46 protein-coding genes and 1 pseudogene (2 of these 47 running past the window's edge) are annotated in these 57,671 nt (G+C 59.9%); 20 read left to right on the top strand and 27 right to left on the bottom strand.

From position 1 onward, the window contains the following. The 4 genes from ACIQVE_RS03845 to ACIQVE_RS03830 form a co-directional block, all read left to right on the top strand. Nucleotides 1–2,299, top strand: partial view of an autotransporter domain-containing protein gene (locus ACIQVE_RS03845; protein WP_402804724.1) — the 3' portion only. The gene continues 788 nt to the left of window position 1, outside the view; the window shows 2,299 of its 3,087 coding nt (coding positions 789–3,087); its start codon lies beyond the left edge, outside the window; the stop codon is at nt 2,297–2,299. A gap of 62 nt (nt 2,300–2,361) precedes the next feature. Then, nucleotides 2,362–4,050, top strand: a complete 1,689-nt coding sequence (locus ACIQVE_RS03840; protein WP_402804722.1) for a polyurethanase — start codon at nt 2,362–2,364, stop codon at nt 4,048–4,050. 201 nt (nt 4,051–4,251) lie between these two features. Then, entirely contained in the window at nt 4,252–6,105 is a 1,854-nt protein-coding gene (locus ACIQVE_RS03835; RefSeq protein ID WP_402804906.1) for a polyurethanase, read from the top strand. 258 nt (nt 6,106–6,363) lie between these two features. After that, a complete protein-coding gene (locus tag ACIQVE_RS03830; RefSeq protein ID WP_402804720.1) occupies nt 6,364–6,738 on the top strand; it encodes a hypothetical protein in 375 nt (124 codons plus the stop codon). 104 nt (nt 6,739–6,842) lie between these two features. On the opposite strand, the gene ACIQVE_RS03825 is transcribed toward ACIQVE_RS03830, so the two are convergent. Beyond that, the gene (locus ACIQVE_RS03825; RefSeq protein ID WP_402804904.1) at nt 6,843–7,067 is read right to left on the bottom strand and encodes a YgdI/YgdR family lipoprotein; all 225 of its coding nucleotides are present in this window, start codon (nt 7,065–7,067) and stop codon (nt 6,843–6,845) included. Nucleotides 7,068–7,261: 194 nt separating this feature from the next. Here ACIQVE_RS03825 and ACIQVE_RS03820 point away from each other — a divergent pair, with 194 nt between their 5' ends. The 4 genes from ACIQVE_RS03820 (at nt 7,262) to ACIQVE_RS03805 (ending at nt 13,769) form a co-directional block, all read left to right on the top strand. After that, nucleotides 7,262–8,914, top strand: coding sequence for a VRR-NUC domain-containing protein (locus ACIQVE_RS03820; RefSeq protein WP_402804718.1), 1,653 nt, complete (start codon nt 7,262–7,264; stop codon nt 8,912–8,914). Beyond that, a complete protein-coding gene (locus ACIQVE_RS03815; protein ID WP_402804716.1) occupies nt 8,911–11,226 on the top strand; it encodes an ATP-dependent DNA helicase in 2,316 nt (771 codons plus the stop codon). The genes ACIQVE_RS03820 and ACIQVE_RS03815 overlap by 4 nt, the downstream gene beginning before the upstream one ends. Nucleotides 11,227–11,231: 5 nt before the next feature. Next, entirely contained in the window at nt 11,232–13,154 is a 1,923-nt protein-coding gene (locus ACIQVE_RS03810) for a PAS domain S-box protein (RefSeq protein WP_402804714.1), read from the top strand. A 78-nt stretch (nt 13,155–13,232) separates the two neighbouring features. Next, nucleotides 13,233–13,769 carry a hypothetical protein gene (locus tag ACIQVE_RS03805; protein WP_402804712.1) on the top strand — a complete coding sequence of 179 codons (537 nt, stop codon included), beginning with the start codon at nt 13,233–13,235 and terminating at the stop codon, nt 13,767–13,769. Between the two features lie 432 nt (nt 13,770–14,201). On the opposite strand, the gene ACIQVE_RS03800 is transcribed toward ACIQVE_RS03805, so the two are convergent. The 4 genes from ACIQVE_RS03800 to ACIQVE_RS03785 form a co-directional block, all read right to left on the bottom strand. After that, nucleotides 14,202–14,498: a hypothetical protein gene (locus ACIQVE_RS03800; protein ID WP_402804710.1), complete on the bottom strand. Its 297-nt coding sequence runs from the start codon at nt 14,496–14,498 to the stop codon at nt 14,202–14,204. 166 nt (nt 14,499–14,664) lie between these two features. Then, nucleotides 14,665–16,011, bottom strand: a complete 1,347-nt coding sequence (locus ACIQVE_RS03795) for a cation:proton antiporter (RefSeq protein ID WP_402804709.1) — start codon at nt 16,009–16,011, stop codon at nt 14,665–14,667. A 203-nt stretch (nt 16,012–16,214) separates the two neighbouring features. Next, the gene (locus ACIQVE_RS03790; RefSeq protein ID WP_402804707.1) at nt 16,215–16,694 is read right to left on the bottom strand and encodes a DUF1348 family protein; all 480 of its coding nucleotides are present in this window, start codon (nt 16,692–16,694) and stop codon (nt 16,215–16,217) included. Between the two features lie 55 nt (nt 16,695–16,749). Then, a complete protein-coding gene (locus ACIQVE_RS03785) occupies nt 16,750–17,313 on the bottom strand; it encodes a TetR/AcrR family transcriptional regulator (RefSeq protein WP_402804705.1) in 564 nt (187 codons plus the stop codon). Between the two features lie 232 nt (nt 17,314–17,545). Between ACIQVE_RS03785 and pssA the strand changes: the two genes are divergently transcribed. After that, a complete protein-coding gene (gene pssA, locus ACIQVE_RS03780) occupies nt 17,546–18,889 on the top strand; it encodes a CDP-diacylglycerol--serine O-phosphatidyltransferase (protein ID WP_402804703.1) in 1,344 nt (447 codons plus the stop codon). A gap of 150 nt (nt 18,890–19,039) precedes the next feature. Here the strand turns inward: pssA and efeO (ACIQVE_RS03775) are convergent, their stop codons facing one another. Genes efeO (ACIQVE_RS03775) through efeU form a run of 4 tightly spaced genes read right to left on the bottom strand, consistent with a single transcriptional unit; the run spans nt 19,040 to nt 23,252 of the window. Next, nucleotides 19,040–19,861: an iron uptake system protein EfeO gene (efeO, locus tag ACIQVE_RS03775; RefSeq protein WP_402804701.1), complete on the bottom strand. Its 822-nt coding sequence runs from the start codon at nt 19,859–19,861 to the stop codon at nt 19,040–19,042. Nucleotides 19,862–19,888: 27 nt separating this feature from the next. Further along, nucleotides 19,889–21,187: an iron uptake transporter deferrochelatase/peroxidase subunit gene (efeB, locus tag ACIQVE_RS03770; protein WP_402804700.1), complete on the bottom strand. Its 1,299-nt coding sequence runs from the start codon at nt 21,185–21,187 to the stop codon at nt 19,889–19,891. 17 nt (nt 21,188–21,204) lie between these two features. Further along, nucleotides 21,205–22,404, bottom strand: coding sequence for an iron uptake system protein EfeO (efeO, locus tag ACIQVE_RS03765; RefSeq protein ID WP_402804698.1), 1,200 nt, complete (start codon nt 22,402–22,404; stop codon nt 21,205–21,207). Between the two features lie 8 nt (nt 22,405–22,412). Further along, nucleotides 22,413–23,252 (bottom strand): iron uptake transporter permease EfeU, encoded by an 840-nt coding sequence (gene efeU, locus ACIQVE_RS03760; protein ID WP_402804696.1) that lies wholly within the window; start codon nt 23,250–23,252, stop codon nt 22,413–22,415. Nucleotides 23,253–23,542: 290 nt separating this feature from the next. Here efeU and ACIQVE_RS03755 point away from each other — a divergent pair, with 290 nt between their 5' ends. The 6 genes from ACIQVE_RS03755 (at nt 23,543) to ACIQVE_RS03730 (ending at nt 30,516) form a co-directional block, all read left to right on the top strand. Beyond that, entirely contained in the window at nt 23,543–24,559 is a 1,017-nt protein-coding gene (locus ACIQVE_RS03755) for an AraC family transcriptional regulator (protein ID WP_402804902.1), read from the top strand. Between the two features lie 249 nt (nt 24,560–24,808). Then, entirely contained in the window at nt 24,809–26,473 is a 1,665-nt protein-coding gene (locus ACIQVE_RS03750) for an AMP-binding protein (protein WP_402804694.1), read from the top strand. A 16-nt stretch (nt 26,474–26,489) separates the two neighbouring features. After that, nucleotides 26,490–27,251: an SDR family NAD(P)-dependent oxidoreductase gene (locus tag ACIQVE_RS03745; protein ID WP_402804692.1), complete on the top strand. Its 762-nt coding sequence runs from the start codon at nt 26,490–26,492 to the stop codon at nt 27,249–27,251. Nucleotides 27,252–27,263: 12 nt separating this feature from the next. Further along, the gene (locus ACIQVE_RS03740; protein WP_402804690.1) at nt 27,264–28,457 is read left to right on the top strand and encodes an acetyl-CoA C-acyltransferase; all 1,194 of its coding nucleotides are present in this window, start codon (nt 27,264–27,266) and stop codon (nt 28,455–28,457) included. A gap of 142 nt (nt 28,458–28,599) precedes the next feature. After that, complete coding sequence (locus ACIQVE_RS03735; RefSeq protein WP_402804688.1) at nt 28,600–29,727, top strand: acyl-CoA dehydrogenase; 1,128 nt, start codon at nt 28,600–28,602, stop codon at nt 29,725–29,727. Nucleotides 29,728–29,742: 15 nt separating this feature from the next. After that, on the top strand, nt 29,743–30,516 hold the full coding sequence (locus tag ACIQVE_RS03730) for an enoyl-CoA hydratase (protein WP_402804686.1): 774 nt from the start codon (nt 29,743–29,745) through the stop codon (nt 30,514–30,516). A 287-nt stretch (nt 30,517–30,803) separates the two neighbouring features. Here the strand turns inward: ACIQVE_RS03730 and ACIQVE_RS03725 are convergent, their stop codons facing one another. The 12 genes from ACIQVE_RS03725 to arnB form a co-directional block, all read right to left on the bottom strand. Continuing rightward, entirely contained in the window at nt 30,804–31,955 is a 1,152-nt protein-coding gene (locus ACIQVE_RS03725; RefSeq protein ID WP_402804684.1) for an acyl-CoA dehydrogenase family protein, read from the bottom strand. Nucleotides 31,956–31,958: 3 nt separating this feature from the next. Beyond that, complete coding sequence (locus ACIQVE_RS03720) at nt 31,959–33,065, bottom strand: enoyl-CoA hydratase/isomerase family protein (RefSeq protein ID WP_402804682.1); 1,107 nt, start codon at nt 33,063–33,065, stop codon at nt 31,959–31,961. Nucleotides 33,066–33,222: 157 nt separating this feature from the next. Then, on the bottom strand, nt 33,223–33,918 hold the full coding sequence (locus ACIQVE_RS03715) for an HPP family protein (RefSeq protein WP_402804680.1): 696 nt from the start codon (nt 33,916–33,918) through the stop codon (nt 33,223–33,225). 155 nt (nt 33,919–34,073) lie between these two features. Next, nucleotides 34,074–35,252, bottom strand: a complete 1,179-nt coding sequence (locus ACIQVE_RS03710; protein ID WP_402804679.1) for an MFS transporter — start codon at nt 35,250–35,252, stop codon at nt 34,074–34,076. A 208-nt stretch (nt 35,253–35,460) separates the two neighbouring features. Then, nucleotides 35,461–36,840 carry a UDP-glucose dehydrogenase family protein gene (locus tag ACIQVE_RS03705; RefSeq protein ID WP_402804677.1) on the bottom strand — a complete coding sequence of 460 codons (1,380 nt, stop codon included), beginning with the start codon at nt 36,838–36,840 and terminating at the stop codon, nt 35,461–35,463. Further along, nucleotides 36,837–37,241: a 4-amino-4-deoxy-L-arabinose-phosphoundecaprenol flippase subunit ArnF gene (gene arnF, locus ACIQVE_RS03700; RefSeq protein ID WP_402804675.1), complete on the bottom strand. Its 405-nt coding sequence runs from the start codon at nt 37,239–37,241 to the stop codon at nt 36,837–36,839. The genes ACIQVE_RS03705 and arnF overlap by 4 nt, the downstream gene beginning before the upstream one ends. Then, complete coding sequence (gene arnE, locus ACIQVE_RS03695) at nt 37,238–37,582, bottom strand: 4-amino-4-deoxy-L-arabinose-phosphoundecaprenol flippase subunit ArnE (protein WP_402804673.1); 345 nt, start codon at nt 37,580–37,582, stop codon at nt 37,238–37,240. Before arnE ends, arnF begins: the two co-directional genes overlap by 4 nt. Then, on the bottom strand, nt 37,579–39,231 hold the full coding sequence (gene arnT, locus ACIQVE_RS03690) for a lipid IV(A) 4-amino-4-deoxy-L-arabinosyltransferase (protein ID WP_402804671.1): 1,653 nt from the start codon (nt 39,229–39,231) through the stop codon (nt 37,579–37,581). Before arnT ends, arnE begins: the two co-directional genes overlap by 4 nt. Continuing rightward, nucleotides 39,228–40,112: a 4-deoxy-4-formamido-L-arabinose-phosphoundecaprenol deformylase gene (gene arnD / locus ACIQVE_RS03685; protein WP_402804670.1), complete on the bottom strand. Its 885-nt coding sequence runs from the start codon at nt 40,110–40,112 to the stop codon at nt 39,228–39,230. The genes arnT and arnD overlap by 4 nt, the downstream gene beginning before the upstream one ends. Beyond that, nucleotides 40,112–42,118, bottom strand: a complete 2,007-nt coding sequence (gene arnA / locus ACIQVE_RS03680; RefSeq protein WP_402804668.1) for a bifunctional UDP-4-amino-4-deoxy-L-arabinose formyltransferase/UDP-glucuronic acid oxidase ArnA — start codon at nt 42,116–42,118, stop codon at nt 40,112–40,114. The genes arnD and arnA overlap by 1 nt, the downstream gene beginning before the upstream one ends. Continuing rightward, nucleotides 42,115–43,152 (bottom strand): undecaprenyl-phosphate 4-deoxy-4-formamido-L-arabinose transferase, encoded by a 1,038-nt coding sequence (arnC, locus tag ACIQVE_RS03675; RefSeq protein ID WP_402804666.1) that lies wholly within the window; start codon nt 43,150–43,152, stop codon nt 42,115–42,117. The genes arnA and arnC overlap by 4 nt, the downstream gene beginning before the upstream one ends. Continuing rightward, on the bottom strand, nt 43,149–44,297 hold the full coding sequence (arnB, locus tag ACIQVE_RS03670) for a UDP-4-amino-4-deoxy-L-arabinose aminotransferase (protein WP_402804664.1): 1,149 nt from the start codon (nt 44,295–44,297) through the stop codon (nt 43,149–43,151). The genes arnC and arnB overlap by 4 nt, the downstream gene beginning before the upstream one ends. A 445-nt stretch (nt 44,298–44,742) precedes the next feature. On the opposite strand from arnB, the gene xerC reads away from it, so the two are divergent. Next, complete coding sequence (xerC, locus tag ACIQVE_RS03665) at nt 44,743–45,588, top strand: tyrosine recombinase XerC (RefSeq protein ID WP_402804901.1); 846 nt, start codon at nt 44,743–44,745, stop codon at nt 45,586–45,588. Here xerC and ACIQVE_RS03660 read toward each other — a convergent pair whose 3' ends face one another. The 5 genes and pseudogenes from ACIQVE_RS03660 to ACIQVE_RS03640 form a co-directional block, all read right to left on the bottom strand. Next, nucleotides 45,589–46,137, bottom strand: a complete 549-nt coding sequence (locus ACIQVE_RS03660; RefSeq protein ID WP_402804662.1) for a membrane integrity-associated transporter subunit PqiC — start codon at nt 46,135–46,137, stop codon at nt 45,589–45,591. A 16-nt stretch (nt 46,138–46,153) separates the two neighbouring features. After that, nucleotides 46,154–47,809, bottom strand: coding sequence for an intermembrane transport protein PqiB (locus ACIQVE_RS03655; protein WP_402804660.1), 1,656 nt, complete (start codon nt 47,807–47,809; stop codon nt 46,154–46,156). Between the two features lie 216 nt (nt 47,810–48,025). Beyond that, a pseudogene (locus ACIQVE_RS03650) lies at nt 48,026–49,363 on the bottom strand (NAD(P)/FAD-dependent oxidoreductase); the annotation flags it as partial. Further along, nucleotides 49,324–50,412 carry a polyamine ABC transporter substrate-binding protein gene (locus ACIQVE_RS03645; RefSeq protein ID WP_402804658.1) on the bottom strand — a complete coding sequence of 363 codons (1,089 nt, stop codon included), beginning with the start codon at nt 50,410–50,412 and terminating at the stop codon, nt 49,324–49,326. The gene ACIQVE_RS03645 and the pseudogene ACIQVE_RS03650, both read right to left, overlap by 40 nt. A gap of 158 nt (nt 50,413–50,570) precedes the next feature. Next, the gene (locus tag ACIQVE_RS03640) at nt 50,571–51,929 is read right to left on the bottom strand and encodes a glutamine synthetase family protein (protein WP_402804656.1); all 1,359 of its coding nucleotides are present in this window, start codon (nt 51,927–51,929) and stop codon (nt 50,571–50,573) included. 160 nt (nt 51,930–52,089) lie between these two features. On the opposite strand from ACIQVE_RS03640, the gene ACIQVE_RS03635 reads away from it, so the two are divergent. From ACIQVE_RS03635 to ACIQVE_RS03620, 4 genes are all read left to right on the top strand, one after another. Next, nucleotides 52,090–52,998, top strand: coding sequence for a helix-turn-helix domain-containing protein (locus ACIQVE_RS03635; protein WP_402804654.1), 909 nt, complete (start codon nt 52,090–52,092; stop codon nt 52,996–52,998). 83 nt (nt 52,999–53,081) lie between these two features. After that, entirely contained in the window at nt 53,082–53,591 is a 510-nt protein-coding gene (locus ACIQVE_RS03630) for a sigma-70 family RNA polymerase sigma factor (RefSeq protein ID WP_402804652.1), read from the top strand. Then, entirely contained in the window at nt 53,591–54,538 is a 948-nt protein-coding gene (locus tag ACIQVE_RS03625) for a FecR domain-containing protein (protein ID WP_402804650.1), read from the top strand. The genes ACIQVE_RS03630 and ACIQVE_RS03625 overlap by 1 nt, the downstream gene beginning before the upstream one ends. A gap of 67 nt (nt 54,539–54,605) precedes the next feature. After that, nucleotides 54,606–57,008 carry a TonB-dependent siderophore receptor gene (locus tag ACIQVE_RS03620; RefSeq protein ID WP_402804648.1) on the top strand — a complete coding sequence of 801 codons (2,403 nt, stop codon included), beginning with the start codon at nt 54,606–54,608 and terminating at the stop codon, nt 57,006–57,008. On the opposite strand, the gene ACIQVE_RS03615 is transcribed toward ACIQVE_RS03620, so the two are convergent. Beyond that, a protein-coding gene (locus ACIQVE_RS03615) for an MFS transporter (RefSeq protein WP_402804646.1) crosses the window boundary here: on the bottom strand, nt 56,978–57,671 show its 3' portion. It continues 503 nt past the right edge of the window; 694 of the gene's 1,197 nt are visible here — the last part of the coding sequence; its start codon lies beyond the right edge, outside the window; it ends in the stop codon at nt 56,978–56,980. The genes ACIQVE_RS03620 and ACIQVE_RS03615 overlap by 31 nt on opposite strands.

The raw sequence follows: 57,671 nt of genomic DNA, 5'->3' as shown, positions 1-57,671 counted from the left end.
CGGCATCGTGACGATTTTCGCTGCCGGCAACGACTACAACCTGAATAACCCGGACGCCATCGCCGGCCTCGGTTACTTCGTCCCGGACATCGCGCCGAACTGGATCACCGTCGCCGCGCTACAGCAGAATCCGGACCTGACCAGCGCCAATCCGTACATCATGAGTACGTTCTCTTCGCGTTGCGGCTACACCGCGAGTTTCTGCGTCTCGGCACCCGGCACGAAGATCTTCAGTGCGATCATCGAGGGCACCAACGCCGACAATCTGACCACCGCATACAAAAACTACAACGGTACCTCGATGGCCGCACCGCATGTGGCCGGCTCGATGGCCGTGCTGATGGAACGCTTTCCGTACATGTCTGGCGATCAAGTCGCCAGCGTCTTGCGCACAACCGCTACCGACCTCGGCGCGCCGGGCATCGACGCGCTGTATGGCTGGGGCATGATCAACCTGCGCAAAGGCATCGATGGCCCGGCGATGTTCGTCACCGAGCAGGACATCCCGAGCGAGTTCCGCATCAACGGCGCTTACGGTTCCGGCCAGTTTGTCGCGGACTTGCCGGGCATCGGCGCGATCATCGACCAAGGCAAACCCACTGAGCGCGTGTGCAACGACATCACCTGTGGCCTCGATACCTGGCGTAACGACATTTCCGGCCACGGCGGCCTGACCAAGCAGGGTATCGGCACCTTGGTGCTGACCGGCAACAACAGCTACAGCGGCCCGACCCTGGTCAATCAGGGCCGACTCGCTATCAACGGCTCGCTGGCCTCTGCGGTCACTGTGAATGACGGCGGCATCCTCGGTGGCAATGGCCGCATCGGCGCGTTGTCGGTGAACAGTGGCGGTACCGTGGCGCCGGGCAACTCGATCGGCACGATGAATGTCGCCGGTGACGTGACCTTCGCGCCGGGCTCGACCTACGCGGTGGAACTGTCGCCAACCAGCAGCGACCAGATCATCGCCACCGGCAAAGCGGTGGTTGAAGGCGCGACAGTGACCATGGCGCTGGAAAACAGCCCGACACTGCTGACCACCGGTGAAGTGCAAAGCCTGCTCGGCACGCAGTACAACATCCTGCAAGCAGCGGGCGGTATCGAAGGGCGCTTCGGCCAGGTGTTGCCGGATTACGCGTTTCTTGGCGGCACGCTCGCTTACTCGGCGAACGGCATTCAACTGGCGGTGGGGCGTAACGACGCGTCGTTCGCCAGCGTGGGTCTGACGCCCAACCAGCGCGCCGTCGGTGCCGCTGCCGAGCGACTGGGCGCGGGCAATGCGCTGTTCGAAACCCTGCTGGTGTCACCGACTGCGGCCGCCGCGCAGCAAGCGTTTCAGCAGTTGTCCGGCGAGATTCATCCGGCCATCGGCACGATGCTGATCAACGATAGCCGTTACCTGCGCGAGGCCGTGGGCGAACGTCTGCGCGAACGTGATCTGTTCGACGCCGCTGCGCCGACTGACGATCGCAGCAACGCCTGGGTCAAGGTGTTGGGGGCGTGGGGCAAGAGCGATGGCGGGCATGAAAATGCCGATTCCAACAGCTCCATCGGCGGCTTGCTGGCCGGTGTCGACGGCTTGATTGCTGAAGATACTCGCCTGGGTTTCGTTACCGGTTATAGCGACAGTTCACTGAGCATGGGCAGCGGCACGCATTCGTCGGCGTCCGTCGACAGCTACCACTTGGGTGCGTACCTGGGGCATGAAATCGATGCACTACGCCTGACCGTGGGCGGCGCCTATAGCTGGCACCGTATCGATGTGAAACGTGATCTGCAATTCGGCGATGTCAGTGGTAACCAGAAAGTAAAACGTGATGCGAGCACTGCGCAATTGTTCACAGAAGCCGCTTACGATCTGGGTCTGCAACCGATGAACCTGGAGCCGTTCGCCAATCTGGCTTACGTGCACCTCAACAGCGACAGCTTCACCGAGAAGGGTGACGCCGCCGCGCTGAAGGGCGGTGAAGACAATCGCGAAGCGGTGCTGTCGACCCTCGGCGTTCGCGCCAAGCGCACGTTTGCCCTGTCGGACAAACATCAGCTGGAACTGGGCGCGACCCTCGGCTGGCAGCACAACCTGAGCAGCGTCGATGCTGAAAACCATCTGGCGTTTGCCAATGGCAACAGCGCGTTCAACGTGCAGAGCGTGTCTCTGGATCGTAATGCTGCGGTGGTTGGCGTGCGCGCCGGTCTGGCGCTCAATCGCGATGTGCGGGTGAACCTCGATTACAACGGACTGATAGGTTCGAACGAGAAGGACCACGGCGTGGGCCTGACGCTCGACTGGCAGTTCTGAAGGAGTGCTGGCAGTTCCCCAGGGAACTGCCAGTCCTGACTTGAAGGAAGAGAGAGCACAACATGGGACTGTTTGATTACAAAAATGCCGATGGCAAAGCGTTGTACAGCGATGCCATCGCACTGACGTTGTATGCCTACACCCCGACCGGCAAGCCATTACCGGCCGGGGGGTGGGCACCGGTTACAGCGACGGCGCTGGGCTATCAGGGCAAGGTCGGGCCGCAAGGCACATTCTTCGGCGAGAAGGACGGCTTCACCAGCGCCGAGGCCGAAGTGCTCGGCAAGTACGACGCGGCCGGCAAACTGATCGGCATCGGCATTGCCTTTCGTGGCACCGGGGGGCTGGGTTACAGCGACACCTTCGGCGACATGAAAAACAATCTGCTGGCCGCCGTCGGGCCGTCGGATTACGCCACTCAGTACGCGAAAAATGCCTTCGACAATTTGCTCAAGGCTGTCGCGGCGTTCTCCATCGCCCATGGCATTGCCGCCAAGGACGTATTGATCAGCGGCCATAGCCTCGGCGGCCTCGGGGTCAACAGCGTGGCCGAACTGAGCGCCGGCAACTGGGGCGGGTTCTTCAAGGACGCCAACTACATCACTTTCGCCTCGCCAACCCAGAGCAGCACCGGCAACAACGTGCTGAACATCGGTTACGAGAACGACCCGGTGTTCCGCGTGCTCGACGGCACCACGTTCAGCAGCGCGTCGATGGGTAAGCACGACGAGCCGCACGATTCGACCACCGACAATATCGTCAACTTCAACGATAACTATGCGTCCACCGCGCAGAACCTGGTGCCGTTCAGCATCGTCAACCCGATGAACTGGTCGGCCCACAGTTCCCTGGGGTATGCCGATGGCTTGAATCGGGTGATCTATTCGACGTTCTACGGCCTGACCCACAAGGATTCGACGATCATCGTCTCCAACCTTGAGGAATCGTCCCGGGGCAAAACCTGGGTCGAAGATCTGGGCCGCAGCGGCGAGGTACATACCGGCAGCACCTTCATCATCGGCACCCAAAGCAACGACTGGCTCAAAGGCGGGGCGGGTAACGACTTTCTTGAGGGCCTGGGCGGTGATGATCGCTTCCGTGATGACGGCGGCTACAACATCCTGCTCGGCGGCCAGGGCCACAACACCTTCGAGTTGCAGAAGCCGTTGCAGAACTTCAGCTTCGCCAACGACGGTGACGGCACGCTGTTTGTGCGCGACGCCTACGGCGGTATCAGCATGACCCGCGATATTGGCGCACTGGTGAGCAAGGAGTCGGGGTCGTGGTGGGGCAGCAAGGAGATCACCTGGGGCGTTACGGCCAAGGGTTTGACCAATGGCAGCGAGCTGACCCAGTACAACCATTCGCTTAGCGGCGATAGCTACAGCAACGCGCTGCACGCCACGGCCGACGGTGACTGGCTGTTTGGCCTGGGTGGCGACGACACGCTTATCAGCGACAAGGGCCATGTGACCTTCGTCGGTGGCGGGGGTAACGACGTGATGAATGCGGTGGGTGGCAACAACACCTTTTTGTTCAGCGGCGCGTTCGGTTTTGATGCCATCAATGGTTATCAGGGCAGCGACAAACTGCTGTTCATGGGTGTCGAAGGCGCGGGGCAGGGCTACGACTACAAGCAACATGCGTCGCAGGACGGTGGCGACACCGTGCTGAAGATTGGCGAGTTTGCCGTGACGCTGATCGGTGTGGGAGTGGCTAATCTGTCGGATTCGAGTTTCGTCTTCGCCTAAGCAATAAATGTGGGAGCGAGCTTGCTCGCGAAAGCGATGTGTCAGCGGTAGAAATGTCGACTGTCACGCCCCATTCGCGAGCAAGCTCGCTCCCACAGGTAAAGATGTGCAGTAGTACTGAAATGCTCCGCGGCGTCCCGCGAGGGGCGCCCCGGCTGTGAGCTATCTCTGACAATTCCAACAAAAAGAGAGGCAATGGCAATGGGTGTGTATGACTACAAAAACTTCGGTACAGCCGATTCCAAGGCGTTGTTCAGTGACGCCATGGCTATCACGCTGTATTCCTATCACAACCTCGATAACGGCTTTGCCAGCGGTTATCAGCACAACGGTTTCGGCCTCGGCCTGCCGGCCACGCTGGTCACCGCGCTGATTGGCGGCACCGATTCGCAAGGCGTCATCCCCGGCATTCCGTGGAATCCCGATTCAGAAAAACTTGCCCTCGAAGCGGTGCAAAAGGCCGGTTGGACACCAATCACTGCTTCCCAGTTGGGCTACGACGGCAAGACTGACGCGCGCGGAACCTTCTTCGGCGAGAAGGCCGGATACACCAGCGCCCAGGTGGAAATCCTCGGCAAATACGACGCCCAAGGCCATCTCACTGAACTGGGTATTGCCTTTCGTGGCACCAGCGGCCCGCGAGAAAACTTGATCCTCGACTCCATTGGCGACGTCATCAACGACCTGCTCGCGGCCTTCGGCCCCAAGGACTACGCGAAGAATTACGTCGGTGAAGCCTTCGGTAATCTGCTCAACGACGTGGTCGCCTTCGCCACGGCAAACGGCCTCACCGGCAAGGACGTGCTGGTCAGCGGCCACAGCCTCGGTGGCTTGGCCGTCAACAGCATGGCGGACTTGAGCGGCGGCAAGTGGGGTGGCTTCTTCAGTGACTCCAACTACATCGCCTACGCTTCGCCAACCCAGAGCAGCACCGACAAAGTGCTCAATGTCGGCTACGAAAACGACCCGGTGTTCCGCGCGCTCGACGGCTCGACCTTCACCGGCGCTTCGATTGGCGTACACGATGCGGCGAAGGAGTCGGCCACCGACAACATCGTCAGCTTCAACGATCACTACGCCTCCAATGCGTGGAATGTATTGCCGTACTCGATCCTGAACATTCCAACCTGGATCTCGCACTTGCCGACCGCTTATGGCGACGGCATGAACCGGGTCATCGAGTCGAAGTTCTACGACCTGACCAGCAAGGACTCGACGATCATCGTCGCCAACCTGTCAGACCCGGCACGGGCCAACACCTGGGTGCAGGACCTCAACCGCAACGCCGAAACCCACAAGGGCAGCACGTTCATCATCGGCAGCGACGGCAACGACCTGATCCAGGGCGGCAGCGGCCATGACTATCTGGAAGGCCGCGCCGGCAACGACACCTTTCGTGATGGCGGCGGCTACAACGTCATCCTCGGCGGGCAGGGCAGCAACATCCTCGACCTGCAAAAATCGGTGAACAGCTTCGACTTCGCCAATGACGGTGCGGGCAATCTGTACATCCGCGAGGGCAACGGCGGGATCAGCATCACCCGCGACATCGGTAGCATTGTCACCAAGGAACCGGGCTTTCTCTGGGGGCTGTTCAAGGACGATGTGACCCACAGCGTCACGGCCAGCGGCTTGAAGGCTGGCAGCAATGTGACGGCGTACGAATCCAGCGTGAAGGGCACCCATGGCGCCGATACGCTCAAGGCGAATGCCAACGGTGACTGGTTGTTCGGGCTCGATGGCAATGATCATCTGATTGGCGGCGCGGGCAACGACGTGTTTGTCGGTGGCGTCGGCAATGACCTGATGACGTCGGGCGGCGGGGCGGACACGTTCCTGTTCAACGGCGCTTTCGGACAGGATCGGGTGGTCGGTTTTACCGCCAACGACAAGCTGGTGTTTCTTGGCGTGCAGGGTGTTTTGCCGAGCGATGACTTCCGTGCTCATGCTTCAGCGGTTGGGCAGGATACGCTGCTGACGTTTGGCGATGACTCGGTGACATTGGTGGGGGTGGCGCTGAATAGCTTGAGTGGCGATGGTGTTGTGATCGCCTGATGTTGAAGTGGCGCCTGTAAGGGCCTCTTCGCGAGCAAGCTCGCTCCCACAGTGGATTTGCGCCGAACACGAAGCATGTGGGCGACCAAGAACCCTGTGGGAGCGAGCTTGCTCGCGAAGAACGATAACGCGGTATCAAAAGTGACTCAATGGCTATTACCTGACTCTCAACCTGTGCAAAACAGGAAAAGCGGCCTAAAGCCAGCACGGACACACACGTCCTATAGCTAGCCGCCATTGAGCACAGGAGATTCAAACGTGAAAGGTTTCAAGGGGTACATAGGGTTTGTGGGACTGGCGCTGTGTTCGGCCAGCGCCTGGGCCGATCTGCCTCAAAGCTCGATTCTGAGCCGTTACGGCATCACCACGGATCAATTACCGAGCCCGGCGAAAACCGAAGTGGTCGAGCCGGTCGAGGAGAAAAGCCGTTTTCAGATCCAGCCCGAACAACCATTCGTGACCATTCGCCTGGGTGACGGCAAGCAGCCGCAGACCACCGGCAACCTGAGCATCGACCGCATGGCGCAACAGGATCAGGAACGTTGCCAGCGTTTGCAGGGCGAATTGGCCCGGCGCGGCGGGCAATATTTGAGGTGCGACAACAGCATCCCCGGCATGACTGTCGATCAGTGACTGCATCGATCACGCACTTGAACTGATCGTTTCCACGCTCCGCGTGGGAATGCAGCCCCGGACGCTCTGCGTCCCCAACACAGTCTTCAGTTCACGGATTGCAGTCAGTCTTCTTCGCGCACCGTCGCCACTTCATCCGAGCGTACTTTCACCTTGGCACCGGAAATATCCTCGAACTCATAGAAGCCGTCCTTGGTTTTGGTCTTCGGCATGTCCTTGGTCAGATACTGGGTGCCGTTCTGCAGGGTGACCACGGTCGGGCTCGCGCAACCGGCCAGTGCCAGCAGGGCCGCTACCGCAAGAGGGATGCCCAGCGCCTTGATTTTCATACCCATCTCTAATTCCTTATTCCATGTGATACCGAGCAATGTCGGTGTTCTAACGCGGTTGGTGCTATCCAGCCAGAAAAAGTTCGATAGACCGGTGAAAAAATGCCATTGATCCTTTTCCGTTTGCGCCGGGCAGGGCAGAGCTGGTATCTGTACGCATAACCAGTACTCGCTCGCCATGGCCCAGAATTCCCGTGACTGCCAATCCCCTTGATGATCCGTTCTATTACCTTAACAACTTCCAGCAGGTGCTTGATTGGCTTGAGCTTCGCTATGCCGATGTGATGAGTGATGCAGAGCACGCGTTCATCCGTGACTTCAAGGTGTTGCCGCAAGCTTCGCAGGGTTTGCTGGTGCGGATGGTGATGCGCAAGGGTGTGCATTTTCGTGTCGGCAAACTCAACTACCCGGAAATCGGTGACATCGGCCAAGCGGCGCAACCGCTGCTGGAGCAGGGCTGGATCGAGGAGCACGCACCGCTGGCGATTGATGAACTGTTCGACGTATTGCTCAAGGCCGAAATCCTGCAAGCCTTCGCAGCTTTCATCGAGCAACCCAAGGCGCGCAAGGATGACTGGCTGCCAGCATTGGCCGAGCAGTTCACTGATGCACGCACACTGCGTGATTGGGCACCGGCACTGCAAGATCGGCTGTTCAGCCTGACCATCATGGACCTGTGCGACCGATTGCGGTTGATGTTCTTCGGCAACCTGTATCAGGACTGGTCGGAGTTCGTGCTGGCCGACCTTGGCATCTTCACCTATGAAAAAGTCGAGTTCTGCGCCGATTCCCGTGGTTTGCGTAGCCGAGAAGACGTCGATGCCTGCCTGTTTCTGCACCAATGCCAATTGCGCTTTGAGGCGGGCGAGCCGCTGGAAACCATTGTTGAGCAGGTCAGCGCCTTGCATTTCGACAACCCGTGGCTTGCGCGTCGACGCGCCAAGGTGTTGTTCCAGATCGGCCAGTATTGCGAGCGCATCAGCGAGTTTGCCCTGGCCTTGGACATTTACCGGACGTGCGCCTACCCCGGCGCTCGATTGCGGATGATCCGTGTGCTTGAACGCTGCGGCGAATACGACCTGGCGCTGGAACTCGGCACGCTCGCCGAGCAGGCTCCGCAAAGCGCCACCGAGCAGCAAGGCCTGCAACGCATCCTGCCCCGGTTGCGGCGCAAACTCGGTGGCCCGCCGCTCAAACGGCTGGCGCCGCGACCGGTGGAGCGTCTGGATCTGCATTTGCCGCGTACTGATCCAGCGCTGTCAGTGGAGTTTCATGTGCAGGCGCATCTGCACGACGACGATGGCCCGGTGCACTACGTGGAAAACAGCCTGATCAACTCGTTGTTCGGTCTGTTGTGCTGGCCGGCGATTTTCGCGCCGCTGCCGGGGGCGTTTTTTCACCCGTTCCAGCGCGGGCCGGTGGATCTGCTCAATGAAGACTTTCAGCACCGCCGAGCCGAGTTGTTCCAGGCCTGCCTCAACGAACTGGACGACGGCCGTTATGCCGATACCATCCGCCAGCGATTCGTCGCCAAGTGGGGCGTGCAGTCGCCGTTCGTGTTCTGGGGGGCGCTGAATGAAACGCTGCTGGAGCAAGCGCTGGCCTGTTTGCCCGCTGCCCACCTCAAACACTGGTTCAGCCGATTGCTGCTCGACATCAAGGCCAATCGCGCCGGGATGCCCGACCTGATCCAGTTCTGGCCGCAGCACAAAACCTACCGGATGATCGAAGTCAAAGGCCCGGGTGATCGCTTGCAGGACAATCAACTGCGCTGGCTGGAGTTCTGCCATGAGCACCAGATGCCGGTGGCTGTGTGTTACGTGCAATGGGCGGAGCAGAGCGCTTGAGTTACAGCGTTGCGGTGCGGGCGTTGTGCGAATTCACCGCCAAGACCGGTGACCTCGATCTGCGCTTCACGCCCTCACCGACGGCACTGGAAGGCATTGCCGGCCATCGCACCGTGGCCTCGCGGCGCAGTGACAACTACCAGAGCGAAGTGGCGCTGGAAGGCACGTTCCGCCAGTTGAATGTCAAGGGCAGGGCGGACGGCTACGATCCAGCGCAAAACTGCCTCGAGGAAGTCAAAACCTACCGTGGCGACCTGAGCAAGCAACCGGCCAATCACCGGCAGTTGCACTGGGCGCAGGCGAAGGTCTACGGCTGGCTGATGTGCCGCAAACTCGATCTTGCGCAGATCAACGTGGCGCTGGTGTATTTCGACATCGTCAGCGAGAAGGAAACCTGTCTGGTCGAAGCGTTCAGCGTCGAGGCCTTGCAGGTTTTTTTCGAGCAGCAATGCAGCCTGTTTCTGTACTGGGCCGAACAGGAAATGGCTCACCGCGAGGCGCGCAATCTGGCGGCGCAGCAACTGGCCTTTCCGCATGCAGACTTTCGTCCCGGTCAGCGCCATTTGGCCGAATCGGTGTTCAAGGCGATCAGCACCGGCCGCTGCCTGATGGCACAGGCGCCGACCGGAATCGGCAAAACCCTTGGCACGCTGTTCCCGATGCTTAAGGCCCTAGCGCCGCAGCAACTGGACAAGGTGTTCTTTCTGACCGCCAAGACGCCCGGGCGCAAACTGGCGCTGGATGCCAGCCAGGTGTTGTTCGACCAATCGGCAACCTTGCCGTTGCGCGTGCTGGAGATGGTCGCGCGGGACAAGGCCTGCGAACACCCGGACAAGGCTTGCCACGGCGAATCATGCCCTTTGGCCCAGGGCTTTTATGATCGTTTGCCCGCCGCCCGTGAAGCAGCCAGTCGCATCAACCTGCTCGATCAAGCGGCGATGCGTGAAGTCGCCGCGCAACATACGGTGTGCCCGTATTACCTGAGTCAGGAAATGGCGCGCTGGGCTGATGTGGTGATCGCCGACTACAACTATTACTTCGATTTCAGCGCATTGCTGTTTGGTCTGGCGCAGCTCAATCAGTGGAAAGTTGCGGTGCTGGCGGACGAGGCGCACAACCTCGTCGAGCGTGGCCGGCAGATGTACAGCGCCAGTCTTGATCAGGCCACGCTGGGCAACGTGCGCAAAACCGCGCCCGCTGCCCTGAAAAACTCCCTGCAACGGGTCAACCGCGAATGGAACGCGCTGCATGCGCCGCAACTGGCGGCTTATCAGGCTTACGACAAAGCCCCGGAAAAGCTCTTGCAGGCGATTTCCCTGTGTTGCTCGGCGATTGGCGATTATCTCAATGACCATCCGCAAGGCCTTGACAGTGGTTTGCAGAGTTTCTATTTCGACCTGCTGCAATTTGGCCGGGTGGCGGAACTGTACGACGCTCATTATCTGTTCGACATCAGCAAACGCGACCTCGACCGCAAACGTCCGTTGTCGCAACTGTGCTTGCGTAACGTGGTACCGGCCGCGTTTATCGGCCCCCGCTTGAAGGCTGCGCGCAGCAGCGTGCTGTTTTCCGCGACCCTCAGCCCGCGCAACTACTACGCCGACTTGCTCGGTACGCCCGCCGACACCGTGTGGATCGACGTCGAATCGCCGTTCAGCGCCGAGCAGTTACAGGTGCAGATCGTCAGTCGCATCTCGACGCGCTTTAACCACCGCCAGGCATCACTTGAACCCATCGTCGAGCTGATCGCCCGCCAGTTCAGCGAACGGCCGGGCAACTACCTGGCGTTCTTCAGCAGTTTCGATTACCTGCAACAAGTGGCGACATTGCTGGCCGAACGGCACCCGCACATCACCCTGTGGCAGCAATCGCGGGGCATGGTTGAAGGGGCGCGACAGGCGTTTCTCGATCAGTTCACCGCCGACAGTCAGGGCGTGGGCTTCGCGGTGCTGGGCGGGGCGTTTGGTGAAGGCATTGATTTGCCCGGCGCGCGATTGATCGGCGCATTCATCGCAACCCTCGGGCTCGCGCAGCTCAACCCGGTCAATGAGCAACTGAAGCGGCGCATGGCGGCGATATTTGGCGCCGGTTACGACTACACCTATCTTTATCCGGGCGTGCAGAAAGTAGTGCAGGCCGCCGGCAGGGTGATTCGCACCCGCGAAGATCGCGGGGTGGTGATGCTGATCGACGACCGCTTTGCCGAGAGCCGGATCCAGCAACTGCTACCGCGCTGGTGGGCCATCAATAATGAGGCGGCTTCCCAATTCGCCGGATTACCGCATACTTCTGTTCATGACAACGTCTGGTGAGTGTGATGAGCGAAAACAACAAGACCGCAGCGATTGAGGAGATGCGATTCCGGCTTCTGATCGATGCGGTCGTCGACTATGCGATCTACATGATCGACCCGGACGGCATCATCACCAGCTGGAACTCCGGCGCCAAACGCTTCAAGGGGTATGAAGAAGCGGAAATTCTTGGCGAGCATTTTTCGCGGTTCTATACCGCAGATGATCGCGCGGCCGGATTGCCGCAACGGGCACTCGACACGGCGATCCGCGAAGGACGGTTCGAAGGCGAAGGCTGGCGCGTGCGCAAGGACGGCACCAATTTCTGGTCCCATGTGGTGATCGATCCGATCATCGACCCCAATGGCAAACTGCTGGGTTTCGCCAAGATCACTCGCGACCTCACCGACCGCAAGATGGCCGAGGAAACCCTCAAGCAAAGCGAACAGCAGTTCCGCCTGCTGGTGCAGGGCGTCACCGACTACGCCATCTACATGCTCAGCCCTGAAGGTCGCGTGAGCAACTGGAACCAGGGTGCACAGCGCATCAAGGGTTACTTGCCGGAAGAGATCATCGGCCAGCATTTTTCGATTTTCTATACCCCCGAAGACCGCGAACGCGGCGAGCCGCAGCGGGCGCTGGCGGTAGCCACCGAAACAGGCCGCTTCGAAAACCGTAGCTGGCGTGTACGCAAGGACGGCACGCGATTTCTGGCGCATGTGGTGGTCGATGCAATTCGTGGTGAAACCGGCACGTTGCTCGGTTTTGCCAAAATCACCCGTGACGTGACCGAAGCCCATCAGGCCAAACAATCACTGGAAAAGACCCGCGAGGCGCTGGCCCAGGCGCAGAAAATGCAGGCAATCGGTCAGCTCAGTGGTGGTATTGCGCATGACTTCAACAATCTGCTGACGGTGATCCTCGGCAATCTGGAGATTGTTCAGAAACGCGTTGGCGATGATCCGAAAATCATTCGCCTGCTGGAAAACGCCACACAAGGCGCCTTGCGCGGCGTGTCGCTGACCCAGCGCATGCTGGCGTTCGCCCGTCGTCAGGAGCTCAAGACCGAGTCGGTCGACATCCCGCAACTGGTGCAAGGCATTACCGGGTTGCTTCGCAGCTCACTGGGGCCGGGCATTCGCATCGACACACGCTTTCCCGAAGACCTCGAACCCGTGCTGGCGGACACCAACCAACTGGAACTGGCGCTGCTCAACCTCGCCACCAACGCCCGCGATGCCATGCCCGAGGGCGGCAGCGTGACCATCACCGCGCAACCGGAAGTCGTGCTTGAACTCAGTCATTCGGAGGCGTTGACGGCAGGTCGTTACGTTTGCCTGAGCATGAGCGACACCGGTGAAGGCATGGACGCGCAGACACTGGCTTCGGCCCGCGACCCGTTTTTCACCACCAAAGGCGTGGGCAAAGGCACCGGACTGGGGTTGTCGATGGTGCATGGTTTCATCGAGCAACTCGGTGGCCGCTTTATCCTCAAGAGCGAAAAGGCTAACGGTACCACTGCCGAACTGTGGATTCCGGTGGCCGTCGAGGGCGCGACTACGAAGCCTTTGTACCCGCCAGCCCCACCGTTTGTAGTACCGCGTCTAAGCGTGTTGGTGGTGGACGACGACTCGTTGGTGCTGACCAGCACCAGCCTGCTGCTCGAAGACCTCGGTCATCGGGTGGTCAGCGCAAGCTCCGGCACTGAGGCGCTGGCGTTGTTCGACGAAGGCGAGGTGATCGACCTGATGATCACCGACATGGCCATGCCGCGCATGAGCGGCGCGCAACTGGCCCACGCGGTGCGGCTGCTCAAACCGGATCTGCCGATCATCCTGGCCACCGGTTACGCCGAGCGCCTGGAAGGCTTTGCCGCGCAGTTGCCGCGCCTGCCCAAACCCTTCACGCAAATGAATCTTGTGGAGATCATCGCGCGGGCGATGAAGTAAGGCGCGGGGATATTCGGCTGAACTAGTGCGCGGCGGGGCGCTTCTAAACGTTTTCCCCCGCTCTGGAGCGTGCGTCTCGTGCCTCGCATATTGACCCAGCTGACTGCTGAAGAAACCCAGACCGAACATGATGCCAAAATGTTCGGCTCGCCCAAGGAACGCCTGGACTTCTATCGACGGGAGATCCAGTACGAAACCAGCATCCTCGCCAATCGCACCGACGCCTATCTGGCCGCGCAATCGTTTCTGGTGATTGCTTTTGCCTCGTGCATGTCCAACCTCAACCCGGAATGGGGCAAGTTGTTCACGCTGGTGGTGCCACCGTTTCTGGCGCTGCTGGGACTGCTCAGCTCGCTCAACGCCTGGCCTGGGATTCGCGCGGCGTACGACATCATCGATCACTGGCACTTCAAGCAGAGCCATTTGCTGCAGAGCGAGCCCCTGATGGGGCTGGCATACGACGAATCGCCGCTGTTCAGCGAGACGGAATCAAGCCACAAGGGTTACCGCAAGTCGCTGTTGTTCTCGGTGCGCACGCCGTGGATCTTTGCGACGTTCTGGGTGGTATTGGGCAGTTATGCGGTGTTTATCCAGGTGACGAATCCTGGGGGCTGAGATCTAGTCACACCCGAGTCATAGATCAAAAGCCCCTCACCCCAGCCCTGTCCCAGAGGGAGAGGGGGAAAGGGGGCAGATCTTCGTCGTGTTCGAAAATTGGGTTCGACTCGGTATTGAAATGATTCAGGTGCCATCCAATACCTGAGTTCGAATTGGTATGGAAATGATTCAGGTGCCATCCAATACCTGAGTTCGAATTGGTATGGAAATGATTCAGGTGCCATCCAATACTTGAGTTCGAATTGGTATTGAAATGATACAGGTTCCATCCAATACCTGAGTTCTACTCGGTATGGAATGACGCAGGTGCTCATCAATACCTGATATCACCTCGGTATTGCACGTCGGCGTAACTCTAAAGAACAACACGGTCAGTCCCCTCTCCCTCCGGGAGAGGGCTAGGGTGAGGGGCTCTTTGAGCTCGGCAACTTACTCCGCCGTCTCAAGCGCCCGACGCAACCCCTGCGAATGCTGCACCGACATTGGAATCGGCGGGAAATCCTCGTTCAGAACGCACAGATGCTCAATCGCATCGGCAAACTTCACATCGGCTTTTCGACGCAATGCCCGGTAGTGCTCAAACTGTTCGAGATCCAGTTGCGAGGTTTCGAGTAACTGATGAGCCGCTCGATTGAGCGCCTGCGCTTCTTCGAACAATTGACGATTGCGTTCCAGGGCCAAGGCCCTGCAAGCCTTGATTTGCGCAGGAGTCGAGCATTCTTTCATGACCGTAACCTTAAATTTCAGGATTCCTATTCAAGGGCTTAAAGCCGCAGGGGAACCGAACCTGCCGTGTCCCGTCGCAGGCGTGCGGCGGGGGATTAAGGTTGTGACCGCTGACAATTGCAGAGCGATCCATTTTTTTCACAAGAATTTTCAGCTCCCAAGACTGTTAACGCCGCGAACGCTTTTTACGCTGTTCGTACCGCGCAAGGATCGGTTGCGTGCTGATGCCATGCAGCAAAATGCTCAGTGCCACCACCGACAGCGTCAAGTCGGTACACAGCGTGGCTACCGAATCGCTCAGCCCATGATTCAAGGCATAAAACAGATAGAACAGGCTGCCGATCCCGCGAATGCCGAACCAGCCGATCAGCAGACGTTGCCGTCCCTCCAGCAAAGACCCCCACGGCATCAGCGCAACGCAAGCCGGGCGAATCAGGCAGAACAACACGCCACCCACCAGCAAGGCCCGCCAGTCCCAGTGCGTCACCAGCACCACGCCCAGCAGCGTGACCAGAAACACTTCCATCGCCCGTTCGACCAGACCGCCGAACGACAACATGTCACCCATCATGATGCCGGCGGCGACCTGGCTGTCCTCCAGTCGCTCGGTATCGCCATGCACCGCATGCTGCGGTTCCGCGTTCAAATGACCGACCACCGGTTGCACCAGATGCTCGGCAGGCGGCTGGCCGGCACCGGTGGATTGCACTTCCACCTGACGCAGGCCCAGTCCCGCAGCAAATACCGACAGGAAGCCGTAACCACCAATGGCTTCGGCCACAACATAGGCCAGGGCGATCAGTGCCAGCGCCAGGTAATCGTTGGGGCTCAGGGTGCTGTCTTCGTTGTGGATACGTAATGACAGCGTCACGCGGCCGATGCCACGGCCCATCCAGTAACCGGTCAGCAAGCCGGCGGGTACGGCCCATAACACGCTGCGCAAGACCCAGTCCTGCCATAGCCCGGTATTGCCATCGCCTTGCAGCAACAGCAAGCCGAGAATCACGAAAGGGAAGGCGATCCCGTCATTGAGCCCAGCCTCGCCGGACAGGCCGAAGCGCACGCTGTCGACATCCCGCGAATCGTTGACTTGGACCAGCGCCGCGAGCACCGGGTCGGTCGGCGCCAGAATCGCGCCGATCAGCAACGATGCCCCCCACGGCAGTTGCAAACCCCAGTGCAGCAACAGGCAAACGCCGGCGATGGTCAGCACCATCACCGGGCCCGCCAGCCCGAACGCGATTCGCCAGCGCTTATCGCGTAACGGCAGGCGCAGTTTCAATCCACAGACAAACAACGAAAAAAGCACCGCGACTTCCGTCAGGTGCTCCATCCACAGGGAGGCGTCTTCAAGCGGCAGTTTCAGCAGATCGAGGCCACTCGGGCCAATGGCGACGCCCAGTAGCAAACACACCGCGGAGGTGGTGACCGGCATCCAGCGCAGGTACGACGATGTCAGTGCCAAAGTCAGCAACACGGCGCCGAGCACTGCGACCCACACGGTAAAACTCATGATCCGTCTCCATCGCGGGTATGGCCGGTTGACCCGACGTGTTTGCCATGAGTTCGATTGGATTTGCGATCATGATTCAGCGTATAGAAAAAAACGCTGAAAGATGAGCCTGCTCGCGATTGCGGCGTGCCAGTCAACGGATATGTTGAATGTTCAACCGCCATCGCGAGCAGGCTCACTCCTGCATTTAGAACAGTGTCGAATTACAGACCAAGGTCCGACAGGCTCGGGTGATCATCCGGCCGGCGGCCCAGCGGCCAGTGGAACTTGCGTTCGCTTTCCTGAATCGGCATGTCGTTGATGCACGCATAACGTTGGAACATCAGACCGTTGTCGTCGAACTCCCAGTTTTCATTACCGTACGAGCGGAACCAGTTCCCCGAATCGTCGTGCCACTCATAGGCATAGCGCACGGCGATGCGCGTGTCCGAATAGGCCCAGAGTTCCTTGATCAGGCGGTAGTCCAACTCCTTGGCCCATTTGCGGGTGAGGAAGGATTTGGCTTCTTCGCGGTTGTTGGCGAATTCGGCGCGGTTACGCCATTTCGTGTCGAGTGTGTAAGCCAGCGAAACCCGCTCAGGATCGCGGGAATTCCAGCCGTCTTCGGCCAAGCGAACTTTCTCGATCGCCGACTCACGGTTGAAGGGTGGCAATGGCGGACGTACCTGGGCTGCAGTAGACATAATCAGTCTCCCGATAGATTCAACGTTTAATCAACTTGTCAGGCTTATTAAGGCGTTACAGGTCCAATAATTTTCGCGCCATGCATTGCGCATTATCGGCGGCACTGTGATCACCCATCACAAGCGCTACGGTAATGGCGCCGTCAATCAGAATCAGCAGCTGTTTGGCCAGCAACTGCGGATCCTCGGCGCCATGTTCGGTACATAGCTCGCGCACGTAGTCGAGCAGCTTCTGTTTATGCTCCTTGGCGACCAGACGCACCGGATCTTGTGGGTCGCCCGTCTCGCCGCTGGTGTTGATGAAGGCACAACCGCGGAAACCTTCCGAGGCGAACCAGCCCTTGAGTACGGTAAACAGGTTAAGCAGGCGATCGGCAGGAGTTTCGGCTTGATCGACGGCGTTCCGGTACCACTGGATCCAGCGCACGTCGCGGCGTTGCAGGGCCGCAGTGACCAGTTCGTCCTTGTTGACGAAGTAGCGGTAGATACTTTTTCTGGAGACGCCGGCGGTTTTCACCAGAAGATCCATGCCAGTGGCGGCGATGCCACTTTTGTAGATAAGCTTTTCGGTGACATCCAGAATGATGTCGCGGGTTGAAGTGTCAGTGATTTTGTTCATGCTGCAAACAGTAGAACGGTCGTTCTTCATGGTCAAGCTGATATTTTCTTTGCGGGTTGAAAAGCCTTCGCGAGCAAGCTCGCTCCCACAGGAGATGGGGATAGTGGCCATTGTGCAAGACACTGTGGGAGCGAGCTTGCTCGCGAAGGGGCCATTACAGACACTAACAAGACCCGCAGGGATCGATGGTGTAAGCTCTCGGGTTCTTCGGATTCGACCCATTGCGAGCCCTATGCCGTTGCTTTTCAAACGTTCTCTGCTGCCTAAACTGCGCAGCTTTCCGCTGACCGCCGAGGCCGTGACCATTTTGTCCGGCGCCGCCGAGTTCCGTCGTTGCCTGCTGGAGAAAATCGCTGCGGCGACCCAGCGCATCTATGTCGTCGCGCTGTATTTGCAGCAAGACGAAGCCGGTCAGGAAATCCTCGATGCCTTGCACGCCGCCAAACTCAAGCGTCCCGAGCTGGAAATCGCCGTGGTCGTCGACTGGCTGCGCGCCCAGCGCGGGCTGATCGGTGCCGGCAAACAGCCGGGCAATTCGGCGTGGTATCAGGAAATGACCCGCACCCACCAGAGCGAAGTGCCGGTCTACGGCGTGCCGGTGCAAACCCGCGAACTGTTCGGCGTGCTGCATTTGAAGGGCTTCGTGATCGACGATTGCGTGGTCTACAGCGGCGCCAGCCTCAACAACGTCTACCTGCACAAGTTCGACAAGTACCGTTTCGATCGCTATCACGTCTTGCAAAGCCGTGAACTGGCGGACTCGATGCATCACCTGGTCAAGCACGGTCTGATCGAATCCAAAGCGGTGCATCGCCTCGACCTGCCGAACCTGCCGACCACCCGCAGCCTGCGCAACGACATTGGCGATCTGCGCAGCCGCCTCAAGCACGCGACGTACGACACCAGTGCCGGCAGCATCGCCAAAGAGGGGCTGTCGGTCAGTCCATTACTGGGCGTGGGCAAGAACAACCCGTTGAACCGGGCGATTCTCGAATTGATCGCCAGTGCGCAAAAGCAGCTGACCATTTGCACGCCTTACTTCAACTTGCCGCTGGGGGTGATCCGCGAGATCAACCGCGCGCTGGCCCGTGGCGTGAAGATCGACATCGTGGTTGGCGACAAGACCGCCAACGACTTTTACATTCCGCCGAGCGAGCCGTTCAGGGTGATCGCTGCGCTGCCGTACCTGTACGAGATCAGCCTGCGCCGCTTCGCCAAACGCCATCAGCGCAGTATCGATAGCGGTCAGTTGAACCTGCACCTGTGGCGTGAAGGCGACAACACCTATCACCTCAAGGGCATGTGGGTCGATCAGCGTTATACGCTGCTGACCGGCAACAACCTTAATCCACGGGCGTTCCGCCTGGACCTGGAAAATGCGTTGTTGATCGATGATCCAAAAGGTGAGTGGCTGGCGCCGCGGGCGCAGGAGCTGGAGGAGATCTTCCGCCATACCACACGGATTTCAAGCTTCCAGAATCTTGAGACGTTGCCGGAATACCCGAGCGGGGTGGCGAAGTTTCTCAAGCGTGTGAGTCGGGTGCGGATTGAGCGGTTGCTTTACCGGATTTTGTAAATATTCAAATCATACAGTGCGGCTGAAAATGCCTTCGCGAGCAAGCTCGCTCCCACAGGGGATCTACGTCGCCACAAAATTTGTGGTCACTGAAGATCCCTGTGGGAGCGAGCTTGCTCGCGAATGGGCCGGACCTGACGCTAAAAAAACTTAATTCAGCCCCAACTTCCCACGCAACGTGGAAAGGTCTTCCGCCAGGGTATTCACCGGCCCAACCAGCGCCTTACGGTCGTTATCCTTCACCTTGTCATACGTTTCGAACCCGCCATCCTGGGTCTTGTACTTGGCCAGCACCTTGTTGACGGTGGCGAAGTTTTTGTCGACTTTCGCTATGAAGGCCTTGTCCTGCTGTTCGATCTGCGAACGGAACAAATCGACGATTTTCTTTGCGCCGTCGATGTTGCCCTGGAAGTCATACAGGTCGGTGTGGCTGTAGCGATCCTCTTCGCCGGAGATCTTCGTCGCGGCCACTTCTTCCAACAGTGCAGCAGCACCGCCCACCACTTTTTCCGGCGGGAAGGTTAGGCCGGCCACGCGGGTTTGCAGGTCTTTGACGTCTTTGTTCAAGCCATCCGCCAGTGCGTCGAGGCCCTGGGTGCTCTTCTCCGCGAACAGCGAATATTCGATGCGGTGGAAACCGGTGAAGTCTTCAGCCTTCACGCCTTTTTCGTGGTCATCGACGCGCGAGTCGATGGACGCATCGAGGTCACTGAACAGCTCGGCAATCGGCTCGATCGACTCGTAGAAAACGCGGGTCGGGGCGTAGAGCTTTTGCGCGGTCGCCAAGTCGCCTTTCTTCACGGCGTCGGTGAACTGTTGGGTGTGGCTGGCCAGTTCATCGAGTTGTTCGGTGACGTAGATCTTGTAGTCCGACACCGGCCCGACCAGATCCAGCGGCGCGGTCGCGGCGAACGCTGACAGCGGGGTGAGCAAACCGAGGGTCAGCAATAACGCGAGTGGTGTCTTTTTCATGGGGGCGGCTCCAGTTGATGATTGTTTTCAGGCAGCGGTTTTGGGTTGTGTGGCGTTGAGCAGCGAGCGACCGATAAAGTCCTTGTCGCCCGTGACACCCGGGAGGGTGAAGAAGTAGCCGCCGCCGACCGGTTTGAGGTATTCCTCCAGCGGTTCGCCATTGAGACGGGTCTGCACGGTGATGAAGCCTTTTTCCAGATCGGCCTGGTAACAGATGAACAACAGGCCCATGTCGAGTTGGCCGTTCTTGTTGACGCCGTTGGAGTAGTTGAACGGTCGGCGCAGGATCAGGTTGGCCTGGCTGGCGGTGGTGCGCGGGTTGGCCAGACGAATGTGCGCGTCGAGCTTGGTCAGCTTGCCCCCCGGGTCTTTGCTGTAGTCCGGAACCTCGCTTTCGTGGTGGCCACCCATTGGCGCACCGGTGGTTTTGACCCGGCCGAGAATGCTTTCCTGTTCCTGCAACGGCGTGCGATCCCAGCGTTCGACGAAGTTGCGGATGATCCGCACCGCTTGATAACTGCCGTGCGCTGCCCAGGCCGGTTCGTCGCTGGACGATTGCACCCAGACCAGACGATCCATGGCTTTATCGTCGTTGGAATCGGGGTTGGCCGAGCCATCACGGAAACCAAGGAAATTACGCGCCGATTGCGCCGGCACTCCTGGCTTGGCCGGGGCTTGCGGCGGCACGCTGCCTTCCTGTTTCCAGCGCACCAGCAACAGGTCTGGCAGGTTTTTCACGATGTCGCGCAGGGCATGAATGTTGGTGTCGGCGGTGTTGGAGCAGAACTGCAAACTCAAGTCGCCATGGCAGCAATCGGCCTCCAGCGCATCGTTGGGGAAACCGACCATGCGTTGCAGACGTTTGGGTTTGGCGTCGGCTAGGCCGAAGCGCTCATCGAACAGCGATTCACCCACCGACACGGTGATGGTCAGGTTGTCCGGGGTGACGACCGGGCCAAGGATGCCGGAATCCGGCGGCGGCAGTTTTGGATCGATCTGCGCTACCGGGCCGCCCGTCATCAAGAACGCGATGCGCTCGTTGAGGGTGCGGAACAGTCGCTCGAGATCTTCGCGATCACTGGCCAACACATCGAACGCGACCAGCATGCCCGACGCCGGGCGCGGGGTGACGACGCCGGTTTGATGCACGCCGTGGAAGTCGTGGCGGTCTTCGGTCTTGTCGCTGCTCGGTGCTTCGGTGACTTGTGCGGGTGCGGCGGCCATGGCCGGGCAGCTCAGGGCTCCCCCTGCCAGTGCGACACCGGCAGCGCCCATGCCCATCAGTACGCGGCGACGTTGCAGGTTGAGTTGTTCTGAGTCTTTCATCGGTACGGGTCTTCTGCTTACAGGCCGGAGAGGCCGAGGGCTGGATCGATGCCATCAAGTGCGTCGGCTAAAGCCTGGGCCTTGTCGGCAATCTGCTTGCGTTGCGCGCCGCTGATGGCGTCGTAACTGGCGTAGCCGTCCTTGACCTTGTAGCTGTTCAGTTCGCTGTCGAAGTCGGCCAGCATCTGGTCGATTTTCGGTAAGAGATCGGCCGCCGATTTGCTCAGCATCGGCCGCAGCAAATCGACGACTTTGCGTGCGGTTTGCAGGTTGGCGGCAAAACCGTTGAGGTCGCTGTGGCTGTAGCGTTCTTCTTCACCGCTGGCGGCGCGCACGTCGGCGAGGGTATTGAGGTTGCGCACGACGATGTTGACCAGTTGCTCCGGCGGCAACGATTGCGCGAGCAGTTGCTGTTTGAGCGTGGTGACGTCGCTCACCAGACGCTGGGCGACGGCGGCGAGATCATCGAGTTTGTGTTGCTGGAACAGCGCGTATTCGATGCGGTGGAAACCGACGAACGCCGGATCCTGCTCGCGCATCTCGAAGTAATCGGCGCGGGCGTTGATGCGGTTGTCCAGTTCGGCCAGTCGCTGAGCCGCCGGGGCCAAATGTTGATACGCCGCCCGCGCCGGCAGATACAGCGCTTGGGCCTGAACCAGGTCGCCGCTGGCAATCGCCTGATTGAGCGCGGTGGTGGTTTTGATCAACGCGCTGCCCTGGCTAGCCAGATACACACGGAATTCCGACAACGGACCGACAAAGGCAACCATCGACGGCTTGGCTTTCGCGGCGGCGTCAGACGCTGCGGTCGGCGTGACATGCAGAGTGCCACGCGGGTTGCTCAGCAGGCCGCAAGTGATCGCGTAGTCGCCGGGCTGCAGGTTGGCATTGATCACCTGGCTCAGGCCCGGCGCGATATTTTCACGCTCTTCGACCACCAGCACGCCGTCGAGGATTTCCCATTCCACCGCCCGTTCGGAGCGGTTGACGATGCGGAAACTGGCGCGACCGGCCGGGACCGTCAGAGCGTTCGGCTCGCAACGCCCCGGATGAATGTTGACCACCACTTCATCATGGTTGTGCTGACGCTTGGCAGCAGCCATTTTTGAGGCGTACCAGAACAGGCCACCGGCGGCGATCATCACGACCACCGAACCGGCCAGCGCCCAACGCAAGGCGCGGGGAGGCGAGGCCTGAGGAATATTAGGCTTTGACATGAGTGCCCTTATTGGCTGGAAACGGAAGACGATTGCGCGACAGACTTAGGGGCGGGCAGGAAGAACATCACCAATGCCAACAGCAGATAGATCAGGTACGCGCCGAGGGTGCTGACAGTCGGCGCATCCTGATAACCGAACATGCCGGCCAGCACTGAACCCAGCGGGCCATCCATCGGCAGCGCTGCGCTGAAATCGAAGAGCACGGTTTGCAGGTGATTCCACACGCCGGCTTCATGCAGGGCTTGCACCGAATTGGCGAGAATCCCCGCGGCCACGACAAGAATGAACAACCCGGTCCACTTGAAAAACGCCGAGAGGTTGAGGCGCATGCTGCCGGTGTAGATCAGGAAGCCGACAACAATCGCCAGCATCAGGCCGAGCAGGGCACCGATGGGCGCGCCCGGGCCTTCGCTTTGCTGGAACACCGCAAGCAGGAAAAACACCGTTTCCAGGCCTTCCCGCGCGACGGCAAAAAAGACCATGGCGATCAGCGCGATCACCTGATGTTTAGACGAGGTCAGCGCCTGATCCAGCGAGGCATGCAACGAATGCTTGATCGACCGCGCGACCTTGCGCATCCAGAACACCATCGAGCTGAGAATCGCCACGGCCACCAGCCCGACCACGCCTTCGAACAGCTCCTGCTGCTTTTGCGGGAACTCGGCGCTGACCAGTTCCAGGCCACCACCGACCAGCAGTGCAAGGGCCGCTGCGAGGAAAACACCGATCCAGACGGCGGGCATCCATTGGCCACGGCCGGTCTGTTGCAGGTAACTGGCGATGATGCCAACGATCAACGCGGCTTCAATGCCTTCGCGCAGCATGATCAGAAAAGGAACGAGCATTCGGTGTCCGCAGTGATTTAGATAGGGAGCTAAGTTGTAACATAATGACACTCATTCTCACATGACAATGATTGACAAGAACCTGAACACAAGCTGAACAACCTTGTTTTCGTCCTGCACAAATCAAAGTGTGGGAGCGAGCTTGCTCGCGAAGGCGTCGAGTCAGTCAACTTATGTCTGGCTGTTCCACCGCTTTCGCGAGCAAGCTCGCTCCCACAGGTTATGTGGTGTGCTTGAGCCGTTGCGGTAAGATGCCCATCACTCAAAAACAACAAGGTCTGCCGCGCTCCATGTTGGAAAAAGACACCATCGCCGTGCAACTGGTGCGTGAAGCGCTGCTGCAAAGTTGTGCCCCGGGCGTGGCCAGGGAAGAATTGTTGAACAAGGTCGGCATTGCCCCGGTCTTGCTGCAAACCGGCGAGGGCCGGGTGCCGGCATCGCAGTATGCAAAGCTATGGCGCCTGTTGGCCCGGCGTGGTGATGACGAGTTCTTCGGCATGGACCCGCGCAAGCTCAAGTCCGGCAGTCTGGAATTCCTCTGCCGCAGCGCAATGGCACAGCCGACCCTGGCGGCCGGGTTGAGCACGGGTTTGAGTTTTCTGTCATTGATGCTTGAGCGTCTGCCGGCGCAACTGGTGCATCAGCAGAGTCTCGCGGAAATCGTTCTGCTCGAAGACGATCCCGAACCGCGCCGCGCCTTCACCTATTTCACCTACTGGATGATCGTCCACGGCGTGGCCTGCTGGCTGGCGGGGCGGCGAATTCCGATCCTGGCCATCGAACTGCGTTGCCCGGCGCCGGACTTTACCGATGACTATCGGGTGATGTTCTCGGAAAACCTGCGCTTTGATCGGCCACGCACACGGATGATCTTTTCCGCCGATTGCCTCGATTTACCGATCAAGCGTTCCGCCGAAGAACTGAAGCGCTTTCTGGCTCACGCGCCGGCCAACATTCTGGTCAAGTACCGCGACCCGCAGAGCCTGGCCAGCCGGATCAAACAGGATTTGCGCCAGTTGCCTGCCGAGCAGTGGCCGGAAACCGAAGCCTTGGCGCAGCAGTTGTGCATGTCGGCCTCGACCTTGCGCCGCCGCTTGGCCGAGGAAGGGCAGACGTATCAGGGCCTCAAGGACAGCGTGCGCAAGGAACTGGCGATTGTCTGGCTGGCCGAGCCTTCAATCAGCTTTGTCGAGATCGCCAGCCGCTTGGGGTTTGCCGACGCGAGTTCGTTCTACAAGGCGTTTCGCAAGTGGTCGGGGTCCAATCCCGGGCATTACCGGGCATTGATCCTTAACGAAGCCGTCTGATCCGAATTGTATATCCGGTTGATCCGGCCTCTTCGCGAGCAAGCTCGCTCCCACAGGGGAATGCATTTCAGAATGTGGGAGCGAGCTTGCTCGCGAAGGCGTCTTTGCAGGCGCCACATTTTCTGAACCGTGGCCAAACCAGTCAGCCACTTTGATGGCTTTGACCATTGCCCCAAACCCCTTACAGCGCGACTATCCCTCTGTTGTTTACGGTTCCCAGCCTAATAAAAACACAGAGGGATTCTGGCAATGCGCGATTACTTGTCTGCCACCGAACAGTTCAACTATCAGCACACCGTGGACGCCGCGCTCAGCGGCTCGCTTGAGGCGCTCAACGCCTGTGTCGAATGCTGCGACCGCCATGCCTTGCCGGGGCGCATCGCGCTGTTCTGGGAGGGTCGCGACGGCGCCAGTGCGACGTACACTTTCAGCGACTTGCAGGACAAAGCCGCGCGTTTCGCCAATTTCCTCCTCGCCCAGGGCGTGCAGAAGGGTGACAAGGTCGCCGGTCTGCTGCCGCGCAACATCGAATTGCTCATCACCGTGTTCGCCACTTGGCGCATTGGCGCGGTGTATCAGCCGCTGTTTACCGCGTTCGGCCCCAAGGCCCTCGAACATCGTCTGAACAGTTCCGGCGCCAAAGTCGTGGTGACCGACGCCGTCAATCGGCCGAAACTCGCTGAAGTCGCCGACTGCCCGACACTGGTGACCGTCGGCGGCGCCAAGGGCCAGGGCATTGTCCGTGGTGATTTCAGTTTCTGGGCAGAACTGGCCAATTATTCCAACGTCTGTGAACCGGTATTGTTGAGCGGCGAAGACCCGTTCCTGCTGATGTTCACCTCGGGCACCACCGGCCCGGCGAAAGCCCTGTCGGTACCGCTCAAGGCTATTGTTGCGTTCCAGAGTTACACCCGCGATGCGGTGGATCTGCGTCCGGAAGATGCATTCTGGAACGTCGCCGATCCGGGTTGGGCCTATGGCATCTATTTTGGCGTCACCGGCCCGTTGGCAATGGGACATCCGATCACTTTCTACGATGGCCCGTTCACCCTCGAAAGCACCTGCCGGGTGATCAACAAGTACGGCATCACCAACCTCACCGGTTCGCCGACGGCCTACCGTCTGCTGATTGCCGGCGGTGATGAGTTCGCCAAATCGATCAAAGGCAAGCTGCGCATCGTCAGCAGCGCCGGCGAGCCGCTGAACCCGGAAGTGATCCGCTGGTTCGCCGACAACCTCGACGTGGTCATCCACGACCATTACGGCCAGACCGAACTGGGCATGGTGCTGTGCAACCACCATGGCCTCGACCATGCGGTTCACGTTGGCGCCGCCGGTTTCGCCTCACCGGGCCATCGCATCGTTGTGCTCGACGAGCAGCACAAGGAACTCGGCGTCGGTCAGCCGGGCATCCTCGCCATCGACCGCGCCAAGTCGCCGATGTGCTGGTTTGGTGGCTATGAAGGCGCGCCGACCAAAGCTTTCGTCGGCGATTACTACCTGAGCGGCGACACCGTGGAGTGGAACCCGGACGGCAGCATCAGTTTCGTCGGCCGCAGCGACGACGTGATCACCACCTCTGGCTACCGTGTCGGCCCGTTCGACGTCGAAAGCGCACTGATTGAACACCCGGCCGTGATCGAGGCGGCGGTGGTCGGCAAACCCGACCCGGAGCGCACCGAACTGGTCAAAGCCTTTGTGGTGCTCAGCGCGCAGTACCGCGCGGCGCCGGAATTGGCCGAAGAGCTGCGCCAGCACGTACGCAAGCGTCTGGCCGCGCATTCGTACCCGCGTGAAATCGAATTTGTCAGCGACTTGCCCAAAACCCCGAGCGGCAAATTGCAGCGCTTTATCTTGCGCAACCAGGAAATCGCCAAGGCTCAAGAGGCCGCGGCGCACAACGTTTCAGCTTGAATCGAAGGAAACAGTCATGCAGATCGAGAACAAGGTTTTTATCGTCACTGGCGGCGCGTCTGGCCTGGGTGCGGCCACCGCTGAATTGCTGGTGAATGCCGGCGCCAAAGTGATGCTGGTGGACATGAACGCCGAAGCGGTGGCCGCCCAGGCCAAGCGCCTGGGTGCGCAAAGCGTCGTCGCCGACATCAGTAATGAAGCCGCCGCCGAAGCCGCCGTTCAAGCGACCGTCAGCGCATTCGGCAGCCTCAACGGTCTGGTCAACTGCGCCGGCATCGTGCGTGGCGAGAAAATCCTCGGCAAGAACGGCCCGCATGCGTTGGCCAGTTTTGCCCAGGTGATCAACGTCAACCTGATCGGCAGCTTCAACATGCTGCGCCTCGCTGCTGCGGCGATTGCCGAGAGCGAAGCCAATGCCGACGGCGAACGCGGTGTGATCATCAACACCGCCTCGGTGGCGGCGTTCGACGGCCAGATTGGTCAGGCCGCGTACGCAGCGTCAAAAGGCGCCATCGCCAGCCTGACTTTGCCCGCCGCCCGTGAACTGGCGCGCTTCGGCATCCGCGTGATGACCATCGCCCCGGGCATTTTTGAAACCCCGATGATGGCCGGCATGACCCCGGAAGTCCGCGACTCGCTGGCCGCCGGCGTACCGTTCCCGCCGCGTCTGGGTAAGCCTGCCGAGTACGCCGCACTGGTTCGGCATATCATCGAAAACAGCATGCTCAACGGCGAGGTGATCCGTCTCGACGGCGCCTTGCGCATGGCCGCCAGGTAAAGAGGATTTGTCATGACTATTTCCAACGATCCGATTGTCATCGTCAGCGCCGTCCGCACCCCGATGGGCGGGTTTCAGGGCGAACTGAAAAGCCTCACCGCACCGCAACTCGGCGCCGCCGCGATCAAGGCTGCGGTTGAGCGCGCCGGTGTCGCCAGCGATGCAATAGACGAAGTGTTGTTCGGTTGCGTGCTGCCCGCCGGTCTCGGCCAGGCACCTGCACGGCAAGCAGCGCTGGGCGCCGGGCTGGATAAATCGACCCGCTGCACCACCGTTAACAAGATGTGCGGCTCGGGTATGGAAACCACCATTCTGGCCCACGACATGCTGGTCGCTGGCAGTGCCGATGTGGTGATCGCCGGCGGCATGGAAAGCATGTCCAACTCGCCGTATCTGCTGGACCGTGCCCGCGCCGGTTACCGGATGGGCCATGGCCGGGTGCTGGATTCGATGTTCCTCGACGGTCTCGAAGACGCCTACGACAAGGGCCGCCTGATGGGGACTTTTGCCGAGGAATGCGCCGACACCAACGACTTCAGCCGTGAAGCGCAGGACGCCTTTGCCATCGCCTCGACGACCCGCGCGCAACAGGCGATCAAGGACGGCCGCTTCAAGGACGAAATCGTCCCGCTGACCGTGGCCGTCGGGAAAGAGCAGGTGCTGATCAGCAATGACGAGCAGCCGCCGAAAGCCAAACTGGACAAGGTCGCTTCACTGAAACCGGCGTTCCGCGAGGGCGGTACGGTGACGGCGGCGAACTCCAGCTCAATCTCCGACGGCGCGGCGGCGCTGGTGCTGATGCGTCAGTCGCAGGCGCAAAAACTTGGTTTGAAGCCGCTGGCGGTCATTCACGGTCACTCGGCGTTTGCCGATACGCCGGGGCTGTTTCCGGTGGCCCCGATCGGGGCGATCAACAAGCTGGTGAAGAAGACCGGTTGGTCGCTGGCCGAGGTTGACTTGTTTGAAGTCAACGAAGCGTTTGCCGTGGTCGCCATGGCTGCCATGAAACACCTCGATATCCCGCACGAGAAGCTGAATATCCACGGCGGCGCGTGTGCGCTGGGTCATCCGATCGGTGCGTCCGGTGCGCGGATTCTGGTGACGCTGCTCTCGGCGTTGCGCCAGAACAATCTGAAACGCGGCATCGCGGCCATCTGCATCGGTGGTGGTGAAGCAACGGCCATGGCCGTGGAATGCGTGTATTAAAGCAAGCGCTAATCCCTGTGGGAGCGGGCTTGCCCGCGATGGCGGTGAGTCAGACAGCCAATATGTTGACTGACACGGCCTCATCGCTGGCAAGCCAGCTCCCACAGGGTCCTGTGTGGTAACCCGGATTCAAGGACTCACCATGATCCCCAACGAAGACCAACAACAGATCCGCGACATGGCCCGGCAGTTTGCCGAGGAACGGCTGAAACCGTTCGCCGCCGAGTGGGATCGCGAGCACCGTTTTCCCAAGGAAGCCATTCGCGAAATGGCCGAACTGGGCTTCTTCGGCATGCTCGTGCCGGAGCAGTGGGGCGGTTGCGACACCGGTTACCTGGCCTACGCCATGGCCCTGGAAGAAATCGCCGCCGGCGACGGTGCCTGCTCGACGATCATGAGCGTGCACAACTCGGTGGGTTGCGTGCCGATCCTCAAGTTCGGCAACGATGACCAGCGCGAACGCTTCCTCAAACCGCTGGCCAGCGGTGCGATGCTCGGCGCGTTCGCTCTGACCGAACCGCAGGCCGGTTCTGATGCCAGCAGCCTGAAAACCCGCGCACGCCTGGAAGGCGATCACTACGTGCTGAACGGCTGCAAACAGTTCATTACCTCCGGGCAAAACGCCGGGATCGTGATCGTGTTTGCGGTGACCGATCCAGGTGCCGGCAAACGCGGGATCACCGCGTTTATTGTGCCGACCGATTCGCCGGGCTACAAAGTCGCCCGCGTCGAAGACAAGCTCGGCCAGCACGCCTCGGACACTTGCCAGATTCTCTTCGAAGACGTCAAAGTGCCGGTCGCCAACCGTTTGGGCGAGGAGGGCGAAGGTTACAAAATTGCCCTGGCCAACCTTGAAGGTGGACGCGTCGGTATTGCCTCGCAATCGGTGGGCATGGCCCGCGCGGCATTCGAAGCGGCGCGCGATTACGCCCGTGATCGCGACACGTTCGGCAAGCCGATCATCGAGCATCAAGCCGTTGCCTTCCGCCTCGCCGACATGGCGACGCAGATCGCCGTTGCCCGGCAGATGGTGCATTACGCGGCCGCCCTGCGTGACAGCGGACAACCGGCGCTGGTCGAGGCTTCCATGGCCAAACTGTTCGCCTCGGAGATGGCCGAGAAAGTCTGCTCGATGGCCTTGCAAACGCTCGGCGGTTACGGTTACCTCAACGATTTCCCGCTGGAGCGCATCTACCGCGACGTGCGCGTCTGCCAGATCTACGAAGGCACCAGCGATATTCAGCGCATGGTTATCTCGCGCAACCTCTGACAAGGAATTTTATCCATGACTTACGAAACGATCCTGCTGGAAAACCACGGCCGCGTTGGCCTGATCACGCTCAACCGGCCGCAGGCGCTGAATGCACTGAACGCGCAACTGGTCAGCGAAGTTAACCAGGCACTCGACGTGCTGGAAGCCGACGCCAACATCGGTTGTATCGTCATCACCGGCTCGAAGAAGGCGTTCGCTGCCGGCGCCGACATCAAGGAAATGGCCGAGCTGACCTATCCGCAGATCTACATGGACGACCTGTTCAGTGACAGTGACCGCGTGGCCAACCGCCGCAAGCCGATCATCGCCGCCGTCAACGGCTTTGCCCTGGGCGGAGGCTGTGAGCTGGCGTTGATGTGCGACTTTATCCTGGCTGGCGACAACGCTAAATTCGGTCAGCCGGAAATCAATCTCGGCGTGCTGCCGGGCATGGGCGGCACCCAACGTTTGACTCGCGCTGTGGGCAAAGCCAAAGCCATGGAAATGTGCCTGAGTGGGCGTTTGATCGACGCGGTTGAGGCTGAGCGTTGCGGCATCGTCGCGCGGATCGTGCCGAGTGATGAGTTGCTGGATGAAGCGCTGAAAGTTGCTGCAGTGATCGCCAGCAAATCGCTGCCGATTGCGATGATGGTCAAGGAAAGCGTCAACCGTGCGTTTGAGGTCAATTTGACTGAAGGCGTGCGCTTTGAGCGCCGGGTGTTCCATGCAGCGTTTGCGACGCAGGATCAGAAGGAAGGGATGGCGGCGTTTGTGGCTAAGCGCACGCCTGAGTTCAAGGGTAAGTAACGCGATTAGAAGCAAAAGAGCCCCTCACCCTAACCCTCTCCCGGAGGGAGAGGGGACTGACCGGGTTGTTTGGGCGTCATGCATCGACCTGGACCACCGAGGTGAACTCAGATTTTAAAAGCCTGCAAATTACCTTGTGGTAACCCGTCGGTCTTCAGAATGAAGAAGGTGCACTGTCGAATCCATCATCAACCCGATCTCTCAGGTCGATGTACAACGCCAGACACCTCGGTCGGCCCCCTCTCCCTCGGGGAGAGGGCTGGGGTGAGGGAAAGAGGGCCATCACGCTACAACTGGTAGTTCTTCAGCTCCCGGGCAATCACCATCCGCTGAATCTCGCTCGACCCTTCATAAATCTGGGTAATCCGCGCATCGCGGTAGTACTTCTCGACCGGATAATCTTCCAGATACCCATACCCGCCATGAATCTGAATCGCCGACGAGCAGACCTTTTCGGCCATCTCCGAAGCAAACAACTTGGCCTGTGAGGCCTCTGACAAACACGGTTTGCCCGCCGTGCGCAACCGCGCCGCATGCAGAATCATCAGCCGCGCCGCGTTCAATTGCATGTGCATGTCGGCCAACAGATTGGCGATGCTCTGGTGCTCGTTGATCGGTTTGCCGAACTGCACCCGATCACGCGAATAAACCAACGCCGCTTCAAACGCCGCACGGGCGATGCCCAAGGCTTGCGCGGCAATGCCGATGCGTCCGCCTTCAAGGTTGGACAGGGCAATCGCCAGACCTTTGCCACGTTCGCCGAGCAGGTTGGCCTCGGGAATGCTGCAGTTGTTCAGCGTCACCGCACAGGTGTCGGACGCGCGAATGCCCATTTTGTGTTCGGTGCGATCGACGATGAAACCCGCTGTATCGGTGGGCACCAGAAACGCCGAAATGCCTTTCTTGCCCAGATCCGGATCAGTCACCGCAAACACGATCGCCAGTTTCGCTCGTTTGCCGTTACTGACAAATTGCTTGGCCCCGTTGATCACCCACTGGCCGTCGCGCAGTTCAGCGCGAGTGCGCAGGTTGTGCGCTTCGGAGCCAGCCTGCGGTTCGGTCAGGCAGAAGCAGCCGATGGTTTGACCGCTGGCCAGATCCGCCAGCCAGGTCTGCTTCTGCGCTTCGCTGCCGTAGTTGAGCACCGGGCCGCAGCCAACGGAGTTGTGGATGCTCATGAACGCACCGGTCGCGCCATCGCCGGCGGAAATCTCTTCCACTGCCAACGCATAAGCGACGTAATCGACGTAGGTGCCGCCCCATTCTTCAGGCACGACCATGCCCAGCAGCCCCAGCTCGCCCATCTTCGCCACCAGGGCGTCGTCGATCCAGCCAGCCTTTTCCCAGGCTTGCGCATGAGGCGCGATTTCGCCGCGGGCAAAGTCCCGGGCCATGTCGCGGATCATCACTTGTTCTTCAGTCAGTTCGAGATCGTGCATGGCTCAGCTCCCGCTCTCAGCAAAACCGTGGAAGAAACTCGCCACGTGCGCAGCGTCCAGCGCGGCAAGGGTTGGCGGGTTCCAGCGAGGTGTCTTGTCTTTGTCGATCAACAGGGCGCGGACGCCTTCGATCAGGTCGCCACGGGCGAACCACTGGCGATCCAGATGCAGTTCGAGGGCGAAGCACTGTTCCAGGCTCAAGTGCCGGCCACGACGGAGCATTTCCAGCGTAACAGCCATGGCCAGCGGCGAGCGGGACTCCAGCAGGTCAGCCGTGGTGGTCGCCCATTCATGGCTGTTGGCAACGGTGACGGCGCGCAGTTGCTCGACCATACTTGGCACGTCCGGCAGCGCAAAAAAATGGTCGATGGCCGGACGCAAGGTTTCGAGCGGCGCATCGGGAAGGGATTGCACGGCGTGCTTGGCCAACAGGTTTTGCAACGACTTGAGCGGCGTGTCCTGCCATTCCATCTGATCGAGTTTTTCATCGAAGATGGCCAACTGGCTGCTGTCCAGATACCAGTCGGCGAGACCGCAATACAGCGCATCGGCGGCGCGGATCTGCACGCCGCTGACGCCCAGATAGATCCCCAGTTCGCCGGGAATGCGCGGCAGGAAATAGCTGCCACCGACGTCCGGGAAATAACCGATGGCCACTTCCGGCATCGCCAGTCGGCTCTTTTCGGTGACCAAGCGCAGATCGGCGCCTTGCACCAAACCCATGCCGCCACCGAGGACAAATCCGTCCATCAGCGCCAGCACCGGTTTGCGGTAGTGATGAATCGTCAGGTCGAGGGCGTATTCCTCGACGAAGAAGTCTTCGTGCAGCGTGTCGCCGCTTTTGAAACTGTCGTAAAGCGAACGAATGTCGCCACCGGCGCAGAAGGCTTTCTCACCGGCACCGCGCAGGACGACGGCATGCACATCGGCGTCGTTCGCCCAGGCATCGAGCTGCTGTTGCAGCAGGCGAACCATGTCGAGGGTAATGGCGTTGAGGCCGGCGGGTCGGTTGAGGGTCAGGTGACCGATGTGGTTGCGAACCTCGGCCAGCACTTCGTTTTGCGTGGCATCCATGGACAGAGTCCGCGGGGATGAAGCCTGAGCAGTCATCACTAACTCCCTGCTTTTATTGTCTTTATTCGAGAAGCTCGCGCGCGAGCGTTAACGGATCGTAACAGTGCAAATTTGCCCTGTACAACGGGGATATGTGCAGGGGCTGTCTGCGTTTTTACATCAGGTGATGAAACGCAATAACAGTGTAGGAGCATCAGGACGGTCGGATGAAAACTTCACCGATGCTGCGCCGCTTGGCATGCAGTTCACTGGCGTGGATCAACTGTTCGAGGTCTTCAGGCGTGATGTCGATGAAGGCCTCCATGTCGGCCAATGCGAGCTTCAGGTCTTCAGCGGTGATCGCCTGGCTGTCGATCGGGGCAACCACGGGCGCCGGTTCGGCGGGACGTTTCGGGTAACGAATGCGCGTCAGATTGTTGTAGGCCAAGGCACTGGCCAACATGCACGCCGCACCGAGCATCACCGGTTCCATGGCTTTCCAGTCCATGGCGATGGTCGCGGGATCGGCCAGCACCAACGTCAGTGCCAACGCGCCGGCCGGAGGGTGCAGGCAGCGCAACCAGCACATCAGAATCAACGCCATGCCCGCCGCCAGACACGCGCTACCGAGTGTTCGGCCGAGCACATGGGCGACCAGCAACGCCACGACGCCGGCACACAGATAACCGCCCAGAATCGACCACGGCTGGGCGAGGGCGCCGGACGATACGGCGAACAGCAACACCGCCGACGCGCCCAACGGGCCGATCAGGTGATAAGCCACTTCATGACCGAACACCTGGGCGCACAGCCACACACTGAACAGCGTGCCCAATGCCATGCCGATGGCGGCGCGGCTCCATTCGGTGGGGCGGGTGTTGATGGCGGCGGGCAACCAGCGAGCGAGCATGTAAAACCGATCCTTGCAAAAATCCGGGCAAAAAAAAGGACTTGCCCGGTAAATCCGGTAAGCCCTCGAAGTGTTCCAACATTGGGGGAGGAACGCGCACAGTGTGCCGATCATTCTCGATGCTGACAAATTCATATTAATGCAGTTTGAGTGCATTACTTTTGCATTAAAGCAGCCCTGCGCCCACTGACGAAACACAGATACCCGCCCAACGCCGCGAGAATACTCAGGGCATAAAACATGCTCGGCGCTGGCGTGTGCATCAGCAGAAACCCGCACATTACCGGGCTTAAGGCACCGCCCAATGCGGCGAGGTTTTGCGCACCGTAGTAGCTGCCGCGCAGTTCTTCCGGGGCCAGGGTGTCGACGAAGAGGAAATCCGCCGGGTAAATGATCATCTCGCCCAAGGTGAAGATGAACATCGCCACGCACCAGCCGACGAGGCTGTCGGCGAAACTGAAGCCGATCAGCCCGACGATGAACAGCGCGGTGCCACCGGCAATCCAGTACCGCAGGTGCTCGCGCTTGAGGAAACGACCGATCTGATATTGCAGCAGGATCACCGTGATCGCGTTGCAGGCGAGCAGGGCGGCCATGGTGTCCAGAGTCTGTTGCTGGGTGTGCGTCACCAGCAGGTATTGCGACAGGTACAAGGTGAAACGCCCGTGCACCAACGTACTGAGCAGGCAGCCGAGGGTGAACAGGACCATCGTGCGGTCGTTTTTCAGGATGATCAGGGTATTCAGAAAGCTTTGCGGCTGGCCGAGCGGCGATAGCGGGCTGACTTGTTTAGCGGCGCCGAGCAGCAGGAACACGCTGCCACAGGCAATCGCACCGGCGACGATAAACGGCGCGGAAGGCTGGATGCCGGCGATCACCACGCCAATCATCGGGCCGACGGCGTAGCCAATGTTGGTCAACGTGTAGGTCAGGGAAAACGCTTTGACGCGCTGCCCGACCGACAGGTTTTCACTGATCATCGCCTTGGAACAGATCAGGAACAGCGCCGAGGCGGTTTCGCTGATGATCAGCACCAGCGTGACCAGATACAGGTTCTGCGCGAAGGTCAGCAGGATCAGGCCAATACCGCTCGACAGCATGGTCAGAATCAGCAACTGACGCTTGTCCAGCCGATCAATGATGTAGCCCCCATAGAGCGACAGTAGCGTGGCGCTGAACACCGCGATGCCCAGCAGCAGACCGACGTCCTGCGGGTTGAGGCCGAGTTTGTTGCTGAGGAACAAGGTCAGCAATGGGCTGATCAGGGCACGGCTGATGACGACCGTCAGCGAGCTGATCATCAGCCGGCGGATCAGGGGAGAGTAGGTGGCCACGAAGAGGTCAATGTCCTTATTTCAGATGCACAGGCGGGCGTCGCCATCCTCACCGGGTCTCACGCAACGGTCAACCTGACACAACAAAAACCCACTGTGGGAGCGAGCTTGCTCGCGAAAGCGGTGTACCAGTCAATACTGGGTTGACTGAACTGACGCCTTCGCGAGCAAGCTCGCTCCCACAGGGTTCCGGGCAATATATAACCGCTCAGGCGACGTCGGACGCATGCGGCCATTGCTGCAGCGGGATCGGCAGTTTGCGCGATTCGCCACGGCCCATCGGAAAGTACTGGAAACCGTTGCGCGCCAGCCGTTCGGCGTCGTACAGGTTGCGACCGTCGAAGATCACCGGAGTGTTCAGGCGTTGTTTGATCAGCTCGAAATCCGGTGCCTTGAACTGCTGCCATTCGGTGCAGATGATCAGTGCGTCGGCGCCGGGCAATACCGACTCGGGCGTGCCCATCAACATCAGTTTTGCTTCGTCCGGATAGAGGTTCTGGGTTTCTTGCATGGCTTCCGGGTCGAACGCGCGCACGCTAGCGCCGGCGGCCCAGAGTTCTTCCAGCAAGACCCGGCTCGGCGCATCGCGCATGTCGTCGGTGTTGGGTTTGAACGCCAGACCCCACAGCGCGAAGGTCTTGCCGCGCAAGTCGCCCTGGTAGAACGCGTTGATGCGTTCGAACAGTTTATGTTTCTGCCGCTGGTTGATCGCTTCGACTGCTTGCAGCAAGTCGCTGGAGCAATGCGCCTGTTCGGCACTGTGGATCAAGGCGCGCATGTCCTTGGGAAAGCACGAGCCGCCATAGCCGCAACCCGGATAGATAAAGTGGTAACCGATGCGCGTGTCGGCGCCGATGCCCTGACGGACCGATTCGATGTCGGCGCCCAGGTGTTCGGCCAGCTCGGCGATCTGGTTGATGAAGCTGATCTTGGTCGCCAGCATGCAATTGGCGGCGTATTTGGTCAGCTCGGCGCTGCGCAGGTCCATGAACATGATGCGGTCGTGGTTACGATTGAACGGCGCGTACAAATCTCGCATCACGTCGCGTACCTCATCGCCCTCGCAGCCGATAACGATGCGGTCAGGACGCCGGCAATCGGCGACGGCGGAACCTTCCTTGAGAAACTCCGGGTTGGAGACGATATCGAAATGCAGCAATCGACCAACCTTGATCAGCGCCTTCTCGATGTGCGTGCGCAAGGTGTCGCCCGTGCCCACCGGCACCGTGGACTTCTCCACCAGAATCAGCGGTTGTTCACGGTGTCGCGCAATCGCATCGCCGACCGAGAGCACATAGCGCAGATCGGCCGAGCCGTCTTCACGCGATGGCGTACCCACCGCAATGAACGCCACCCGGCCGTGCTGCACGGCGAGTTTTTCATCGGTGGTGAACAACAGGCGTTTCGAATCCAGACCTTCGCGCACCAGACTGGCCAGCCCCGGTTCGAAGATACTGACATGCCCTTGGCACAGCAGGTCGACCTTCTTCTGGTCGACGTCCATGCATACGACGTCATGCCCGACCTCGGCCAACACAGCGGCCTGCACCAGGCCAACGTAACCGCTGCCAAATACTGTGATTTTCATGGAGCACTCCTGAATGCTGGCGCATGGGCCGGACGAGTGTTGATGGTGATGACCCCAAGCATGACCAGCGCCACGCCCAGTGATTTGGTAAAACTGAAGGCTTCGTTGAACAGCGGCAGACTGGCCGCCAGCACGTACACCAGCGCATAGCTGATGCTCAGCAGCGAATAGGCGCGGCCCAGTGGCAGATCGCGCAGTGCCGCGAGCCAGCAGAGCATCGACAGGGCGTAGGCAAAAATGGCTGAAACGACCACGGTCAATGCGCGAAGGTCGAGGCTATCGATTGCCAGCCAATGCTCGGGCGCAGGCAGGCGCGTCATGCTCCAGCGCATGCCTAGTTGGGCAGCGCTGGCCAGCAACACGCTTCCCAATGCGAAGGCGATTCCACGGCGCACGCTCATGCCTGTTGCCCCAGCAGAACCACGCCGCCGATCACCAGCGCAACGCCGAGCCAATGCTGACGGTCGATGGGTTCACGGAAGACGAAGCGCGCGATCAGGGTGATCAACACAAAATTGAGGCTGAGCATCGGGTAGGCGACGCCAACTTCCAGACGCTGCAACACCAGCAGCCACACCAGCAGCCCCGCGCCGAGCGCGAGCAGCGCCAGCCACAACCACGGCGAGCGCAGTTTTTCGGCCCAGCGCGAATCAGCACCGCGCCAACTCTCCACGGCGTACTTTTGCGCAATCTGGCCCAGGCAGGTCAGCAGGCACGCGGCCAACAGCAGCAACAGGCTCATGACGCCTCCTTGGGAAGAATCATGATCACCAGATTGCCCTGTTCGTAACGGATGCCGTCCTTTGGCAATCGATCGATTTCGTCCAGTTCGTCCTGCCCCTTGACGCGCATCACCACGCCGACTGAACCACTGCGGCGAGCCTCGCGCATCCACTGTTGCACTTGATCGGGATCGACCCGTTGTTGAATGGCGTCAGGATAGGCAAGGCCATATTTCAATTCGCCTATCGTGTTGTACAAGTCGACTTGCGGCCGTTTCAGGCGCCAGGCCAGGGCAGCAGCGGCGCCCAGATCGTTGCTGAGCAAGTGCGTGGTCTGCGCCAGTTCGCTGAGGTGATGCCGAATAAACTGATCGGGCATCTTGTTGGCGACCACCGATTTGGGCAGCGCCGCCGGCAACAGCGCGACCAGCAGCAGACTGCCAAAGGCCGGCGCCGCCCAGCATTGCAGGGGTAGAAAGGCTTGCAGCAGGTTGGCGATGAGCCAGCCGATCAGGGCGATAAACACCAACATCAGGCTGTGCAATTCGTGGTCGTACAGCGGCCGGTTCAATTGCAGATAAACCAGCACCAGCAGGGCGACGCCGCCGAGCAACAGATTCAGCAGGCCATTGAGGCTCAGCGCTTGAGACTGCTCCATACGCAAACGGTCGGCCAATGCATTGCCCAACAGCAACGCCAGCGGCAGCAGGCACGGCAGAATGTAGGTCGGCAGCTTACCGTTGCTCAGGCTGAAAAACAGCAGCGGCATTAACAGCCACAGCAGCAGGAACACCACATGAGGCTGAGTGCGGGTTTGCCACGCCTGCTTGAACGTGGCCGGCAACAAACCGGCCCACGGCAGGCTGAAGGCGATCAGCAGCGGCAGGTAAAACCACCACGGCGCATCGTGTTGGGCGTTGTCGCCGGCAAAGCGACGGATGTGTTCATGCCAGAAGAAGAACCGCCAGTAATCCGGCTCCTGCGCATGCACGGCCAGCACCCACGGCAGGCTGATGATGATCGCGATGGCAATCGCCACCGGGCCGTACAGCAACAGCTCACGCCAGCGCTTTTGCCAGAGCAGCCAGGGCACCGCGATCAGCACCGGTAATAACCAGGCGAGAAAGCCTTTGGTCATGAACCCCATGCCGCACGCCAGCCCCAGCACGGCCCAGGCAGTCATGCGCTTGCCGCGAGATTGACTGTCGAGGGCAAACCACAGCGCTACCAGACTCAGGTTGACCCACAAGGTGAACTGCGGATCGAGGTTGGCGTACCCGGCCTGGCCGGCGACGATGGTGAAACTCATGTAGAGCAGGGCGCAGACGAAGCTTTTACGCGGCTCGCTCCACATCCGTCGGGCGATCAGGTAGCACAGCAACACGCTCAAACCGGTGCTCAACGCCGAGGCAAAGCGCACGCCGAACAGGTTCTGCCCGAACAAGCCCTGACCGAGGGCGATCATCCAGTAACCGGCAATCGGTTTCTCGAAGTAGCGCAGGCTCATGAAATGCGGCGACACCCAATTGCCGCTCAGCAGCATTTCCTGGCTGATTTGCGCGTAGCGGGTTTCGTCGGGAATCCACAAACCATGGCTGCCCAGTGGCAGCAGATACGCCAGCAGGCAGATTCCCAGTAACAGCAGCGGCAATGCCCAACGTTTGGTCATGCGCCTTGCACTCCCAGCCAGCCTTCACGACCTTCAAGGGCGCCGCGCTCCACGCGACCCACGGGCAAGGTATTGAGGAACTCGGGCAACAAGTCGCCCAGCGGTTTGAAGTCGATGTTTCGCTGGCGTGCATCGGCCAACAATTGGCGAAAGTCCCGAGCCATCAGAATCCCTTCTACTTCGGCATGGATGGTGTAGGTGTTGAGCTGGTGCGGGCGGAAGTGATCGAGGATGAACGCGTTGAAATCCCGCGCCGCGACGATGGGGCCGACGATCTCGTCGAAAGTCGGCAGGTCCACCGGAATCTGCGGTGTGCCCGGCGTGCCGTCCGCCAACAAAGGGCGGAACAGCCGCGAGCCCCGGCAATCGCTGTTGTAGCGAAAGCCGAAGGCTTGCTTGGCCTCAATCACACGCGCGTCGGCACGCCAACCGGCAGCGGCCGAACACTCGACTTTCTCGCCAAGAATGTCGCTCAACGTGTCGACGCCCTGGCGGATCTGCTCGATCAGTTTTGCCTCGCTCCAGCGCCCGGCATTGGCTTGCCAGCCGTGGTGATCCCAAGCGTGCAGGCCGACTTCATGTCCGGCGTCGCGGGCCTGACGCATCAGGTGCCCGAGGTCGCGACCAATCGGTTTGCCCGGCCACGCGGTGCCGGCCAGCAGAATGTCCCAGCCATACAGGCCGACCGCGTTGGAACGGAGCATCTTCCACAAAAACTGCGGACGGATCAGGCGCCACAGATGCCGGCCCATGTTGTCGGGGCCGACACTGAAGAAAAACGTTGCCTTGATCTGCGCCTCGTCGAGTATTTCCAAGAGGCGCGGCACACCTTCGCGGGTGCCGCGCCAGGTGTCGACGTCAATGCGTAGACCGGCCTGCATCAGCTCGCCTCTTTTTTCGATAGCGAAGCGATTTCACGCATGGCTTCGCGCAGGAAGAAGTCCAGCGTGTTGCCGATGGTCTCGCGCATTTCCACGGTCGGCGTCCAGTCGAGCAGCTGCCTGGCGTTGGCGATGCTCGGTTTGCGGTGTTCGACGTCCTGGTAACCGGCACCGTAGAACGCCTTGCTCTCGACGTCGCGGAACCCGGCGAACGGCGGAAAGTTGTGGCGCAGCGGGTGCGCTTCGAACTGGCGCAGCAACTCTTCGCCCAACTGCCGGATGCTGGCCTCGTTGTCCGGGTTGCCGATGTTGATGATCTGGCCGTTGCAGACGTCGTTGTCGTTATCGATGATCCGCGCCAGTGCTTCGACGCCGTCGGCGATGTCGGTGAAGCAGCGTTTCTGCTCGCCACCGTCGAACAGGCGAATCGGCGTGCCTTCGACCAGATTGAGGATCAGTTGCGTGATCGCGCGGGAGCTGCCGATACGCGCCGAGTCCAGACGATCAAGGCGTGGGCCCATCCAGTTGAAGGGGCGGAACAGAGTGAAATTCAGGCCTTTGGCGCCGTAGGCCCAGATCACCCGATCCAGCAGTTGCTTGGACACCGAGTAGATCCAGCGCTGTTTGTTGATCGGGCCGACGATCAGGTTGGAGGTGTCTTCGTCGAAGTTCTGGTCCTGGCACATGCCATAGACTTCCGAGGTCGACGGGAAGATCACGCGTTTGTTGTATTTGACGCAGTAGCGCACCAGTTTGAGGTTTTCTTCGAAATCGAGTTCGAATACCCGCAGCGGATTGCGCGTGTATTCAATTGGCGTGGCAATCGCTACCAGCGGCAGGACCACGTCGCATTTCTTGATGTGGTACTCGATCCACTCAGAGTGAATGCTGATGTCGCCTTCGACGTAGTGGAAGTGCGGATGGCTGCGCAGACGCTCGATGGCGTCGGAACCGATGTCGAGGCCATACACCTCGTAGCGGTCATCACGCAGCAAACGCTCGGACAAGTGATTGCCGATGAAACCGTTGACGCCAAGGATCAGCACGCGGGTGCGGCGTGGCGCACGGGCGGACTCGGTACCGCGCAGCAGCGAGCCGTCGACCAGGCCCAATTCATTGGCCAGTTGCGGGCCGCTGAGGTACAGGCCGTTGTCGTTGCGCTGACCGGAATGGATCACCAGCGAGTCTTCACCGCAGGCAATGCGCAGCGGATTAACGCTGATGACGCGGCCCGGTGCCTGGCCTGCGTTGCCTTTGACGACCTCGGCGCTCCAGACGATCAGCTTGTGCTCGCCCACCGCGCAGAAGGCGCCTGGATACGGCTGAGTCACGGCGCGAACCAGATTGAACAGTTGCTCGGCAGGTTGCTGCCAAAGCAGTTTGCCGTCTGCCGGTGTGCGACGGCCGAATACGCTGGCTTGCGATTCGTCCTGCGCGGATTCGCTGACTTTGCCTTGGAGCATGGCCGGCAAGGTGTCGCGCAACAGATCAATCGCCGCAATGCGCAGCTTGCCGTGCAGGCTCAGCGCGGTGTCGCTGCGCTCGATGGCCACGCGTTGCTGGGCGACGATGGCGCCGGCATCGGCCCGTTTGACCATGCGGTGCAGGGTCACGCCAGTTTCGCTTTCGCCGTTGACCAGCACCCAGTTCGCTGGTGCGCGGCCACGGTAACGCGGGAGTAACGAACCGTGCAGGTTGAACGCGCCTTTTTTGGCGGTGGCCAGCAATGGCTCGCTGAGCAGATTGCGGTAGTAGAAGGAGAACAGGTACTCAGGGTCGAGTTTGGCAATGCGTTCGATCCACAGCGGGTGATTGACGTCTTCCGGGGCATGCACCTGGATGCCTTTGCTCGCACACAATTGCGCCACTGACGCGTAGAAAGCGTTCTCTTTCGGGTCATCGGCGTGGGTGAACACGGCGGCAATGTCATAGCCGCTGTCGAGCAGCGCTTGAATGCCGGCGCAGCCAATATCGTGGTAAGCGAAGACAACTGTTTTTGCGCTCATGAGAGAACCTGACCGGAAGTAGAAGAAGTAGAGGAAGAGGAAGAGGAGAGACCGTCAACGGTGATGGCAGGCGCCGGGTTGGAGGCGTGGCTGCGCAAGACCTTTTCAATGAAGAACCGCGGGCGGGCGCGCACGTCGCTGTACATGCGCCCCAGGTATTCGCCGAGCAGGCCCATGCCGATGAACTGGCCACCGGTGAACACGAACAGCACGGCGAACAGCACGAACAAGCCATCGCCCGCCCAGCCCGCGCCGAGCACCAGTCGCAACACGATCAGCACGGCGGCAAACAGCACGCCAAGCCCGGCCATGGCGAAGCCGACGATGCTCAAAAGGCGCAGCGGTGTGGTGGTCATGCAGGTGATCAAGTCGAACATCAGGTTGATCAGGCGCATCGGGCTGTACTTCGAATCGCCATGCTCGCGTTCGGCGTGGGCGACGACGATTTCCGTGGTGTGGCGGGCGAAGCTGTTGGCGAGGATCGGGATGAAAGTGCTGCGCTCGCGGCAGGCGAGCATCGCGTCGATGATCGTGCGACGGTAAGCGCGGAGCATGCAGCCGTAGTCGCTCATGGCGACCCCGGTGGAGCGTTGCACGGCGAGGTTGATCAGCTTCGACGGCCAGCGCCGCAACGCCGAGTCCTGACGATTGCCGCGCACGCTGCCGACTACGTCGTAGCCTTTTTCAGCCTCGGCGATCAGGCGCGGGATTTCTTCCGGCGGGTTCTGCAGGTCGGCGTCGAGGGTAATGACCACGTCGCCCTTGCACTGCTCGAAACCGGCCATGATCGCCGCGTGCTGGCCGTAGTTGCGATTGAGGATGACGGCCACGAACGGGCTGTCTTCACGGGTGGCGGCCTCTTCGAGAATGCTTGCGGAGTCGTCGCGACTGCCGTCGTCCACCAAGACGATTTCATAGTCGTGACGCAGCATCCGGCACGCCGCTTCGGTGCGGCGCAGCAGTTCTGGCAGGCTGCCCTGTTCGTTGTAGACCGGGATGACAATCGACACGCAGCGGATCGGATAGGGCTTCACGGGCGTTTGTCCATTAAGTTGGAAATGGCGCCGACCACCCGATCAAGGTCTTGATCGGTCATGTCGGGGAACAACGGAATCGAACACAGCCGCGCCGAATTCCATTCGGTGTTAGGCAGGTACAAGTCGGGGTCACGCTGGCGATACCAGGCGTGCAGGTGGGTGGCGATGAAATGGATACCGGTGCCGATGCCCTGGTCCTGCAAACCTTTCATGAAGGCCTCTCGGTCGATGCCGCAGTGCTCGCGGTCGATGCGCAGAATGAACAGGTGCCAGGCGTGCTGTTGCGCGTAGGCGGGCAGGGCCAACGGCTGCACCGGCAGGCCTTCGAGCTTGTGCTTATAGGCCGTGGCCAACTCGGTGCGACGGGCGTTGATGTCATCCAGCCGTTGCAGTTGCACCAAGGCAATCGCGGCGTTGATGTCGGCCAGGTTGTATTTGAAACCCGGCTCTATCACTTGTGCCTGAGGCTTGCGGCCGCCGGTCAATCGATCGTAGGCGTCAACGCCCAGACCATGAAACTTGAGCCTGCGCACGCGGTTGGCCAGGGCTTCGTCGTCGGTGACGAACATCGCGCCTTCGGCACAGGTCATGTTCTTGATCGCGTGGAACGAGAAGATCGCCGTGCCTTGCGCGCCGACGTGACGACCCTTGTAGCGGGTGCCGGCAGCGTGGGCAGCGTCTTCGATAACGGCGATGCCGTGTTTGTCGGCCAAGGCGTACAGCGGATCGAGATCGAACGCGGCGCCAGCGTAATGCACCGGAATAATCGCCTTGGTGCGCGGGGTGATAGCCGCTTCGATGGGGGCAACGTCGGTCATCAGGGTGTCGCGGTCGACGTCGACAAACACCGGTTTGGCGCCGATCAGCGAGATCATGTTGGCGGTGGACACCCAGGTTTGCGACGGCGTGATCACCTCGTCACCGGGGCCGATGCCAAGTGCCAACAGGGCGATGTGCATGCCGCCTGTTGCCGATGAAAGTGCTACCGCATGACGGCAGCCCACATAGTTGGCGAATTGCTCTTCCAATGCCTGATTTTTTGCGCCAGTGGTTATCCAACCCGAACGTAATACTTGTTCAACGACGGCTATCTCTTCTTCGCCGATACTCGGCCGGGAGAACGGCAGGAACGCTTGACTCATAAGAACCTCGAGGCGACAGCCAACCTTCAGCCAATTGTCTGAAAAACACGGAAATTCAATGGTTTGGGGTACCGCCCGGGGAATGTCTGATTGACTTTTACGCCCGCGGACGGCAGGTTGTAGGCCTTGCGGGGCAACCTGTTGTCATTAAGGTTATGCCGGTTTTTGTCAAAGGAACATGAAAAAACGGTCGGTTAATCGTCTAACTGTGAGTCATACAGCGATCGTTCAGACTTCTTCCGCTTATCGGCATTTTTAGTAGAAAAGTCCTACGCAAGAGTCGCCGCTTATATAAGTTTCGTTGCACTTTTAAGTTGTTTTATTGAACTGTTTTTATTCAAGGCCCTTTCGTTTGATTGACTTGTCGAGTACCCCATCTTCCCCGTCCAACACTAATCCGCTGACGCTTTATCTGGCACGCCTGGCGCCTTCCAGCCAACTGACCATGCGCTATGTCCTGCAGGACGCCGCCGACCGCCTCGGTTTCGAAGAAGAAAATATCGAGGAAATCCCCTGGCACGCACTGCAACCCGAAGATGTTGTTGCCCTGGTCGCCGCATTGCGCGCCGACGGCTATGCGCCCAACACGTCTTCGTTGTACGTCAATGCCGTGCGCGGGGTGATGAACGAAGCCTGGCGCATGAGCCTGATCAGTCAGGATCACCTGCTGAAAATCCGTTCGGTCAAAGGCATCGCCGGCACGCGGCTGTCGCAGGGGCGTAATCTCAAACGCACGCTGATTCGCGAATTGATGGAAGTCTGCGCCGCCGATCCGCGTCCGCAGGGGCTGCGTGACGCCGCAGTGATTGCGCTGCTGTACGGCACCGGCATGCGCAAGTCCGAGTCGGTGGATCTGGATTTGAATCAGGTCGATTTCACTGAGCGCAGCCTGACTGTCATCGGCAAGGGCAACAAACAACTGATCAAGTACGCCCCGGCGTGGGCGTTCGCCAAGCTCGATGCGTGGTTGGAACTGCGTCGGTCACAGCTCAAGGAAGGTGAAAGCGATGACGGGTTTCTGTTCAACCGCATCCGGCGTGGCAGCCATATCACCCGTGAGCGCATCACCAAACACGCGATCTACTACATCGCTCGTCAGCGCGGCACACAGGTCGGGGTGAAGATCATGCCCCACGATTTCCGTCGTTCGTTCATCACCCGGGTGATCGAAGAGCATGATCTGTCGATCGCGCAGAAGCTTGCGCATCACAGCAACATCCAGACCACCGCCAACTACGATGTGCGTGATGACAACGAGCGGCGGCGGGCGGTGGATCGCTTCGATCTCTGATCAGGAGGAGGGTGGGCAACCGCGTGAACCGGCAGCCTGAGTGATTTGTGCGGCCAGACGTTTGACGTTGTTTTGCTGCGCCGAGACCAGTTCGTCGATGCTTGGCCCTGATGGCGTTTGCAGGACGGAACGGCAGGTCAGCAGTGAACTGTCAGCCGCGCCGAGTGGCCGCAAACGCCATTTGACGTCGATCAAGCCGTACTGGCCGGGAATCGAATCAAAGCGTTGCACGTCCACGCGCACCGAGAGTTTCTGCTGGCCGCTGGCGCTGCTCAGTTGATCGATCAAGGCACTGCGCAGTTCATCCGCAAGCGACGCGCCCCACCATTCCGTCTCCAGTATCGCCAGACCACTGTTGCCCTGGCGGATAACGATTTGTGGGCGATCGACTTGCGGCGGAACGGTGATGCCTTCAATGGCGATCTCCGAGCCGCTGCGGCCGGCACCCGGCTGGACCGGGGTCAGGGTATGAAAGCTGATCGGGTCGCTGCGGCAAGCGCCAAGCAGCATAAACGCAGCGAGCACGGTGATCTTCAGCGGTAAAGCCATGGTTTAGCTCCTGTGCTCAATTGCGTGGCGGCCCTTTGAGGTCCATCGGCCCAGCGTTTTCGGGACGCCCGCGAATCAACGATTCCGGATGACGGCCCAGATAATCCGAGAACTCACGCAGGGAGCGCGACATGCGTCCAAGTTCGTCGAGGGTCTCGTTGATTTTTTCCCGCTGCGGTGAATCCTCGGCCAGTGTCGAGTTGGCGGACTGCAAGGTTTTGCTGACGTCGGCGAGGGTGCTCTGCACGCCCGGCAAGGTTTTCGCATTGAACTGGGTCAGGCCTTTGCGCAACTCGACCAGGTTGCCATCGAGGTTGTTGGCGATCCGTTCAACCGGCAGTTTGTTGATCTTGTCGACCATCGCTTCGAGTTTTTCCTGCAATTGTTCGAGACTGCCAGGCACGGTCGGTATGACCACGGGGCGAGCAGTTGGATCGAAGGTGACTTTCTCGGCTTTAGGGAAGAAGTCCAGCGCCACATACAACTGGCCCGTCAGCAGGTTGCCACTGCGGGCCTGGGCGCGCAGGCCATTTTCGATAAAGGTGCCCATCAGGCGTATGCCAGCGGCTTCGTCATTGGGGTCGTGCTTGAACGCCGTGAGCATTTTGCTGTAGGCCAGGCCGAGGCGCTGCGGGTAAATGACGATGCCGACGTTCAGCGGAAAGCTACGCTTTTTCGCGTCGAAATCCAGATTGATCGCCACCACGCGGCCAATCTCCATGCCGAGGAACTCCACCGGTGCGCCCACCTTGAGGCCGCGCAGGGATTGGTCGAAGCGCAGGCTCAGGTATTGCGCCTTGCCGTTGGGCGGGGCGAGGGCAGTTAGTTGGTCTTCGAACAGTTCGAATTTTTTGTTATCAGCCGCAGCGACATCGTTGGGGCTGTAATCCGGCGCACGGAAGGCGATGCCGCCGACCAGCATCGACGATAACGACTCGGTCTTGACCTGGAAGCCGTTGGCGCCAACGCTGACATCGATGCCACTGGCGTTCCAGAATCGGGTGTTTTCGGTGACGAAGGCATCGTTGGGCGAGTGAATGAACACTTCGATGTCGACGCCTTTGCCGTCCGGCGCGAGGGTGTAGGCGACCACTTGGCCCACCGGGATCTTGCGGTAGTAAACCGGCGAGCCGATGTCCAGCGAGCCGAGATCCTGAGTGTGCAGCATGAAACGCTTGCCCGGTTCGCCGTAGGTAATCGGCGGCGGGTTCTCCAGCCCCTTGAACTGTTTGGCGCGGTTGTTGGCCTGGCCAATGTCGGCGCCGATGTAGTCGCCGGAGAGCAGGGTGTCGATGCCGGAAACTCCGCCAGCGCCAATGCGTGGGCGTACTACCCAGTATTGTGAGTCTTCTCGGGTAAAGCTTTCGGCCTGCTTGGCCAGTTTGATGGTGGCGTTGACGCTTTTCTGGTCGTCGCTCAATTCAACCTCGGTGACCTGACCGATCACCACGTTGCGGTATTTGACCTCGGTCTTGTTCGCCACCAGACCGCTGCCGGTCTTGAAGTTGATGGTGATGGTCGGCCCTTCCTGCATCAGGTTGTGCACCACCAGCGAAATACCCACAAGCACCGCGACAATCGGCACGATCCACACCAGCGATATGCTGAAGCGACGGGTTTTGATGGGCGCTTGACCTGGTGCTCGTGGCTCGTCGATGGCTGACGACTTCATTCCTGTCCTCCTTTAATAATTGGGCACTGAGCGTCAGGAACGCAAAAGCACTTCATCAATATAGAAGTGCTTAGCGATAGAGCAAATATGACTAGCGCAAGGACGCTATGAATACTGATTCGAAGGTGAAATGTACACATCAATTTGTCTGGCAATGGACGTTCCCACGTAGAGCATGGGAACGATCATCATCGCGGGATTGGCGTGGTTATCGGGTTAACCCATGAGTTCGCGCAGGCGATACCAGAACATGCCCAACGCCAACAAAGGCGAACGCAGGGCCGGGCCGCCGGGGAAGGTCATGTGCGGCACGCCGCTGAACACGTCCATGCCCTGACTGTGGCCAACATGAATCGCCTCGCCGAGCAGTTTGGCGCACCAGTGGGTGACGTTCAGGCCATGGCCGGAATAGCCCTGGGCATAGAACACGTTCGGGTGCTGTTTGAGGCGCCCGACTTGAGGAAAACGGTTGGCAGTGATACCGATCTTGCCGCCCCACTGATAATCGATGCGCACGTCGGCCAGTTGCGGGAAGACCTTGAGCATCTTCGGGCGCATGTAAGCGGCGATGTCTGCCGGGTCTCGCCCGGAGTAATGACAGGCACCGCCGAACAGCAAGCGCCGGTCCGCCGAGAGCCGGTAGTAATCGAGGCCCACTTTCTGATCGCACAGGGCCAGGTTCTGCGGGATCAGTTGCGCGGCGCGTTCTGCGGACAAAGGCTCGGTGGCGATGATGTAGCTACCGGCGGGCAACACTTTGCCGCTGAGTTGCGGTTCGAGCTCATCCAGATGCGCGTTGCACCCGAGCACCAGACTGCCGGCACGCACAGTGCCCGTGGCGCAGCGCACCTGAGCCGTTGCGCCGTGGATGATTTCCACTACCGGGCTCTGCTCGAATATTTTCACGCCAAGTGACGCCGCCAGTCGCGCTTCGCCTTGCACCAGATCCAGTGGATGCAGGTGCCCCGAGCCTATGTCGATCAGACCGCCCGCATAACCCTCGGCATTCACCACTTGCTGGCGAATCTGCTCAGGTCCGACCAGTCGGGTTTCATGGGCGTAGCCGAGTTCGGCGAGGCTGACTTGTTCGTCCTTGAACGCTGCAAATTGCGCGGTCGTATTCGCCAGCTCACAGAAGCCCCAGCGCATATCGCATTCGATGCCGTTGTCAGTGATGCGCTGGCGCACCAGGTCCACCGAGTCGATCCCGGCGCGCTGTAAATAGCGCACACCTTCCTGACCCACATACTTGGCGAAACCTTCGACTTCGTGGCCAATCCCGCGGATCAACTGGCCGCCGTTGCGACCACTGGCGCCCCAGCCAATCCGCCGCGCCTCGATCAACACCACCGACAGCCCGCGCTGAGCCAGTTCGATGGCGGTGTTGACCCCAGTGAACCCGCCGCCGATCACGCAGACATCGACGCTCAGATCACCGTCCAGGACAGGGTAGGGTGTGGTCGCCCGAGCCGAGGCTGCGTAGTAGGAGCGGGCGTGTTCGTGGCTGTGCTGGTTCATTTGTTTGACTTCACTTTGCTCCAGGAACGGGTCATCAAACGCATGATCGCCTGGGGCGGGGTAGAGGAGATGTAGAGCTTGTCGAGCACCGCTTGCGACGGATAAACCTCAGGGTTGTTGACCAGCTCCTGATCCATGTACTGCTTGGCGGCCGGGTTCGGGTTGGCGTAACCGACCGAACCGCTGACCTTGGCGATCACTTGCGGATCGAGCAGGTAATTGATGAAGGCGTGAGCTTCTTTGGTATTGCCCGCGTCGGCCGGAATTGCCAACAGATCGAACCACAGGTTGGCGCCTTCTTTCGGGATCGCATAGGCGATGTTCACGCCGTTCTTGGCTTCTTTGGCACGATTGGCCGCCTGGAACACGTCGCCGGAATAACCGAAGGCCACGCAGATGTCGCCATTGGCCAGGTCCGACACGTATTTCGACGAGTGGAAGTAGGTGATGTACGGGCGAATGCTCAGCAGTTTGGCTTCGGCTTTCTTATAGTCTTCGGGATTCTCGCTGCGTGGGTCCAGGCCCATGTAGTTGAGGATGGCCGGGAAGACTTCGTCGGCGGAGTCCATCATCGACACGCCGCACTGGCTGAGTTTTTTCAGGTTTTCCGGTTCGAACAGCACGGCCCAGGAATCGATGTGATCGATGCCTAGCACTTGCTTGACCTTGTCGACGTTGTAGCCGATGCCGTTGGTGCCCCACAGATACGGCACGGAATGCTCGTTGCCCGGGTCGTTTTTCTCCAGCAGTTCGAGCAGTTTCGGGTCGAGGTTCTTCCAGTTCGGCAACTGCGCGCGATCCAGCTTGAGGAACGCCCCGGCTTTTACCTGACGGGCGAGGAAGTGGTTGGACGGCACCACCACGTCATAGCCAGTACGGCCGGCGAGGAGCTTGCCTTCGAGAGTTTCGTTGGAGTCGAAAACGTCGTAGATCACCTTGATCCCGGTCTGGCTCTGGAAGTCGGCGAGAGTGGTTTCACCGATGTAGTCAGTCCAGTTGTAGACGCTGACCTTTGGCTGGGCATGGGCTACGGCACTGAACAAAACGCTCAGGCTGAGCGGGATCAGGGATTTCAATAGACGCATATCGACACCTCTTCTTGGAGTTGTTGGATTATTCAGGCGTTCATCTTCCCCTGTGGGAGCGAGCTTGCTCGCGAATGCGTCAGTACAGGCACCATCGACGTCGCCTGACTCACCGCTTTCGCGAGCAAGCTCGCTCCCACAAGGGATTTACGCAGGTATCAGACGCTCATCATCAGGAACTCGCGCTCCCACGAACTGATCACGCGCTTGAAGTTTTCATGCTCGGCACGCTTCACCGCGACGTAACCACGGACGAACTTGCTGCCCAGATACTCGGCCACGGTGGCGCACTCTTCCATCTGCGTCAGCGCTTCTTCGATGGTGATCGGCAGGCGCAGGTTGCGACGCTCGTAAGCACGACCTTCGACGCCCGCACTTGGCTCGATCTTCTCGACCATGCCCAGGTAACCGCAGAGCAGACTTGCGGCTATCGCCAGGTAAGGGTTGGCATCGGCGCCCGGCAAGCGGTTTTCAACACGCATCGCCTCAGGGCTGGACGTCGGCACACGCAAGCCGACGGTGCGGTTTTCTACGCCCCATTCAACGTTCACCGGCGCCGAGGTGTCCGGCAGGAAGCGGCGGAACGAGTTCACGTTGGGCGCAAACATCGGCAGGACTTTCGGGATGTACTTCTGCAAACCGCCGATGTAATGCAGAAACAACTCGCTCATCTGCCCGTCAGCGGTGGCGAAGATGGGTTTGCCGGTGGCGATTTCCACCACGCTCTGGTGAATATGCATGGCGCTGCCCGGCTCGTCGCCGATCGGCTTGGCCATGAACGTTGCGGCGACGTTGTGCTTGAGTGCCGCCTCACGCATGGTGCGTTTGAACACGGTGATCTGGTCGGCCAGATCCAAGGCGTCGCCGTGACGGAAGTTGATTTCCATCTGCGCCGGGCCGTCTTCGTGGATCAGTGTGTCGAGGTCCAGGCCTTGCAGTTCGCACCAGTCGTAGACGTCTTCGAACAGCGGATCGAATTCGTTGGCGGCATCGATGGAGAACGACTGCCGACCACTTTCGGCGCGGCCCGAGCGGCCCAGCGGCGCTTTGAGCGGCAGGTCCGGATCTTCGCAGCGCTGGGTCAGGTAGAACTCCATTTCCGGCGCAACAATCGGCTTCCAGCCTTTATCGGTGTAAAGCTGCAGGACTTTCTTCAGCACGTTGCGCGGCGACAGTTCGATCGGGTTGCCGAACTTGTCGAAGGTGTCGTGGATGACGATGGCGGTCGGCTCGATCGCCCATGGAATCACGTATACCGCATCCGCCACAGGCTTGCAGACCATGTCGATGTCGGCCGGGTCGAGCAGGTCGTAATAGATGTCGTCGTCGACAAAATCCCCGGTTACCGTTTGCAGCAGCACACTTTCCGGCAGGCGCATGCCTCGCTCATGCAGGAACTTGTTGGTCGGTGCGATCTTGCCGCGGGCAATGCCGGTCAGGTCGCTGACCACACATTCAACTTCGGTAATCTTGTGATCTTTCAGCCAAGTGAGCAGCTGATCGAAAGGGGCATTCATAAAGACCTCGTTATTGGTTTTATTGACGCCGGGGAGGGCGGGTTTCATCTTCCGCCCCTTCCCCTGTAGCGCGTTGACGACTATCTTGGGCGAGCCTTGCAGTTCCATCTATCCACTTTAAACACACCAAAGCGCACCAAAAGAGTGCGCAAGGTCGCCCATGACAACGTGCAATTCGCTCCAGGTCCAAGCATTCAATACCGCCGATGTGGCCGAGCAAGTCCGCGCCACGCCGGGCTGGGTCCAGCATTACCAACAGATGTCGCCGGGCCATTTCGCCGGGCAGATTCGCTATCTGGATCTGCAAGGTGTCGAGGTCTACGAAGAGCAGATGAACACCCGGGTCGAGCAGAATTTCAGCGCACCATCGGGTGCTTTGGCGTTCTGTTTTGATCGCAGTGACAACGCGCTGTACCTGCTCAATGAAGAGAGCCGCAACATCTGGATCACCCCGGAGAACTACCAGGAAATTGCCGTGGTGTTCGGCCCGGAATTCGTCCGCCAACACGGTCTGGATGTGGCCAAACTCGAAGGCTTGTTCATGGCGCCGCTCAATGGCGGACAGAACGCCTTGTTCAGTCGCTGGTTAAGCTCAACTCTCACGAAGTTGACGCAACCGATTGATCTGATTGAAAAAGAGGCACTGACTCAGCAGTTGCTTGAAGACTGCCTGTTTATCCTCGATAACGCTCGGGTGCATCTGGATCGCGGCGGCTTGCAGCGCCGGACCGAAGAGCGAACGATCATGAAGCGCGTCGGCGAATGGGCTGCGGATTCACCCGAAGACACGCTGAATCTGCTTGAGCTTTCGCAGGTGGCCGGTGTTCCGCTGCGGCAGTTGCAGCAAGCTTTCAAGCATTTCACCGGGATGACGCCGAGCCATTGGTTGCGCTTGCGCCGGTTGAACAGCGCGCACCGCGAATTGCTCAAGCGCAGACCGACGGAAACCACCGTTGCAGAAGTGGCCATGCACTGGTCGTTCTGGCATCTGGGGCGGTTTTCCAGCAGCTACCGGGCGCTATTCAAAGAGCTGCCGAGCGAGACCCTCAAGCGTTCGCGCATGGCCTGACCAATAAAAAGACCTTTGTGTCACACGCGAAGTTAATTAGAATCAGTCTCATTTGAATCTAACTTCGCGCAGGGTCTCTTGAGATGATTGAAGCAGCAGCGCCCTCGGAGCAGAACCTGCACGACCTGTACCGGGATCATCGGGGCTGGCTGGAAACCTGGCTGCGGCGGCGCATGGGCAACGCCTGGGATGCAGCGGATCTGAGTCAGGACACCTTCATGCGCGTGCTGTGCAGTGCGCAACCCCTGGTCGATATTCAGGAACCGCGAGCCTATCTGCTGACCGTGGGCAAACGCCTGCTGAGCAATTTCTACACCCGTCGCAACCTCGAAAAAGCCTATCTGCTAGCACTGGCGCAATTGCCGGAGGAGAGCGTGCCTTCGCCGGAGCAGCGTTGGTTGCTGCTGGAAACCCTGCAAGCGCTGGATGAGTTGCTTGATGGTTTGCCGCGAGCAGTGCGCCGAGCATTTTTGTGGAGCCAGCTCGAAGGGCTCGGCTATCGCGATATTGCCGAACGCTTGCAAGTCTCTGAACGCACGGTCAAACGCTACATGGCGCAGGCGTACGAGCATTGCTTGCTGGTGGATTTCTGATGCGTGTTGCCCCAAGCGACGAAGCGCGTGAAGTGGCTCGGGCTGCTGCGCATTGGTTGGCGTTGCTGGAATCGGGCGAGGCCACGGATGACGATCACAAACGCCTGCAAAACTGGCGCAGCAGCGATAACCGCCATGAAAACGCCTGGCAGAAGATTCAGCTGTTGCGAGAACGTTTTTCCGGCCTGCCTTCAGCATTGGCCATGGCCACACTGGATCGCCCGGATCCGGCACGCCGGGCAGCACTGAAACGTGCGCTGGGTTTGGCGGCACTGGTGCCGGCGGCGTGGCTGATCAGTCGGCCATTGCCGCTGGACGTCTGGCGCGCTGATTTGTACACCGGCACTGGCGAGCACAGCCAAACACTGTTGGCGGATGGCAGTTCGTTGCGGTTGAACACGGACAGTGCGGTCAACGTTGATCTGGCTGCCCGTCAATTGACGCTGGTGCGCGGCGAGATAGCGCTCAACGTTCCCGGCCAGTCAGCCATGATGATCAACGCGCCTTACGGGCGAATCAACGTCAGTCGCAGTGAAGTCTGCCTGCGTCTCAGCGAGCGTGAATGCCGCGTCTCGGTGGTCAGTGGCGCGGTGCAGTTGCAACCGCTGCACGGGCCGGCGCTGATTTTGAATCAAGGCCAGCAGGTCAGTCTGCAAGCGTCGGGCGCCGGACCTGTCGCAGCGTTCGATGCCTTGATGCCGGGCTGGCGTGAAGGTGTGTTGATGGCGCAGAACCAACCGCTGGGGGATTTCCTGCGCGAGTTGAGCCGTTATCGTTCCGGGCTGTTGCGCTGGGATCCGGCGCTGGAGTCTTTGCGCATCACCGGCAGTTTCCGCCTCGACAATACCGATCAAGTCCTTTCATTACTGGCAGCGAGCCTGCCAATCGACGTGCATACGCGCACCCGTTACTGGGTTTCTCTCGTCCCGCGAAAAAACTTTGCCTGAAGGCTGTCCCTTTTTTTCGCGTCGCTGGTCATTCCAGGCAAGTGAACAAAATCGAGAGCCTCTTCCAATGCCCGCAGTATTCCCAAGTCGTTTGCGTCCGTTGTTGCAGTTGAGCCTGTTGCTGAGCCTGAGTGCCAGCCCCATTTTGATGCCGACCAGTTGGGCCGATGGCGCCGAGCGCCGCAGCTATCAAGTGCCGGCCGGCAATCTGAGCGCGGCGTTGACGCGTTTTGCCGGATTGGCCGGGGTCAATCTGTCGGTGGACCCAGCGCTGGTCAGTGGGCGGAACAGCGCAGGTCTGTCCGGTGAATATGGCGTGGAGGAGGGCCTCACCCGGTTGTTGCTGGGCAGTGGTTTGCAATTGCAGCCAGTGGGCAGCAATGCCTACACCCTGATTCCGGCGGCGGACGGCAGCAGCCTGCAACTGGCGCCGACCTCGATTCTCGGCGCCACCGGCTCGTCGGATGCCGACGTGTTTGCCGGTGGCCAGGTCGCACGGCGAGGCTCGCAAGGGCTGTTGGGGTCCAAAGATTTCATGGAAACCCCGTTCAGCATGACCACTTACACCAGTGAGGCGGTCAAGAACCAGCAGGCCCGAACCTTGGGCGATCTGATCGCCAGTGATCCTTCGGTGCGCGCGACTAACCCTGCTGGCGGGCGTTACGAGCAATTCACCATCCGCGGCTTCAGCCTGTTCAACAGTGACGTTGCCTATAACGGGCTCTACGGCGTGTTGCCGACCTACACGATCGACATGGAAATGGCTGATCGCGTCGACATCATTAAAGGCCCGAGCCAACTGATCAACGGCATTTCACCCCGGGGCAGTGTGGGCGGCGGGATCAACGTAGTGCCCAAGCACGCTACCGACAAGCCCATCACTTCGTTGACGACCAGTTACGCCTCCAACAATCAGCTCGGCGGTGCTGTGGATGTCGGTCGACGTTTCGGCGAGGACAACCAATTCGGCCTGCGTTTCAACGGCGTCAAACAGTCAGGCGACACCGAATGGGATCACCAGAGTGTTGATCGCGAGATGGTCGTGCTGGGCCTGGACTTTCGCGGCGAACGTCTGCGCCTGTCGACCGATATCGGTCATACCGAGCGCGATACGGACGCCCCGCAAGAACGTGTTCAGGTGGCGGCCAACGCCAAGGTTCCAAACGCCAACGACGTGCGCGACAACTACGCGCAACCCTGGAGCCAGGCGCGAACCAAGGACACCTTTGGCACGGTCAACGGTGAGTTCGATGTCAGCGATTCGGTGATGGTGTACGGCGGTGTCGGCGCACGCAAAAGCAACCATGACTTCCTGCGCCATGCCGTTTCGGTCACCAACGACGCCGGCAATTTCAGCGTGTTGCCACGGGATTTCACCCGCGACGAGAATGTCCGTACCGCCACGGCGGGCGTGCGTAACTGGTTCCATACCGGCCCGGTAAGCCATGAGGTCAATCTGGCAGCCAGCTACTTCTACATGGACTTCGAAAACGGCGGCGCGCGTTATGCGGCGGGACGCAGCAACCTGTACGACCCGGTGACAACTGCCAAGCCCGGCACACCGACGCGTTATGACGCCAAGGTCTATACCGAAAACCGTTTCAGCGGCGTGGCGTTGTCCGACACGCTGGGGTTCTTTGATGATCGTCTGTTGCTGACCCTCGGCGCTCGCTGGCAGCGGGTAAAGGTCGACGACTGGAGCGACGATGTGAAGGGCGATACCGCTTACGACGAGGAAAAAATTTCGCCGTCGGGCGGCATTCTGTTCAAGGCAACCGACAAATTGTCGCTGTACGCCAATTACATGGAAGGTTTGAGTCAGGGCAAGATCGCGCCCTCGACCTCGGTGAACGAGGACGAAATCTTCCCGCCGTTCATCAGCCGTCAAGTCGAGGTCGGCGCCAAATACGACGCCGGCGCGTATGCATTGACCGCTGCGGTGTTCCGGATCAAACAACCAGCCTACGAAACCAACGCGACAACGCGGGTATTCGGTCCGAACGGCAAACGGCAGAACAATGGGGTTGAACTGAGCATGTTCGGTGAGCCGCTGAAAGGCTTCCGACTGCTCGGCGGTGTGATGTACATCGACAGCGAGTTGACCCACACCACCAACGGCACTTTCGACGGCAACCGCGCACCGGCAACGCCGAAATACAACGTCAACCTGGGCGCTGAGTGGGACGTGCCGACGGTGCAGGGGCTGACGCTGACCGGACGCGGCATCTATTCCAGTTCGCAGTATCTGGATCAGTCCAACCAGAAGGAAATCGACTCCTGGGAGCGCCTTGACGTGGGCACGCGTTACGCGTTCAAAGTCGATGACAAAAACATAACCCTGCGCGCCAACATCGAGAACGTACTGGATAAGCGCTACTGGAGCTCGGCTGGCGCCTCGGACGACAGCGAGCCGGGATTGACGCTGTCGACGCCGCGAACCTATCTGCTGTCGGCCACTGTGGATTTTTGAACGCTTTCTCGCATATTCAGATGCACCAGCTGCAACAGGGCGGCGACAACGGATATCGCGCCTGCGCAGATGGCCAATGTCCAGCCCGGCATTTGCAGGAGCAAAATGAAGCCTCCGGCTGCTGCACCCATGGCGCTGCCCAGATAGAGCGCTGATTCGTTCAGGGCCACAGCAAGATTGCCATCGCCCTTGTGATCGCGAGCTGCGATCAACTCGTTGTTTTGCGGCACTTGCAGCGCCCAACCTACGGCGCCCCATACAGCAATCGGGATCATCGCCAGCCAAGGCGTTACGGCAGCGGCGGCCGGCAGCGCGAACAACGAAACACTGAGGATGACCAGAATCAGAAACGTCAGCATCGGCCCTTTGATCCGGTCCACCAACGGCCCGACCAGGAAACTGCCCGCGACACCGCCCAGGCCCCAAACCCAAAGATACGGCGTGATGTTGTTGACGCCGCCATAGGCCGGGTCAGCCATCAGGGGAACCATGAAGGTGTACATGCCGAGACTGGCGACAGCCGCCAACAGCGAAACCAGCAGAATGGTCATCACGTTGCGGTCGCCCAGCAGGGCGAGCTTACGGCTGATAGGCATCGCCGGCCCGGCAGGGATGGCTGGCAGTTTGACCAGCAGGCCCAACCAGGAAATCAGCCCGAGGAAT

The sequence above is a fragment of the Pseudomonas sp. NPDC098747 genome (genome assembly GCF_044760045.1).
Taxonomy (GTDB): Bacteria; Pseudomonadota; Gammaproteobacteria; order Pseudomonadales; family Pseudomonadaceae; genus Aquipseudomonas.
The sequence above is the reverse complement of the archived record's forward strand: the minus strand, read 5'-3'. Positions and strand labels throughout refer to the sequence as shown.

What these genes read in the sequence shown, in the direction of transcription:
- ACIQVE_RS03840 (WP_402804722.1), top strand. Translation starts at nt 2,362, where the DNA reads ATGGGACTGTTTGATTACAAAAATGCCGATGGCAAAGCGTTGTACAGC.
- ACIQVE_RS03835 (WP_402804906.1), top strand. Translation starts at nt 4,252, where the DNA reads ATGGGTGTGTATGACTACAAAAACTTCGGTACAGCCGATTCCAAGGCG.
- ACIQVE_RS03825 (WP_402804904.1), bottom strand. Translation starts at nt 7,067, where the DNA reads ATGAAAATCAAGGCGCTGGGCATCCCTCTTGCGGTAGCGGCCCTGCTG.
- ACIQVE_RS03810 (WP_402804714.1), top strand. Translation starts at nt 11,232, where the DNA reads ATGAGCGAAAACAACAAGACCGCAGCGATTGAGGAGATGCGATTCCGG.
- ACIQVE_RS03800 (WP_402804710.1), bottom strand. Translation starts at nt 14,498, where the DNA reads ATGAAAGAATGCTCGACTCCTGCGCAAATCAAGGCTTGCAGGGCCTTG.
- ACIQVE_RS03795 (WP_402804709.1), bottom strand. Translation starts at nt 16,011, where the DNA reads ATGAGTTTTACCGTGTGGGTCGCAGTGCTCGGCGCCGTGTTGCTGACT.
- ACIQVE_RS03790 (WP_402804707.1), bottom strand. Translation starts at nt 16,694, where the DNA reads ATGTCTACTGCAGCCCAGGTACGTCCGCCATTGCCACCCTTCAACCGT.
- ACIQVE_RS03785 (WP_402804705.1), bottom strand. Translation starts at nt 17,313, where the DNA reads ATGAACAAAATCACTGACACTTCAACCCGCGACATCATTCTGGATGTC.
- pssA (WP_402804703.1), top strand. Translation starts at nt 17,546, where the DNA reads ATGCCGTTGCTTTTCAAACGTTCTCTGCTGCCTAAACTGCGCAGCTTT.
- efeO (WP_402804701.1), bottom strand. Translation starts at nt 19,861, where the DNA reads ATGAAAAAGACACCACTCGCGTTATTGCTGACCCTCGGTTTGCTCACC.
- efeB (WP_402804700.1), bottom strand. Translation starts at nt 21,187, where the DNA reads ATGAAAGACTCAGAACAACTCAACCTGCAACGTCGCCGCGTACTGATG.
- efeO (WP_402804698.1), bottom strand. Translation starts at nt 22,404, where the DNA reads ATGTCAAAGCCTAATATTCCTCAGGCCTCGCCTCCCCGCGCCTTGCGT.
- efeU (WP_402804696.1), bottom strand. Translation starts at nt 23,252, where the DNA reads ATGCTCGTTCCTTTTCTGATCATGCTGCGCGAAGGCATTGAAGCCGCG.
- ACIQVE_RS03755 (WP_402804902.1), top strand. Translation starts at nt 23,543, where the DNA reads ATGTTGGAAAAAGACACCATCGCCGTGCAACTGGTGCGTGAAGCGCTG.
- ACIQVE_RS03750 (WP_402804694.1), top strand. Translation starts at nt 24,809, where the DNA reads ATGCGCGATTACTTGTCTGCCACCGAACAGTTCAACTATCAGCACACC.
- ACIQVE_RS03745 (WP_402804692.1), top strand. Translation starts at nt 26,490, where the DNA reads ATGCAGATCGAGAACAAGGTTTTTATCGTCACTGGCGGCGCGTCTGGC.
- ACIQVE_RS03740 (WP_402804690.1), top strand. Translation starts at nt 27,264, where the DNA reads ATGACTATTTCCAACGATCCGATTGTCATCGTCAGCGCCGTCCGCACC.
- ACIQVE_RS03735 (WP_402804688.1), top strand. Translation starts at nt 28,600, where the DNA reads ATGATCCCCAACGAAGACCAACAACAGATCCGCGACATGGCCCGGCAG.
- ACIQVE_RS03730 (WP_402804686.1), top strand. Translation starts at nt 29,743, where the DNA reads ATGACTTACGAAACGATCCTGCTGGAAAACCACGGCCGCGTTGGCCTG.
- ACIQVE_RS03725 (WP_402804684.1), bottom strand. Translation starts at nt 31,955, where the DNA reads ATGCACGATCTCGAACTGACTGAAGAACAAGTGATGATCCGCGACATG.
- ACIQVE_RS03720 (WP_402804682.1), bottom strand. Translation starts at nt 33,065, where the DNA reads ATGACTGCTCAGGCTTCATCCCCGCGGACTCTGTCCATGGATGCCACG.
- ACIQVE_RS03715 (WP_402804680.1), bottom strand. Translation starts at nt 33,918, where the DNA reads ATGCTCGCTCGCTGGTTGCCCGCCGCCATCAACACCCGCCCCACCGAA.
- ACIQVE_RS03705 (WP_402804677.1), bottom strand. Translation starts at nt 36,840, where the DNA reads ATGAAAATCACAGTATTTGGCAGCGGTTACGTTGGCCTGGTGCAGGCC.
- arnF (WP_402804675.1), bottom strand. Translation starts at nt 37,241, where the DNA reads ATGAGCGTGCGCCGTGGAATCGCCTTCGCATTGGGAAGCGTGTTGCTG.
- arnE (WP_402804673.1), bottom strand. Translation starts at nt 37,582, where the DNA reads ATGAGCCTGTTGCTGCTGTTGGCCGCGTGCCTGCTGACCTGCCTGGGC.
- arnT (WP_402804671.1), bottom strand. Translation starts at nt 39,231, where the DNA reads ATGACCAAACGTTGGGCATTGCCGCTGCTGTTACTGGGAATCTGCCTG.
- arnD (WP_402804670.1), bottom strand. Translation starts at nt 40,112, where the DNA reads ATGCAGGCCGGTCTACGCATTGACGTCGACACCTGGCGCGGCACCCGC.
- arnA (WP_402804668.1), bottom strand. Translation starts at nt 42,118, where the DNA reads ATGAGCGCAAAAACAGTTGTCTTCGCTTACCACGATATTGGCTGCGCC.
- arnB (WP_402804664.1), bottom strand. Translation starts at nt 44,297, where the DNA reads ATGAGTCAAGCGTTCCTGCCGTTCTCCCGGCCGAGTATCGGCGAAGAA.
- xerC (WP_402804901.1), top strand. Translation starts at nt 44,743, where the DNA reads ATGCGCTATGTCCTGCAGGACGCCGCCGACCGCCTCGGTTTCGAAGAA.
- ACIQVE_RS03660 (WP_402804662.1), bottom strand. Translation starts at nt 46,137, where the DNA reads ATGGCTTTACCGCTGAAGATCACCGTGCTCGCTGCGTTTATGCTGCTT.
- ACIQVE_RS03655 (WP_402804660.1), bottom strand. Translation starts at nt 47,809, where the DNA reads ATGAAGTCGTCAGCCATCGACGAGCCACGAGCACCAGGTCAAGCGCCC.
- ACIQVE_RS03645 (WP_402804658.1), bottom strand. Translation starts at nt 50,412, where the DNA reads ATGCGTCTATTGAAATCCCTGATCCCGCTCAGCCTGAGCGTTTTGTTC.
- ACIQVE_RS03640 (WP_402804656.1), bottom strand. Translation starts at nt 51,929, where the DNA reads ATGAATGCCCCTTTCGATCAGCTGCTCACTTGGCTGAAAGATCACAAG.
- ACIQVE_RS03635 (WP_402804654.1), top strand. Translation starts at nt 52,090, where the DNA reads ATGACAACGTGCAATTCGCTCCAGGTCCAAGCATTCAATACCGCCGAT.
- ACIQVE_RS03630 (WP_402804652.1), top strand. Translation starts at nt 53,082, where the DNA reads ATGATTGAAGCAGCAGCGCCCTCGGAGCAGAACCTGCACGACCTGTAC.
- ACIQVE_RS03625 (WP_402804650.1), top strand. Translation starts at nt 53,591, where the DNA reads ATGCGTGTTGCCCCAAGCGACGAAGCGCGTGAAGTGGCTCGGGCTGCT.
- ACIQVE_RS03620 (WP_402804648.1), top strand. Translation starts at nt 54,606, where the DNA reads ATGCCCGCAGTATTCCCAAGTCGTTTGCGTCCGTTGTTGCAGTTGAGC.